The sequence below is a fragment of the Bradyrhizobium sp. WSM3983 genome (assembly GCF_000473045.1).
Taxonomy (GTDB): domain Bacteria; phylum Pseudomonadota; class Alphaproteobacteria; order Rhizobiales; family Xanthobacteraceae; genus Bradyrhizobium.
This window is the reverse complement of the sequence record NZ_AXAY01000008.1, coordinates 1-57671: the sequence shown is the minus strand read 5'-3', so window position 1 is coordinate 57671 and position 57671 is coordinate 1. Positions and strand designations below refer to the sequence as shown.

The following is a 57671-nucleotide window of genomic DNA, read 5'->3' as shown; positions in this document are numbered from 1 at the left end:
CTGAGATCTGGCGCGACTGCGCCATGAAGGGCGCCGAGCTGATCGTGCGCTGCCAGGGCTATATGTATCCGGCCAAGGAGCAACAGATTCTAATTTCAAAGGCGATGGCCTGGGCCAACAATGTCTATGTCGCGGTTGCCAATGCCGCCGGCTTCGACGGCGTCTACTCCTATTTCGGTCACTCCGCGATCATCGGCTTCGACGGCCGTACGCTCGGCGAGTGCGGCGAGGAGGAGTACGGCATCCAGTACGCCCAGCTGTCGAAGCACCTGATCCGCGATGCGCGCCGTAACGGCCAGTCGCAGAACCATCTCTACAAGCTGGTCCACCGCGGCTACACCGGCATGATCAATTCGGGTGAGAGCCCGCGCGGCGTCGCGGCCTGCCCTTATGACTTCTACAAGAACTGGATCGCCGATCCCGAAGGCACCCGGGACATGGTCGAGGCGATGACGCGCTCGACGGCGGGCACGGCCGAATGCCCGATCGACGGCATCCCGAACGAGGCCGCGCCGAGCAATTACTAGGCCATGACGATGTCGCAGGCGCGCAACGGGGCCGGTATTTCACTTGGGGTGCGAATGGCCGGTAGACATGGTCGGTCATTCTGACGCAGCTTCGTGTGCGTGGACCGGGAGCTGATCGTGTCAAAACGTGGCGCGGTTGCAACAACATGTGTCGAATCTGCGTAAGTTGCAGCCTCACAGGCGGATTCCGACCCGCGCGTAGTTCTACTGGCCACCTCCATGTTTTAGGTTCCCCAGGGCGACGCTGAGCGCCGTGAATAAGGGGCTGAATGTGGGGGCTGGGTTGCCATCGAGCGGACAGGGTTGCGCGCGCCGGAGTGTTGCCGCGGTTGGCGCGGCACTCTGGCTTGGCCTTGCCGTGAGCGTGGCCGTTGTGGCGAGCCCCGCAGCTGCGCAGCAAATCTTCAACGGATCGCAGACCTCACCCAACGGTTCGGTTAACGGCGGTGGCGGCGTCTGGGACAACACCACGACCAACTGGACCGATTTCTTCGGCTCGACCAGCACGGCCTATGATCCCACGTCAGCCGGCACGCTGTTCGGTAGCAGTGGTCCCTCGATGCCGGCGACGGGCGGCACGGTCACGGTCACACCGGGCGGCGTGCAACTCACCAGTCTCGTGGGCTTCGACCTCACCGGCGACGGCTCAATTTATACCATCCAGGGCGGTGACCTCAGGCTAGCCCCGGGTGGCACCACTTTCTTCACCAACGATGTGACGGGCACTGGGGAACCCTCGGCTGTGATCGCTTCCCGCATCGTCGGCACCGGCGGCATCTCCGTACAGGGACCCGGTTTCCTGACTTTGCTCGGCGCCAATACTTATACCGGTGACACTTTCATCTGCGCCTGCGGCTCACTGCAGCTTGGTGACGCGACCCATAGCGCCAGCATCATCGGTGCCGTCACCAACGAGGGCTTCCTCAAGATCGTCAACGCCGACATGTCGGGTGTCACGTCGCTCTCGAACGCTTTCTCCGGCGTGACGATGTTCCTCAATGCGACCTCCGCCGGTTCCATGGCGATCACCAACAACGGCCAGCTGTATTTCGGCGATCCGACCGGGAGCGGGACCGACACCGCGACGGCCGGACGGGCGACCATCACCAATGACAGCGGCTTGATCGCCTTCTTGACCCGGACCAATGCGGGTTCGGCCCGCATCACCAACCAGAACAGCGGCACCACCGCGTTCATCGATCAGGCCTCGGCGGGGTCGGCTACCATCGTCAACAAGGATTTTGGCGGCACGACCTTCGGCGCCGTGCCGGGAAGCACTGCAACCGCCGCCAATGCAACGATTATCAACGAGGCCAACGGCATCACCGATTTCGGTGCGTTCTCGACCGCCGGCAACGCCACGATCATCACCAAGGACGGCGGCCAGACCTCGTTCGTCGACAATTCCACCGGCGGCAATGCGCGCTTCATCACCACCGGCACCGGCATCGTCGATTTCGGCGGCGGCCCCGGCCTAGCCGGGCCGGCCGGCGATGGCCGCATCACTGCCGGATCAATCGAGGGCAGCGGTCTCTATTACATCGGCGGCGGCAACACGCTGGTTGTCGGCAGCAACAATCTTTCGACCGAGGTTAGTGGCGTCATCGGCGACACCAACCCTTGCGGTTGCGGTCTCGCCGGACCGGGCTCCCTGGAAAAAGTCGGCAGCGGAACGCTGGTCCTCTCGGGCACGAATACCTACACCGGCACGACGACGGTGAATGGCGGCATCCTGCGCGTCGATGGCGACATCTCCCAGTCGAGCCTGACCATCGTGAATGCCGGCGCGGCGTTGTACGGCGCCGGCATCGCCGGCAACACACTCATCGCCAACGGCGGCATTTACGCGCCCGGCGACGGCGGACTGGGCCCGAGCATGCAGGTTCAGGGCGATCTCACACTTCAGCCCGGCTCGGTCTATGTTGTGCAGATCGGTAGCGGATCCAGCACGAGCCGCGCGCTCGTCACCGGCAATGTCTCGCTGAACGGTACGGTCGGCGTCTCGCTGTATCCCGGCAGCATGGTGATGAAGCACTACGCGATCATGGACTTCTTAGGCACCGCCGCAGGCAATTTTACCGGCGTTGCCGCGCGGGGCGGCCTCGTCGGCGCGACGACCGTCGGGTCGAACGAGGTCTTTCTCGATTTCACGCTGAACTACGGCGCGAAATACGCGCTCAACGTCAACCAGCGGAACGTTGCCACGACGCTTCAGAATTTCTTCAACACCAACGGCATCCTGCCGGCCGAATTTGCGGGTCTCGGTCCGGCCGGCCTGACTCAGGCCTCGGGTGAATCCGCAACGGGATCGCAGCAGACGACATTCAATGCGATGAACCTGTTCATGAGCCTGTTGACCGACGTGTTCGGCGCGGGACGCAGCGACACGCCCGGCGCGAGGCCTTATGCCGAGGAGACCAGCGCGACTGCCTATGTCGCATCCGGCAAGCGGCCCAGCGACGCCTTTGCCTCGATCTATCGCAAGGCGCCATCGCCGACATTCGAGCAGCGCTGGGATGTCTGGGCGGCAGGTTTCGGCGGCTCGCAGGCCACCGACGGTCGTGCGGCACTCGGCTCCAACAACACGACCAGCAGCGTCTACGGCACCGCCGTCGGCCTCGACTATCGCTTCTCCCCGTCGACGGTCGCGGGCTTCGCACTCGCCGGTGGTGGCACCGGCTTCGGCGTCAACGGACTGGGCTGGGGTCACTCCGACATGTTCCAGGCCGGTGCGTTCGTCCGTCACAATGTCGGGCCCGCTTATGTCACGGCCGCGCTGGCCTATGGCTGGCAGGATGTCACCACCAACCGCATCGTCACAGCCGCCGGCAGCGATCAGCTGCGTGCGCAGTTCAATGCCAACGCCGTTTCGGGCCGTATCGAAGGCGGCTATCGCCAGGCGACGCCGTGGATCGGGCTGACGCCCTATGCCGCGCTCCAGGCCACGATGTTCAGCCTGCCGAGCTATTCGGAGTTCGCCGTGGTCGGCAACAATATCTTCGCGCTCAACTATGCCGCCAAGGACGTGACCAGCACCCGCACCGAGCTTGGCCTGCGCGCCGACAGATCGTTTGCCGCGGCCGGCGGCGTGGTGACGCTGCGCGGCCGTGCGGCCTGGGCGCATGATTTCAATCCTGACCGCACGGTCGGCGCGGTGTTCCAGACGCTGCCGGGTTCGGCCTTTGTCGTGAACGGCGCGGCGCTGGCGCGCGATTCCGTGCTGACCACGGCATCGCTGCAGATGAACTGGATGAACGGCTGGTCCGCGTTGGCAACCTTCGAGGGCGAGTTCTCGAACGTCACGCGCTCCTACGCCGGCAAGGGTGTCGTGCGCTACACCTGGTAGGCTTTACCGCTTCTGCTGCGTTGGCTTGCGCGGCGGACGCGGGGCGGCAGCGGGTGCGGGCGTTCCGCTCATCTTGTTGGCGGCTTCACTGACATCGAGCAGCGAGCGGCGGGTGTCCTCGAGGAAGCTTGCCGATGTCTTCTTCATGGTGTCGGCGAGCTCGTGCAGCCCCTTGATCTTTTCGAGCAGCTCGTCGGCCTTGCCGTCGACGAAGCCCGGCACCACGCCCTCGATCTTGGTGACCGCCTTGTCGAACCCCGCAAATGCATTGTCGACCTTGAGCATCACCGCGTCGATCTCGTCACCCTTGCCCCTGAGGTCCGCCGTATGGTTTTCGAACGTGCGCAGGCCGTCCTTGATTGCGGGTGCGTTGCTGACGATGGTGCGATCGACGCTGTGCAAGGTGTCGACGATGGATTCCGCGTCGCTGAGATCGGCGGTCAGCACGGGAATGCCGTCCGAGTCCAGCGGCACCGGTGGTGCGGACGGAGCGCCGCCGATCAGCGAAACCGCCGCGACACCGGTGAGGCCCTGGAACTCGATGCCGGCGACCGTGTCCTTGCGGATCGGCGCGGTGTTGTCGAGCGACACCAGCGCCACGACCTTGCGCGGATTTTCCAGCTTGATCGACAGGATCTGGCCGGCGGGCACGCCGTCGAAATTGACCGGGCCCCCGCGGCGCAGGCCGCTCGCGGAACCGCCTTCGAACACGACGCGCAACTGGCTGCGGCTCTGGCTGGCGCGCCATTTCTGCACGCCAAGCAGGCCGCCGAACGCGACGGCGATTGCCGTCAGCGTCGCCGTTCCGATCATCAGATTGCTCGCGCGTGCCATGTGGGTGCGATTTTACGGCCAAAGCGGGGAAGTTGGAAGGAGCCCGGATGGCCGCGATGTTAGCCGGGGACGGGTTAACGACCTGTCCGCCGTGGCTCGAAGAGCGAAGGCGGAAGCGTACCTCGCCGTATTCGATCGTCCGTCTCGCAAATCGGCGGATTACGTTGCGCTAATCTCCCTACGCGACATCAATGCCCGGCGGCCCGTGCGGCGTTGTTCAACACGATGAGCGCATCGACCGCGACGCCGGTTTTGGCATTGATCAGGAACGGATTGACGTCGATCGAGGCGATCCGGTCGCCGGCATCCGCGATCAGGTTGGAGAGCCCGGCCAGCGCCTTCACGGCCGAGGTCTCGTGCAACGCCGGTTTGCCGCGATAGCCGCGCATCTTGATGCCGGCCTTGGTGCGGCCGATCAGGAGCCGCGCCTCGGCCTCGTCCAGCGGCGCGCCGGCCAGCGCCACGTCCTTCATCAGCTCGATATCGATGCCGCCGGTGCCGAACAGCACGACAGGCCCCATCTCGGCGTCGAGCGAGGCGCCGACCACGAGTTCGAGGTCGGCCTTGACCTGCTGCGCGATCAGGATGCCGTCGAGCTTCGGCTTGCCCTTCAGCTTCTTCACCCGCGAGGTGATGTCGGAAAACGCTTTCTTCACCTCGGCCGCGCTGTTGAGGTTCAGCACCACGCCGCCGATATCGGATTTGTGCAGGATCTCGGCGCTGACGACTTTGGCCACGACCGGAAAGCCGATTTGCCTGGCGATCTTCACGGCCTCCGCTGCGGTCTGCGCGACTCCCTCCTTCGAGACCGGGATGCCATAGGCCTTCAGCAGCTTCTTCGAGGCGACCTCGTCGAGCGCGGCGCCGCTCGCCGACTTCAACGTCTTCTCGAGCACGGCGCGCGCGGATGGCTTCGAGCTAGAGACGATGTCGGGCACCTCTTTGCGCAGCCTGGCATAGGCGAGCAGCGATTTGATCGCGGTCACCGCGCGGTCCATGCCCTGCATCACCGCAAGGTGCGGCAGCGATTTACGCAGGCCCTTGGTGAATTCGGTGAAGCCGATCGACATCGCGCTGATATAGATCACGGGCTTTGAGGCCCGGCTCGCCATCTCGTTGACGATGCGCAGATTGCGCTCGCGCTGCTCGTGCGGCGTTTTTGGAAACTCGGCGTCGACGATGACGATGTCGATATCGGGGTCGTCGATCATCAGCTTGATCGACTTCATGTAGACGGAGGGATCGACCACCGCGGCAAAGCCGGCGTCAAGCGGATTGCCGACGATCGAGCCCGGGCCGAGCATCTTCGCCAGTTCGCCGCTGACATGCGGGCTTAGCGGCGCGAAATTCAGGCCTTCCGCGTAGAAGGCGTCGATCAGCATGCCGCGCTTGCCGCCGGACAGCGTCACCGCCGCGAGCCGGCCGCCCCTGGGCACGGCCGCGTGGACGAAGCATTCGGTGGTCTCGATCAATTCGTCGAGCCCACTCACGCGGATCACGCCTTCGCGGGTTGCGATGGCGTCGAATGTCTCGATCGAGCCCGCCAGCGCGCCGGTGTGCGCCATCGCGGCGGCACGACCGCCCTCCGAAGATCCGAGCTTGAGCGCGATCACCGGCTTGCTCGCGGCACGCGCGGCCTTGCAGGCGTCGCGAAACGCCTTGGTGTTACGCACGCCTTCGAGATAGACCACGATCACCCTGACGCTCGGATCTTCGGCGAAATAGCGCATCAGGTCGGGCGTCTCGAGTCCGGTCTCATTGCCTGTTGTGACCATGTAGCCGACACCGACGCCGCGATCCTCCAGCGCCTGGCGGATTGCCATGACGATGGCGCCGGATTGGCCGGCGATCGCCACCGCGCCCTGTTCCATGGTGACGATGCGGTCGTCGATATTGGTGAAGAGCTTTTCCCCGGCGCTCAAATTGCCGAGGCAGTTCGGTCCGGTGACGGCGAGCCCCGTCTCGCGCACGGCCTGTTGCAGCTCCGTGGCGAGCTTCTGGCTCTCCTCATCCTGCAACTCGCTGAAGCCGGAGGTGACGATGGTAGCTGACCGGGCGCCGGCAGCGGCGGCGTCGCGGATCACCTGCACGGCAAAGCGTGCGGGCACCAGCACCAAAACGTGATCAGGCTTCTCGGGGAGGCTCGCAAAATCCTTGTAGCAGGGTACGCCCCAGATGGTTTCGCGCTTGGCGTTGACCGGATAGAGGCCGCCCTCGAAGCCGTATTTGAGCAGATTGTTCCAGATGCGCTCGGCGTAATTGCCCGGCTTGTCGGTCGCGCCCACCAGCACGATGTTGTGCGGATGCAGCATGGCGTGGATGCCCTTGACGATATCACTGGCATCGGGCGGTGGCGACCATGAGCGGGCAGGAACCGGCGCCGCAGAGATCTGCGCTTTAGCGACCTGGGCTTCCATGGCGTGATCTCACTTGTTGTTCTTCTTGGCAGCGCGTCACTCTGTTCTATGGCGAGTTCTTCGGAGTGGCAACAGTGTGGATGGCATGCCGTGTGATGGAATGAATGACGCATCGGCGCGCCTCGCCGGCCCGATGGGCGATCTATCTGTCGGCGCCTATCAATGTTGCATGCAGGATGTAGCGCTCGGGGCCGGAGATGACGGCGTCGAATGGCCAGCAGGTCGCAAGAACAAGCTCGAAACCTTCTGCCGCGGCGTCGAGGCCCGATGCATCGAAGGGGACCACGGCCGAGGAATCCGCGCGATAGCGAAAGCGTTTGCCGTCACTTCGTGTGACATCGATCACGTCGCCAATGGCAACATCCCGCAGGAAGCGGAAATGTGTATCGCGATGAGCAGCATATATCGCAACGCCGCGCTCGCCCGCATCAACCGTTTGGTGGAGATGACCGGATCCGAAGGCGAGCGCCTGGCCGCTCGTGCCGTCCAGCACGATGGCGCTGGCGCCGAGCCGTTTCACCTCGATCCGGGCCACCGGCCAGGTATCGGCCCAGGACCACGGCTTGACCGGCCGGCCGGTCGCAACGCTCCGGTCGAACGCACGCTCCAGCAGCAGCTGCGCGAGCCACGCCTTGGCGTGGATGTAGGCGCCGTCGCCGAACAGGATCGTTCCGACAAGCGCCAGGACCAGAGGCGAGATGAGGCGGGGCATGAGCTCCATCAAGAAAAAGGCGCGCGCGGCCGTTGGTATCGGGACGGGCAGCCGCGCGCGCCAAGCAAGAGGAGTTCGGGGAGCTCCTCTCTCAAACGGCGTCATTGAGCAAGGGTCTGACGCCGGTTGAACACGAACAGGATCAGGGCGAGAGCGATCATGATCAGGCCTGCGATCATCTTCAGCTCGGCCGAGGTCGCGGTCTTGGGCAGGAGGATCGCATCGGGCGTGACAGGGGCCGGACGCCTTGCGGCAGGCTGGCCTGCATCGGCGCGGCGCTCGCGCAACTGTGTCGGCGTCAGCTGCGGCCGTTCGCCGAACACCTTCGCGAAATCCCAACCCGCCGGCAGGTTGATCGGAAGCTCGCCGAGCTTGAGCGGCTGGCCTTCGGGACGGCTCGGCGTCTTGTCGACCGCGACGAGACTGGTCAGTCGCGTGACGATTTGGTGATCGAGCGCCAGCGCAAGAATTGTCTTGTCCGTATCCTCCGGCGTCATCTCGCGGAGCGTCCGCGCCACCTCGGCATCGCTGATCTTGCGCCTGGCCCAGAGTTTTGACAGGCCTTTGCCCCCGGCGGCATTTTGCAGCGGCAGCGTCACCGACCACGGCCGGTCGCCGACGCGACCCTTGATCTCCAGCGAGCCCGCAAGCTTGTCGAGCTTCGCCGCCAGCACCAGCGGCTCGTTGTGATAGATGTCGGGAATGATTGCCGGCGTAATGTCGGCATTGGCCTCGGAGAATTTTGCGGTGAGGCCGGTCACGGCTGGGTTCTCCAGCTTGGCGAACAGGCCGCGCATGCGCTCCTCGACCTGCTCGACCGAGCCGATATGGGTGAAGGCGCCACGGCCGAGCTCGGAAGCCCGCGTCATCAGATAGGTGTTGGGCGCGGAGCCGATGCCGACCATGAAGATGCGCGAGCGGCCGCGCATCGCGGTGATAGTCTCGAACAATTGCTGCTCGTTGCCGATCGCGCCGTCGGTCAGGAATACGATTTGGCGAACCATGTTGGTGTCACCGAGCTTGTCGGTCAGTGCCGCACGCATCGCCGGAACCATCTCGGTGCCGCCGCGTGCCTGCAATGCGCTGACGAACGACGTCGCTTCACCGACATGCGCGGTATCGGCCGGCAGCGAGGTCGGAAACAGCACGTCCATGGTGTCGTCGAAACGGATCACGTTGAAGCGGTCGTTCGGCTGAAGGCGACCGAGGGCATAGAGAAGGCTCGCCTTGGCCTGTTCGATCGAAGTTCCGCCCATCGAGCCGGAATTGTCGATCACGAACACCACTTCGCGTGGCAGCGGCCTCTGCGTTGCTTGCTCGGCGGCCGGCGGCGTGACGAACGCGAGCAGATAGTCGGCATCACCGACATGTTCGCGGAACAGCCCGACCGAGGGCGCCTTCCCGACGGCCGGCTCCCAGGTCAGCTCGAAGTCGCGGTCGGCGGGCACGGTGCCGTCGGCAAGCGTCACGACGCGCGTCGTGTTGTCCGGGCTCTCGATCTTGACGTTGTGATCGTGGCTCTTCACCTCGCCGAGCGCGAAGCCGGCTTTCAGGTGCACCGTGATGCTGGTCGGATTGATCGGCGCGGTCTTCGAGGGATTCTTGGCGAGATCGAGCACCGGCGGCGAGATGCGGTCGCGGTCGGGCTCCGGGTCTGATGTGGTTGCGCCCCAACCGGAGCCGTCCTTGCGAAAGTCGACGCTCTGCACGATCGGCGCGGGATTGTAGCGCGGCCCGACGACGAGCGGCACGCGCAGCGAATATTCGTTGCCGGACTGATGCACCGGCTCCTGATATTCGATCTGCACCAGCACGGTTTCGCCGGGACCGATATTGGCGACCGAGTTGGTGAAGATGTTCGGCCGCTCCTGCTCGGTGAGCGCGGCCTTCTGTCCGTTGCGGCGCGCCTGCTCGTAGATCACGCGTGCCTGCTGACGCTCCCTGATGTCGCCGACGATGACGCGGTCGCCAACCACCATCTTCAGTGTGTCGACGGCGCCGTCAGTGGCCAACGGATAGACATAGGTCGCCTCCACCCAGTCCTTGGTCGGGTTGCGGAAGATCTGCGTGACGCGCGTGCGCGACGTCGGGCCTGATACCGTGATGTCGACATCGATCCCGAGACGGATGGCTTCGGTGTAAGCGCCGTCCTCCTTCAGGAGGAGGCTGCCGGACCTGGCATCGCCGGGCTGGAGCAGGCTTGCCTGCTCCATCGTCGCTGACCAGGAGGTCTCGAAGCTCACCAGCAGGGCCACGAAACTGACCAGGAGCACGGCAATGCTTTGCGCCAGAAGGAACAGACCGACCTTGATCAGCCTCCCGAGCCAGGGGTGTCCGTCGCTGTCGACCGTGTCGTAATTGTCCATTTGGCCTGCTCCCGAAGTGTGCTTGACGCTGCCGAGCATCCGCCGGGAGGGGCGATTTCGCGAGCAGATTGATCGGCAATGTTCCGCCGCGGCTGGCCCGGGCGGCCGCCGTTTTGGCGGCGATGTCCGGTTTTGTGCTGACTTGTCCGCCCTGCTAGACTGCCGGCCGTGGAGCAGGGTTAACGATGCAGACGCAAGACAAGCTCTCTGACGGGCAGCTTTCGGACGAGCAAAGCCGGGAGGTCGCGGAGACGATCCGCGAGGAGATCGCAAGGCGCCGGATTTCGCGGCAAGCACTGGCCGAGCAGGCCAAGCTCAGCCTGTCGACGCTGGAGAAGGCGCTCGGCGGCCGCCGCCCGTTCACGCTGGCGACCACGGTCCGGCTCGAGCAGGCGCTGGGCGTGTCCCTGCGCAAGGGCACGGTTGCGGCGGTGCCCGCGGCCGGCAACGACGTCGCGCCTGACAGCCTCGGCTCCTATTCGCATCGCGCCGTGACCTGGATCGAGGATGTCTACATCACGCTGCGGCCGTCCTTTGGCGACAAGGATGCGATTTTCGCCTATCGCACCGAGATCGTTTGGGAGCCGAAGGTTTCCTCGCTGGTCTTCCGTGAGGGCGAGCGGACCGATGCGGCCTATGAGCACACGGGCGAAGTTGCGGTGCCGCATCAGTCCGGGTTCATCTATCTTGTCATCAACAAGCATGGCCAGCATCGCGTGATCACGGTATCGCGGCCAACCGTGTCTGGCGCAATGTATGGTATCATCTCGACGCTGCGCGCCGGTGCCGGCTCGCAACTGACCCCGGTCGCGGCACCCATAGCCTATGTGCCGGCACGGGATATCGCCGATCCTATTGTGGGCCGGATCGCGCCCGACCACGCGAATTACAAGCTGTATCGCGATCACCTTCGGCGTACTGTCGACGAGTCTTTTGCGCTCTTTCTGCCTGCCTGAACCTGCGCTCGAGCGCCCAAAAAAGATAGCGGCCCTTCGGCCGCTATCTCGCACCATAGCAATCTCCCGTCGAAGCTAGCCGCTCGGCTCGGCGCTGATGATGGGGCCGAACAGCTCCCACTGGCCGCTCTTGAACCGCCACATCTTGAGCTGCTCGATCGGCGCAAAGTCGGTGGCCGAGGTGTTGATCGTGATCCCCGGGATCAGCGTGTCGGGGGTGAAGTCCTTCAGGCTGGCGGCCTGCTTCATCACGTTCTCGCGGGTGAGATTGTCACCCGCCTGCTTCAGCACCTGCACCATGGTCTGGGCCGCGGCATAGCCGTAAACCAGATTGGCGTCCGAGATGTTGGCGCCCGGCATGTACTTTTCGATGAAGGCCATGAACTTCTTCATGCCGGCATCGTCCTTCCACTGCGGATCCGACGCGTCCTTGAGGTAACCGGCCGAGAGCACGCCTTCGGAGGCCTCGAGGCCGGCGGGCTTCATCACTGCGCCGATCGACACCGACACGTCACTCATCAGATGCATCGGCTTCCAGCCAAGCTCGGCGATCTTCTTGATGGCCTGCGCCGCGAATTTCGGGGTCGCAATATTCACGAAGACATCGGCGCCGGTGTCCTTGAGCTTGACGATATGGGCGTCGATCGAGGGCTCCGATGTCTCGTAGCTTTCTTCAGCTACGATCAGCTTCGATGCCTTGTCGCCGAACACGTCCTTGATGCCGGCAAGGTAGTCTTTGCCGAAGTCGTCGTTGGCATAGAAGATCGCGACCTTCGCGTCCGGCTTTTCCTTCAGAATGTACTTGGCGAAGATCCGCGCTTCGACCCGGTAGCTCGGCTGGAAGCCCATGGTCCAGGGGAAGTTGTGCGGATCGTTCCACTTGCTGGCGCCGGTGGCGAGGAAGAGCTGCGGCACCTTCTTTGAGTTGTGATATTTCTGCACGGCAGTCTGGGTCGGCGTGCCAAGCGCGTTGAACACCAGGAAGACCTCGTCGCTCTCGATCAGCTTGCGGATCTGTTCCACCGTCTTCGGGGGCGAGTAGCCGTCGTCATAGGAGATCCAGTTGATCTTGCGGCCGTTGATGCCGCCCTGATCGTTGATCATCTTGAAATAGGCTTCCTCGGTCTTGCCGATCACGCCGTAGGCGGAAGCCGGGCCGGAATAGGCCTCGACATTGCCGATCTTGATCTCGGTGTCGGTGACGCCGGTGTCGTACGCCTTCTGGGCGGAAGCGCCCTGGGTCGTGAGCAGCGCCAACGCGGTTGCTGCGGCAAGCAGGGAGAGTTTCTTGTTCTTCATGGAAATTCCTTGGGTTTCTTGTGGGACAGAACAGGCACATCAAAACAAAAGCGCCCGCGAGAGGCGCTTTGATCAGGCGTTGGCGACTTTCTTGTCGACTTCTGAAGCCACCGAGAATTCCTTGCGCAGGGTCGGCTTGTGGATCTTGCCGGTGGCGTTGCGTGGCAGCGCGTCGACGAAGCGGACCTGACGCGGACATTTGAAGCGCGCCAGATTGGCCGCGCAATGCGCGAAGACATCGGCCTCGGTCAGCCGCTGCCCCTGTTTGACCGCGACGATGGCGAGGCCCACCTCGCCCCATTGCGGATCGGAAATGCCGATCACCGCGGCTTCCGCGATCGCCGTGAGCTGGTGCAGGACGTTCTCGACCTCGGCCGGATAGACGTTCTCGCCGCCGGAGATGTACATGTCCTTCCAGCGGTCGACGATGTAGTAGAAACCTTCCTCATCCACGCGGGTCGCATCGCCCGTGTGCAGCCAGCCGTCGGTGAAGGCGGATTTGTTCGCCTCTGGCCTGTTCCAATAGCCCGGCGTGATGTTCGGTCCCTTGACCCAGAGCTCACCGAGCTCGCCGACATCGGCATCCCTGCCGTCGGGGCGCACGATGCGCACCTCCGTGTGCAGCACCGGCTTGCCGGCGGAGCCGGCCTTGCGCGCCGCGTCCTCGCGATCCAGCACCAGCACGGCCGGCGAGGTCTCGGTCATGCCGTAACCCTGCTGCAGCGCGGCGCCGCGCGCCTCCCACACCTTCAGCAGCGGCACCGGCATCGGCGCGCCGCCGACACCACAGACGATCAACCGGGAAAAGTCAGTCGTTGCGAAGGCCGGCTGCTGCGCCATGAACTGGTAGATCGCGGGCACGCCGAAGAACACGTTGATGCCCTGCGCGGGATCGTTGATCAGGCTGAGCGCGATGCCGGGATCGAAGGCGCGCATGATCATCACGGTGCCGCCGGCATGCAGCACGGGATTGGTGTAGCAATTCAGCCCGCCGGTGTGGAACAGCGGCAGCACGGTGAGCAGCACCGAGGACGGTCCGATGCAGGCGGGGCCGCCGAGATTGACGCAATTCCAGAAGGTCATGCCATGGGTGATGGTCGCGCCCTTCGGATGGCCCGTGGTGCCCGACGTGTACATGATGGTCGAGACGTCATCGAGCGTGATCTCTTCGGCGCGGTCGAGCGGCTTGGCCGACGCGATGCCGGCCTCATAGGCGCCGCCGGGGCCGAGCAGCAGGCCGGTCGCGATGTTGCAGAGTTTTGCGACGGCGAGGGCCGTCTCGACGAGATCGTTGTCGTGGATCATCACCTTCGGCGCGCAGTCGCCGGTGATGAACTGAAGCTCGGGAACGGTCAGGCGGGTGTTCAGTGGCACGAAGACCGCCCCTAACCGTCCACAGGCGAACTGCACCTCCAACGTATCGGTCGTATTCAGCGCCAGCACCGCGACGCGGTCGCCGCGCAAGACCTTCAGCGTGTGGCGGAAGAACGAAGCGAGGCGCGAGACGCGGGCGTCAAGCTGCGCATAGGTGAAGCGGCGCTCGCTCGCGAGGTCGATGGCCGCCAGCTTGCCAGGCGAGCGGCGCGCATGATGAGCGATCCAGTCGTAGTAACGAACGGCCAACAATCCCTCCCTCAGCGGTCTTGTGCCGCCTGCCTCTTTATTGCTGTGCACCATGCCCGGCATGGCCCTGGGAGGCCAGCCGGAGTTTTGTGCAGCAGTCTTTTTTGTTTTGGAGTTGGCCTGCGAGGGGGGAAAACCGTCTTGCGTTGAGTTGCTAGATCACGGCTGCTCCAAGCGGCTCCTCCAAGCCAGCCACTCCGCGCAAGTGAGACGCCGATGTTCCGGCCATGGTGGAATGACAGGAGTTGTCGAAGGCGCGAATGCAATGAAGAGCCCGTTCTATACCGCCGAGCACGACGCTTTCCGCGACGTGATGCGCCGCTTCGTCGACAAGGAGATCGCGCCGTTCGCCCATGAATGGGACGAAGCTGGCGAATTTCCCCGTGAACTCTATCGCAAGGCGGCCGAGATCGGCCTGTTGGGGCTCGGATTCCCCGAGGAATATGGCGGGATCGCCGCCGACCAGTTCATGAAGATCGTGGCGAGCCAGGAGCTGGCGCGGGCCGGCGCCGGCGGCGTCAGCGCCAGCCTGATGAGCCACACCATCGGCTCGCCGCCGATCGCACGCGCAGCACGGCCGGAGGTCAAGGCGCGCGTACTGCCGGAGGTGCTCTCCGGCGATAAGATCTCCGCGCTCGCGATCACCGAGCCGGGCGGCGGCTCTGATGTCGCAAACCTGCGCACCAGGGCCCGGCGCGACGGCAATCACTTCGTCGTGAGCGGCGAAAAGACCTTCATCACCTCGGGCGTCCGCGCCGATTATTTGACCGTTGCGGTGCGTACTGGCGGCGAGGGCGCCGGTGGCGTCAGCCTGCTCCTGATCGAGCGCGATACGCCCGGCTTGTCGCGCACCAAGTTGAAGAAGATGGGCTGGTGGGCCTCCGACACCGCGACCTTGCATTTCGATGATTGCCGCGTGCCGGCCGAAAATCTGATCGGCGAGGAAGGCCAAGGCTTCAAGATCATCATGCAGAATTTCAACAGCGAACGCATGGGCATGGCGGCCGGCTGCACCGCTTTCGCGCGAGTCTGTCTCGACGAGGCGGTCGCCTACGCCAAGGAACGAAACACCTTCGGCAAGCCGCTCGCCCAGCACCAGGTGATCCGCCACAAGATCGTCGACATGGCCCAGAAGGTCGCAGCCTCGCAAGCGATGCTGGAGATGCTGGCCTGGCGTTTGGAGCAGGGCGAGAGCCCGGTCGCCGGAATCTGCATGATGAAGAACCAGGCGACGCAGACCATGGCGTTCTGCGCCTCGGAAGCCGTGCAGATTTTCGGCGGCGCCGGCTTCATGCGCGGCATCAAGGCCGAGCGCATCTACCGCGAGGTCAAGGTCAACGCCATCGGCGGCGGCACCGAGGAGATCATGAAGGATCTGGCGTCAAGGCAGATGGGGTTGTGATACGCCGTCATTCCGGGGCGCGCCAAGCGCGAACCCGGAATCCATCGGGCCTCACATATCGCCGAGAAATAGATTCCGGGCTCATCGCTTCGCGATGCTCCGGAATGACAAGATGATTGGCGATCGAAAGAGACGATGCTGTTCACCGCCGGCCACGACGAAATCCGTCGGAGCTTGCAGAATCTTTTCGAAAAATCGCTGCACACTTTTCCGATCATGCTCTAAAGGGAAGCCCTGATGATCACGCTCTATCACTGCGACGCCGCGCGCTCGTTCCGTCCGCTCTGGATGCTGGAGGAGATGGGGCTCCCCTATGAATTGAAGATGCTGCCGTTCCCGCCGCGGGTCTTCGCCAAGGAATATCTCGCACTCAATCCGTTGGGCACGATTCCCTTCATGGTCGACGGCGAGAGCAAGATGACGGAGTCCTCCGGCATCTGCCACTATCTCGGTGTCAGACACGGTCCGACGCCGCTGATGGTCGGCCCCGAGGATCCCGCCTATGGCGCCTTCCTGAACTGGATGTATTTCAGCGACGCCACGTTAACCTTCCCGCAAACGCTGGTGCTTCGCTATACCCAGCTCGAGCCGGAGGAGCGCCGCAATCCGCAGGTCGCCACCGACTATGCAAAGTGGTTCCTGGGGCGGCTGCGCGCCGTCGAGACCGCGACCGCAAATGCTGAAACCTTGTGCGCCGGCCGATTCACCGCCGCTGACATTGTCATTGGTTACGCGCTGCGGTTGGCGTGCAATATCGGTCTCGCCAAGGATTTCGGGCCGAATGTCGCAGCCTATTGGGCGCGCCTGCAGCAGCGCGACGGTTTCAAGCGCGCGGTTGCTGCGGAGCAGAAGGCCGGCGCCGAGCAAAATGTTGCGCCGCGCGTTCGGGCCTGATTGTCGTCCTGGCGAATGCCAGGACCCATTACCCCAGGGAGTAGTTTGGCGAAGATTGGCGGTTATGAGCTTCCTGCCGCAACTGCTTCCTGGGGTAATGGGTCCTGGATCTGCGCTTCGCTTGTCCAGGACGACGTAGTTGCCATAGTTCCGTGCGCGGTTCCTGACCGTCCCGGAATGATAATCTTTTGCGCTCCATGACAGCGCTATCCCGTCGTGACAGCGCCCAAATTTCCGCTAAGGTGACCTCCGTCCGCAGCGGCCAAAGAGCCGCGCGAGGAGGATACCCAATGGAAGACAAGGGTCGCGAATCCGACCATCTGATGCTGATCACGCCGGAGCGGGTATTTTATGCGGGCTTGCTCGGGCGCCCTCGCAAACGGACCCCCGGCTGCTGCCACGTCTATGTTGCGGTCAAAGGCAATATGCATCTGACCATTGACGACGCTCAAACCACCGGAGAGCTGTTCGTCACTCTGCCGAACCAGCGGCATTCCATTGCCAGTGACTACCGCACTGCAATCAGCGTGACACTCGAGCCGGAAAGCATGCCGGATGGCGCGATCGAAGCTTTAGCCCAGCGGCTGATGGGTCCTGATCGGGCCGTCTATGCCCGCAAAATCCTCGCGGCTTATACGATGCTGCGCCAGCGCCGATACGGCGACATCAACACCGCCGAATTCGACGAGATGTGTTTTGGCGAGGCTCTGCCGCGCCGCGTGCTCGATCGGCGCGTCACGCGCGCGGTCGCCCGCATCGAGCGCTTCTCCGGCGAGCCGGTGACCGCCGATACCTGCGCAGCGGAAGCAGGTCTTTCGGCCTCGCGCTTCCTGCATCTGTTCAAGGAGGAGACCGGCATCTCGTTCCGCTCCTTCCGGGCCTGGAAGCGCGCACGGCATCTGCTGCACTTCGCCAACCAGGACCTCAACCTCGCCCATCTCGCGCAGGATATCGGCTATCCCGATAGCACCCATTTCAGCCATTCGATCCGCCGCTTCTACGGCTTGAAGCCGCGCGCGATCTTCGTCGGCTCGCGGGATCTGGCGATCTATCGCAGCACCGAGACGGTGAGGCTGGCGGAAGCGAGCTAGCGCCGCTCTCGTAGGGTGGATTGGCCGAAGGCGCAATCCACCACTTCTGCATCCGCGGCAAAAGACGTTGGTGCGTTACGCCTTCGGCTAACCCACACTACGGCATCTCGTTTTCCAGCTTCTCCGCGCAAGAAGCCGCATGTCGCGCATCACATGATCGCAGGCGTTGAATTCTCAACGTGCGAGACACAAGTGGTATGAGCGACAAGGCCGTCATCACCTGCGCCCTGAACGGCGTGCTCACCGACCCGAAGCAGCACAACGTGCCGGTCACGCCCGAGCAAATGGCGCGCGAGGCCAAGGCTGCGTTCGATGCCGGCGCCTCCGTCATGCATATCCATCTGCGCCAGCAGGCGCCGAACAAGGGGCATCTGCCGTCCTGGGACGTCAGTGTCAGCAAGGAGATCCAGCAGGCGATCCGCGAAACCTGCCCGGGCGTCATCATCAACCACACCTCGGGCGTCTCAGGGCCGAACTACAGCGGCGCGCTGGATTGCATCCGCGAGACCAAACCGGAGATCGCCGCCTGCAACGCCGGCTCGCTGAATTATCTGAAGGTGAAGGCCGACAATACCTGGGCCTGGCCGCCGATGATGTTCGACAACGCGGTCGAGAAGGTGAAGGACTATCTTGACGCCATGAATTCGGTCGGCACCATCCCTGAGTTCGAATGTTTCGATGTCGGCATCGTCCGCTGCGTCGGCATGTACCATCAGGTCGGCATGTACAAGGGCCCGCTCGAGTACAATTTCGTCATGGGCGTCGCCTCCGGCATGCCTTCGGATCCCGAGCTTCTGCCGATCCTGATCAAGCTGAAGCGCCCCGAAGCGCATTTTCAGGTCACCGCCATCGGCCGCGAAGATATCTGGCCGCTGCATCAGCGCTGCGCCGAGCTCGGCGGTCATCTGCGCACCGGGCTGGAGGACGCCTTTTATCTCGCCGATGGCAAGAAGGTCACGTCGAATGGCCAGCTGATCGAGGCCATCGCCGCCTGCGCCCGCCGTGCCGGCCGCGAGATCGCCAGCCCCGCCGAAGCGCGGAAGATCTTTGGGACGAATCGCTGAACGTCGTTCCGGGTCACGCGAAGCGTGAACTATGGTGCGCGCTTGCGCACCTGGGAACCTCGAGATTCCGGGTTCGATGCTACGCATCGCCCCGGAATGACGGAGTAAACTGTGTCCATTCTCGAAAACACCATCTCCCCCGGCAGCGCGGCCTACCACGCCAACCGCGACGGCATGCTCGCGCTGATTGACCGCATGCGCGCCCTGGAAGAACGCACGCGTGCGGCATCCGCCGCGGCAAAGGATCGCTTCCACAAGCGCGGCCAACTGCTGCCGCGCGAGCGCGTCGCGCTGGTGCTCGATCCCGGCGCGCCCTTCATCGAGCTGTCGACGCTCGCCGGCCACATGTTCGACGTGCCCGATGCGAACAAGAGCGTGCCCGGTGGCGGCGTCATCGCGGGCATCGGCTTCGTCTCCGGCATTCGTTGCATGGTCAGCGCCAGTGATTCCGGCATTGATGCCGGTGCGCTGCAGCCCTACGGCCTCGACAAGACGCTGCGGGTGCAGGAGCTTGCGCTGGAGAACAAGCTGCCCTACGTGCAGCTCGTCGAGAGCGCCGGCGCCAATCTGCTGCGTTATCGCGTCGAGGACTTTGTCCGCGGCGGCAACATTTTTCGCAATCTTGCGCGACTCTCCGCGGCGGGGCTGCCGGTCGTCACGGTGACGCACGGCTCGTCTACTGCGGGCGGTGCCTACCAGACCGGCCTGTCTGATTACATCGTCATGGTCCGCGGCCGTACCCGCGCCTTCCTTGCCGGGCCGCCGCTGCTGAAGGCCGCAACCGGCGAGATCGCGACCGAGGAAGAGCTCGGCGGCGCCGAGATGCATACGCAAATCTCCGGCCTCGGCGACTATCTCGCCGAGGACGATCGCGATGCCCTGCGCATCGCGCGCGAGATCATGGCCGCGCTGGAATGGGAGCGTCCGGGCAGGGCGGCTCCGCAATTCAAGCCACCGCGCTACGACCAGGACGAGCTGCTCGGCATCATGCCGATGGACCACAAACGCCCGGTCGACATGAAGCAGGTGATTGCGCGCATTCTCGACGACTCCGATTTCACCGAGATGGCGCCGAACTACGGTCCGGCCACCGTGTGCGGCCATGCCCGCATCGAGGGACAGGCGATCGGCATCATCACCAATAACGGTCCGCTCGATCCCGCCGGCGCCAACAAGGCGACGCATTTCATCCAGGCCTGCTGCCAGACCCGCACGCCGATCCTCTACCTCAACAACACCACCGGCTACATGGTCGGCCGAGCCTACGAAGAAGCCGGCATGATCAAGCACGGCTCGAAGATGATTCAGGCGGTGACGTCGGCGACGGTGCCGCAGATCACCATCTATTGCGGCGCCTCGTTCGGCGCCGGCAATTACGGCATGTGCGGCCGCGGCTTCCATCCGCGGTTCTGCTTCTCCTGGCCGAATGCCAAGACCGCCGTGATGGGCGGCGAGCAGGCCGCCGAGACCATGGCGATCGTGACGGAAGCCGCCGCCGCGCGCCGCGGCAAGCCGATCGAGAAGGACAAGCTGAATGCGATGAAGGCTGAGATCATCGGCGTGTTCGACGGCCAGATGGACGTGTTCTCGACCAGCGCGCGCGTGCTCGACGACGGCGTGATCGATCCGCGCGATACCCGCGGGGTGCTCTCCGAGGTGCTCGCGATCTGCCGCGAGGGCGATGCGCGCACGCCCCAGCGCATGCAATTCTCGGTGGGCCGCCCATGAGGAACGGATCAGTGCAGCACCGGCCGTTCTTCAAGGTTTTGGTCGCCAATCGCGGCGAGATCGCGCTGCGCGTGATGCGGAGTGCACGAAAGCTCGGCCTTGGCGTCGTCGCGGTCTATTCGGATGCGGATCGCGACGCGCTCCATGTGCAACAGGCCGATCAGGCGGTGCGGATCGGTGAAGCCTTGCCGGCAAAATCCTATCTCAACATTCCCGCGATCATCGCGGCGGCCAAGGCGAGCGGCGCGGACGCCGTACATCCCGGCTACGGCTTCCTCGCCGAGAACGAAGAGTTCGCGCAGGCGTGCAAGGATGCCGGTCTCGTCTTTATCGGCCCGTCGCCGCAGGCGATCGAGGCGATGGGCAACAAAGCCGGCGCCAAGGAGATCATGAAGAAGGCTGGCGTGCCCTGCGTGCCTGGCTATCAGGGCACTGACCAGGGCGATGAGGTCATGCTTGCGGAAGCCAAAAAGATCGGCTTCCCCGTGATGATCAAGGCGGTTGCCGGTGGTGGCGGCCGCGGCATGCGGCTCGTGACCGACGCCGCATCCTTCACCGATGCCCTGCGCAGCGCGCGGTCGGAGGCGAAAGCTGCGTTCGGCGATCCCACCGTCATTCTCGAGCGCGCCATTCAGAATCCCCGGCACATCGAAATCCAGGTGTTCGGTGACAGCCATGGCAACGCCATCCATCTCGGTGAGCGCGACTGCTCGGTGCAGCGGCGGCACCAGAAGCTGATCGAGGAGGCGCCATCGCCCGCGGTGACGCCGGAGCTGCGAGCGAAAATGGGCGAGGTCGCGGTCGCGGCCGTGAAGGCGTTGCGATACGAGGGCGCCGGCACGCTGGAATTTCTGCTCGACGCCGGCGGCGAGTTCTACTTCATGGAGATGAACACGCGTCTCCAGGTCGAGCATCCTGTCACCGAAGCAATCACCGGGCTCGATCTGGTCGAGCTGCAACTGCGCGTCGCGCGCGGCGAGGCATTGCCGGTGAAGCAACAGGACATCACGTTCTCCGGTCATGCCATCGAGGTGCGGCTCTGCTCGGAAGATGCTGCGCGTGACTTCATGCCGCAATCCGGCCGCATGGCGCGTTGGCAGGTGCCGGAGGGTATCCGCGTCGAGCACGCGCTGCAATCCGGCTCGGAGATTCCGCCGTTCTACGATTCCATGATCGCCAAGGTGATCAGCCACGGCGCGACGCGGGAGGAGGCGAGGGGGCGGCTGATCATTGGCCTGGAGCAGCTCACCGCGCTTGGCGTGACCACCAATCAGGCGTTCCTGATGTCGTGTTTGCGCCATCCCGGCTTTGCCAGGGGCGAGGCGACGACGGCGTTCATCGGCGCGCATCGCGACGATCTGCTGGCGCCGCGCGGGGACGCTGCATTTGATACGGCGCTGGTTGGCCTGTTGCTCTACGTCACAAATCCGCGCGCGCCGGCATGGCGGAGTGGCCGGAGCCTGTCCGCAACGTTCCCGCTACCAGCGAAAATTGAGATCGCAGGCCACACGCTCGAGCTCGAAGTCACCCGCGAGCGCGATGGCAGCTACACCGTCGCCACCGAAGGTCGTCATGACAAGTTCGAGATCGACCAGCTCGATCCCGACGTCATCCGCTTCCGCCACGACGGCGTGATGGACCGCGCAAAATTCCTGCGCGACGGCGACAGGCTCTATCTCCAGCACCGCGGCAGCCCGCTCGCGGTCACCGATCTCACGCTCGCCGCATCGAGGGCCGCAGCAAGTAATGGCGGCGACGGCAAGGTCCGCGCTGCCATGAACGGCCGCGTCGTCGCCGTCCTGGTCAAGCCGGGCGACCGCGTCACCGCCGGCCAGCCGGTGATGACACTGGAAGCGATGAAGATGGAGCACGTCCACAAGGCCGGCATCGACGGCGTGGTTTCGGCGATCGACGTCGCCGAGGGCGAGCAGGTCACGACAGGCACGATCGTGGCGGAGATCGGGGCAGGGTAGCGCGGCGCGCGCACTCTCGTACAGGGTGGGTTAGCGAAGCGTAACCCACCACTTCTCTCTCCCGTGAAGCAGGCCTTGGTGGGTTACGCTTCGCTAACCGACCTACAATTCTACTGGCCCCGCCCCGTTCCGTCATTGAGCAAGCACGCCACCTGATGTCTGTCGCCTGCATCCATCAGCACCGGCCGCTCTGTCTTGCACCGCTCCATCGCAAACCGGCAGCGGGTGTGAAACGCGCAGCCGGGCGGCGGATTGACCGGGCTTGGCACGTCGCCGTCGACCAGCGGTGCGAGCTTCTTCGCCAGCGGATTGGCGATCGGCACCGAGGCGAGCAGGGCCTGCGTGTAGGGATGGCGCGGATTCCTGAATAGCTCGTCCTTGTCCGCAATCTCGACGATGCGGCCGAGATACATCACGGCGACGCGGTGGCTGATATGCGCGACCACGGCGAGGTCGTGCGCGATGAAAAGATAGGAGAAGCCGTGCTGCCGTTGCAGGTCGATCAGCAGGTTGATCGCCTGCGCCTGGATCGAGACGTCGAGCGCGGACACCGGCTCATCGCAGACGATCAGGCGCGGCTCCAGCGCAAGCGCCCGCGCGATGCAGATGCGCTGACGCTGGCCGCCGGAGAATTGGTGCGGAAAGTTGCGCATCTGGTCGGGGCGCAATCCCACCTGCTCGAACAGCTTTGCGACGCGCGCCTCCAGCGCGTTGCCGGTCGCGAGTCCATGGACCGCGATCGGCTCGCCAACGATATCGCCCGCCGTCATGCGCGGATTGAGCGAGGCAAAGGGATCCTGGAACACGATCTGCATCGAACGGCGGTGCCGGCGCAGCGCCGACTTGGACAGATGCGTGATGTCCTCGCCGTCGAGGCGGATCCGGCCCGAGGTCGGCTCGACCAGCCGCAAGACGCTGCGCGCCACCGTCGACTTGCCACAGCCGGATTCGCCGACAAGGCCTAGCGTCTCGCCCGCACCAAGCGAGAACGAGACGCCGTCGACCGAATGCACGGTGCCGACCTGCCGGCGCAGCACGCCGGCGCGCACCGGATAGTGCTTCTTGAGGTCAGTGACTTCGAGCAACGCCTCGGTCATGCCACCTCCGCCACTTCAGCCGCGCGCCAGCACGCCGCGAGATGGCCGCCGCCCCAGTCCGCCAGCGGCGGATATTCCTCGCAGCGCTTGATCGCGAGCTTGCAGCGCGGCGCGAAGGCGCAGCCTTTCGGCAGCCGCACCAGCGACGGCACCATGCCGGGAATTTCGTTCAGCCGCGCCTGTGCGGCGACGCCGGATGCGGGCACGGCCGGAATCGAGGCCATCAGTCCGCGCGTGTAAGGGTGTTTTGGCGCCGCGAACAGCGCCTCGACGCTGGCTTCTTCGACCTTCCGTCCCGCATACATCACGATCACCCGCTGCGCGGTCTGCGCGACGACGCCGAGATCATGCGTAATCAGGACAAGGCCGGTGCCCAGCTCCTTCTGAAGATCGAGGATCAGCGCCAGGATCTGCGCCTGGATGGTGACGTCGAGCGCGGTGGTCGGCTCGTCCGCGATCAGCAGCGCCGGCCGGCAAGCCAGCGCCATCGCGATCATCGCGCGCTGGCGCATGCCACCGGAGAGCTGGTGCGGATATTCGCGCGCGCGCCGCGCCGGCTCGGGGATGCGTACCAGCCGCAGCATCTCGATCGCGATGTTCTGGGCCTCCTTGGTCGACAGATTGCGGTGCAGCCGCACCGCCTCGACGATCTGGTCGCCGATCCGCATCACCGGATTAAGCGAGGTCATCGGCTCCTGGAAGATCATGGAGATGCGGTTGCCCCGGATCTTGCGCATCTCAGCTTCGTTCAGCGCCAGCAGATCGGTGCCTTCGAGCGAGATGGAGCCGTCAACGATGCGCCCGGGCGGATCAGGCACCAGCCTCATCAACGACAGCGCGGTGACGCTCTTGCCGCAGCCGGATTCACCGACGATGGCAAGCGTCTCGCCGCGGCTCACGGTGAAGGAGACGTCGTCGACCGCTTTGAACAGGCCCGAATTGGTGAAGAACACCGTTTTCAGGTTCTTCACTTCGAGCACGAGATCGGATTTGTCTGCCATCAGGCGCGCTGCCGGGGATCGAGGATGTCGCGCAGGGCGTCGCCGAACAGGTTTGCGCCGAACACGGCGAGGCTGATTGCGATGCCCGGGAAGATCACCAGCCACGGCGCGGTGCGAACATATTCGGCGGCGGACTCGGAGAGCATGCGGCCCCATGACGGATAGGGCTCGGGGATGCCGAGGCCGAGGAAGGAGAGGGAAGCCTCGGTGAGGATGGTCGAGCCGAGCTGGGCGGTGGCGAGCACGATCAGCGGCGCGAGCGTGTTCGGCAGCACGTGGCGCAGCGCGATGCGGACTTCGCTCATGCCGATCGACTTCGCCGCTTCCACGAACGGCTGCTCGCGCAGCGCCAGCGTGTTGGCGCGGGTCACGCGAGAGACGGTCGGGATCAGCGGAATGGCAATCGCAAGGATGACATTCGGCAGCGACGGACCGAGTGCGGCCGTCATGATCAAGGCTAGCACCAGCAGCGGCAGCGCCTGCAGGATGTCCGAGACGCGCTGGAACACGAGATCGACCCAGCCGGAGAGATAGCCCGAGGTGAGACCGACGATCACGCCGATCGAGCCGCCGAGCGCGGTCGAGCCGATGCCGACCGCGAGCGAAATCCGCGCGCCGTGGATGATGCGGCTGAAGACATCACGGCCGAAGGAGTCCGTGCCCATCCAGTGCACCAAGCTCGGCCGCATCAGCGCGTGGGCGGAATCGACGGTCAGCGGGTCATACCGCGCGATGAAGTCGGCAAAAATCGCCGTCAGCACGAACAGCGTCATGATGGCGAGACCGGCCGCACCCAGCACGTGCCGCTGCGCCAAAAACAGCACGCGCCGCCAGCCGCCGGTTGCATGCGCGCCAGCCCGCCTCAGTTCAACGTCAAAGTCGATTGCGGCCAAGCGCCTCTCCTAGTCCGTGTACCGGATGCGTGGATCGAACACGGCGTAGAGCATGTCGACGATGAAATTTGCGCTCACCACCACGACGGCAATCAGCATCACGAGGTTCTGCACGATCGGATAATCCCGCCAGCGGATCGCCTCGACCAGGAAGCGCGCGACGCCGGGGATGTTGAACACGGTCTCGGTGACAATGAGCCCACCGATCAGGAACGCCGCCTCGATGCCGATCACGGTGATGACGGGCAGGATCGCGTTCTTCAGTGCGTGATGATAGTTCACGGCGGCATCGGAGGCGCCCTTGGCACGCGCGGTGCGGATATAGTCCTGCCGCAGCACCTCCAGCATCGAGGAGCGCGTGATGCGCATGGTCAGCGCCGCGCTGCGGAAGCCGACGGCGGCGGCCGGCACGGCGTAGGTCGCAAACGCCTCGAGCCACGTGGCCGGGTTGGGATTGAAGATCGGTATCTGGCCGAACATCGCCACCGACGCGGTGAGGATCAGCAGGCCGAGCCAGAACGAGGGCAGTGACAATCCGCTCAGGCTCACCACGCGCAGCGCGTAGTCGAGCCGCGTACCCTGCTTGACCGCGCTGATGACGCCGAGCGGAATGCCGATCGACGCCGAGAACAGCAGCGCGAGACCGGCGAGCCGCGCGGTGATTGGAATCCGCGGCAGGATCTCCTGAAGCGCGGGCTTCTCCGACACATAGGAGTAACCGAGATCGCCGTGCAGCAGGCCGCTGATCCAGTGCAGATATTGCATCACCAGCGGCTGATCAATGCCGAGCTGCTTCTCGAGATCGACCTTGTCGGCGGGATCGACATAACCGGCCGCGGCGAACAGGATGTCGACGATGTTGCCGGGCACGATGCGCAGCAGGAAGAAGATGACGACCGAGATCCCGAACAGGGTCACGAGCATCAGGAACAGGCGCCGCACCAGATAGGCAAACATCTTTCGCCCTCCGCGAGCCGCTAGAGCATGATCCGGACCCGGAGGGCCGCGTTAGCGCAAAGTGCGTGGCGGTTTTCCGACAAGATCATGCTCAAAAAATCTCCTCAGCCTGGCATGCTACTTGTCGAGCCACACGTCCTCGTAGCGAAAGCCGTTATAGGAGCTGTTCGACATGATCGTGATCCCCTTGACATAGGGCTGCCAGCAGGTGCCGGCCCGCGCATGGAAAATGATCGGACGGGCGACATCCTCCTGCAGCTTCTTGTCGATGTCCCAGACCAGTTGCTTGCGCTTGTTGATGTCGATCTCCTGCGACTGTACGTCGAACAGCTTCTCGATCTCCTTGTTGCAGTAGTTGGTGTAGTTCCGTTCCGAGCCGCAGGAATAGTTCTCGTAGAAAGACTGGTCGGGATCGTCGACGGAATTACCCGTCAAATTCAGGCCGAGCATGTAGTCCTTGCGCGCGACTTTCGGGAACCAATTCGCGGTTTCCACGACGTCGAGCTCGCCGTCGACATAGATGCTCTTGAGCTGGTCGATCAGGATCACCGCGGGATCGCGATATTCCGCGAGATTGCGCGTCGAAACCTTCACCGCGAGATGCTTGCCGGGGCCGTAGCCCGCCTTCTGCATCAGCTTCCTCGCGTCCTCCCGGTTTGCGTTCACGTCCGGGCCGTAGCCCGGAATGGTTTCAAGCTTGTCCTTGGGCATGCCCCAGATGCCCTGCGGCGGCGGCAGCATGGTGCCGCCGATGTCGGCCTGGCCTTCGAACAGGATGTCGACGAAGGCCTTGCGGTCGAGCGCCATTGCCATCGCCCGGCGGATATCGATGTTGTCGAACGGCGGCGAGGCCGAATTGATGATGATATTGGTCGAGACGTTGGTCGGCTCGACGACGCAGACCGCGTTCGGCGCCTGCGATTTGATGTCCTTCAGGAGTGGGATGGTGATGTGCGTCGGGAAGGTCATGTCGAACTTTCCGGCGACAAAGGCGAGAATCGCGGTCGAGCGGTTCGTGATGATCGTGTACTCGATGCCGTCGAGATAGGGCCGGCCCTTCCGCCAATAGTCAGGATTGCGAGTCAGCTTGATCGACTCGTTGGCCTTGAACTCGACGAATTTGAACGGGCCGGTCCCGATCGGATGGGTGCGCATGTCCGCTGGAGAGACGTGACAAGGATAGATCGGCGTATAGCCGGAAGCGAGCATCGCCAGCAGTGAGGGTTGCGGCCGCTTCAGGTCGAAGGAGACCTCGAAATCGCCGTTGGGCGTGACGTCGTTGACTTCGCTGTACCAGGCCTTGCGCGGATTTTGCCGCAGCTTCTGCTGCGATTTGCCCATCAGGAGATCGAACGTGCACTTCACGTCGGCCGACGTGAACGGCTTGCCGTCATGCCATTTGACGCCCTGGCGGAGTTTGAACGTCAGTTTCTTGTTGTCGTCGCTCCACGACCAGCTTTCGGCCAGCTCAGGCCTGAGGGTATCGGGACTGTTCTGCGCGATGTGCTGATCATAGATGACGAGATTGTTGAACACCCCCATGAAGGGCACGTTGACCGAGTAGGTCGCTCCCTCGAGGATCGACGCGTTCGCCGGGCTGTCGCGGTGATACATCCGCAGGATACCGCCCTGTTTGGGCTCGCCGGCGAATGTTGTGCTCGAAAACGCCAGCAAAGATAGCACCGCCGTCGCGGCGAGCGCCCACACGCTCCGCATCCTCGGTCCTCCCTGGACATTGGTCTTTTGGGCCATTTGTGGCCTGTTTGACCGGACGATAGCCGACGCGCGCAGAGGGAGGCAACTGGCAAGGGCGCGTGCCGTCTCGACAATTCGGATGACGGAAGGCCGCAGGGTTACTCTCTCACAATGTGAGAGTACCCAAGGTACACGGTCGTCCCGGCGAAGGCCGGGACCCATACCGCGTGATCTATCTATCACAACAGGTAGGAGTACCGAACGTCGAATCTTCGCCAAATTTCTCCCTGTGGTTATGGGTCCCGGCCTCCGCCGGGGCGACACCGAGTGTGCGGCGCGAGATTGCTCTCACACGATCCGTGACGTCTTGTTGCCCCAGTACCGGTCCCGTAGCAGCCGCTTGTAGAGTTTTCCCGTCGGCAGCCGCGGCAATTCCTTCTCGAAATCGACCGAGCGCGGCACCTTCTGCCGCGACAGCGACGCCGCGCAGAAGGCGATCAGCTCTTCCGCCAGCGCATCGCCCGGCATCACACCCGGCATCGGCTGCACCACCGCCTTCACCTCCTCGCCGAGATCGGCATTGGGCACGCCGAACACGGCGGCATCCGCGACTTTCGGATGGGTAATCAGCAGGTTTTCGCATTCCTGCGGATAGATGTTCACACCACCTGAGATGATCATGAAGGTGGCGCGATCGGTGAGATAGAGGAAGCGGTCGTCGTCGACATAGCCGACGTCACCGACAGTGCTCATGCTGCCGTCGGGCGAGCGCGCTTCCTTGGTCTTCTCCGGGTCGTTGAAATATTCGAACGGCGATCCCGTCTTGAACCAGACCTGGCCGGGCGTGCCGGTCGGGCACGGCTGCATGTTCTCGTCGAGAATGTGGAGGTCGCCGAGCAGCACCTTGCCGACGGTGCCGCGGTGGCTAAGCCATTCCTCGCTGTTGCAGGCGGTGAAGCCGAGGCCTTCGGTGGCGCCGTAATATTCGTGGATGACCGGCCCCCACCATTTGATGATGTCGTCCTTGACCAGCGCCGGGCAGGGCGCGGCGGCATGGATCGCGATCTCGAGCGATGACAGGTCGTAGCGGCTACGCACCTCCTCCGGCAGCTTCAGCATGCGCGAGAACATCGTCGGCACCAGCTGGCTATGGGTGATGCCCCATTGCTCGACGAGCTGGAGGTAACGCTCGGGATCGAATGTTTCCATGATGATGACGGTGCCGCCCATCCGGATGGTGAGATTGACCGCAGCCTGCGGCGCCGAGTGATAGAGCGGCGCCGGCGACAGATAGACCATGCCCTCGCGGTAGTGCCAAAGCCTTGCCAAAAAATCGAACAACGGCAGATTGTGCTTCGGCGGCTCCTGCGGCAGCGGCCGAAGAATGCCCTTGGGGCGCCCTGTCGTACCCGACGAATAGAGCATGGAGGTGCCGAGCCACTCATCCGCAATGGGGGTTTTCGGCAGATTTGCCGTCACCTCCGCAAGCCCGACAATGCGGTCGCTCTCGCCGAGGCCGTCGGCGACGATGCAGAGCTTGACGTCGGGACAGGTCTGGATTGCCTCGCGTGCGATGTCGAGTTTTGCAACGGACGTGATCAGGATCTTGGACTGGCTATTGGTGAGGAGATAAGCGAGCTCGCCCGCGGTAAGGAAGGAGTTGATGCAGGTGTAATACAGCCCGGATCGCTCGCCGGCACCGCAGGCTTCGAGATAGCGGGAATTGTTCTCCATGAAGATCGAGTAGTGATCGAGCCGCCTCAATCCGTGCTTGCGAAACAGGTGTGCCAGCCGGTTGCTGCGCGCATCGAGCTCGCGATAGGTGACGGCCTCGCCCGTCGCTGCCATGATGAAGGCGGGTTGCAGCGGGCGTAGACGAGCATGCTGACCTGGATACATCAGTCCTCCGGCTTGAAAATCACGCGGCGAGAAGCAGGATTTCGCGCACTTGTGCTGGGCTCTCGATCTTGCGCGGATTGCGCGGGATCCAGTTCGTGCGCATCGCCTGTTCGGCGATGGCGTCGAAATGCTCAGGCGAGACGCGCACCTCAGTGAGGCTGCGCGGCATGCCGAGCGAGCGGATGAAGGCATCGAGCACGTCGGCGGCGTTGTGACCGGGAAAACCCATGGCCGCGGCGACGATCATCTGCCGCTCGGCATTGGCGCTCGCGTTCCAACGCATCACCGCCGGCAGCATGATGCACGAGGTGTAGCCATGCGGCACGTCGAAGGCCGCGCCCAGCACATAGCCGATGCCGTGGCTCGCGCCCATCGGCACGCCGGCCGCAAGCGCGCCCATCGACAGCCAGGTGCCGATCTGGGCATCCATCCGCGCGTCGAGATCGGTGGGATCGGCCTTCACCCGCGGCAGCGCATCGGCGAGCATGGCGAGGCCCTTCACCGATTGCGCGTCGGCATAAGGGTGCGTTTCGCGCGAGCAGATCGCCTCGACGCAATGGTCGATGGCGCGGACGCCGGTGGAGAGAAACAGCCATTCCGGCGTGTGCACGGTGATGGCGGGATCGAGGATGGTCGCGCGCGGCACGGTGAGCGGATGCCGCAGCATCTGCTTCACATGCGTGTTGCGGTCGGTGACGCCTGCGATGGATGAGAACTCGCCGCCGGCAATCGTGGTCGGCACGCTGATCTGGCGCACCGTCGGCGCGGTCATCTCCGGCGCGACGCCCTTGTGCACACGGATGCGGTCGATGCCGCCGATTTCGTCGATGCCATTGGCGAGGCAAAGCTGCACCGCCTTGGCTCCGTCGGTGATCGAGCCGCCGCCCACGGTAACGATCAAATCGGCGCCGGCCTCACGCGCCGCATTGGTTGCCGCGATCACCGCCTCGCGCGGCGTGTGTGCCGGCATCGCATCGAACAGTCCGGCGCAGCGCGGGCCCAGCGCCTGGACGATTTTTGCGATTTCGTCGGTCTGCCGGTTGAGCGTGCCTGAGACCATCAGGAAGGCGCGCTGGGTTCCCAGCCGATCCATCTGCGCGACGATGGCTTCAGTCGCCGGATGGCCGAATACGACCTCCTCGATCGCGCCGTAAACGACACGTCCCTGATGCACGCCTGTCCTCCCGGACGATTCGTCTTGTTTTGTAAGGGGTAATCTAGCCGAGCCGGCCGCGTCCGTCATGTGCGAAGACGCCGGGTTTTCTCACCCTCCCCTGGAGGGGGAGGGTCGATCGCGCGCAGCGCGAGCGGGGTGGGGTGATCTCTCCAAACGGGCGGTGTTCGATGCCAAGAGACCGTCACCCCACCCCGTCTCACATTTCGCTTGCGCTCAATGCGAGCCGACCCTCCCCCTCCAGGGGAGGGTGGCGAGCGCCGCTCCTTCATCGCCAAGCTTGGGCCGACGTGCACCAGGCTCCGCGAGCGTCCGGCCCTCCCGCCCTGTCAACCCGCCATCCGGCCAGGGCACTCTCTTGAGCATTGCGCGTGATGTAGTCTTGAAGAGTTCATTATCGCCACCCATCTTGTGGCGCCCGCGGGTACGGGCGTACCCTGCATTTTCCGCGGCTTTTATGCGAGGACCTGGGATGACTGGACCGGACGGAAGCGAGCAATTTGTCAAAACGCACGATTTCGTCCAGCCCCGGCCTTACGCCATAGCCGGCCTTCTCGCAGCCGCGTTCGCGCTCACCGGTTGCGGACAACCGGCCTCGCAAGCGGCCGCGCCGCCTCCTCCCCCGGTGACCGTTGCGCAGCCGGTCAAGCGCACCGTCACCGATTGGGACGAGTACACCGGCCGGTTCGAGGCGGTCGAGGAGGTGCAGGTCCGCCCCCGCGTCGGCGGCTTCGTCAACTCTGTCGAGTTCCAGGACGGCGCGATCGTGCATCAGGGCGACCTGCTCTATGTGATCGACCCGCGCCCGTTCGAGGCGGTGGCCGAGCAGGCGGACGGCCAGCTCTCCGACGCCCGTGCCAAGGTGGAGCTCGCCAAGCGCGAGCTCGATCGCGGCCTGAACCTGGTCCAGACCAGCGCGGTGTCCGAGCAGGTCGTCGACCAGCGCCGCCAGGCCCTGCAGGCCGCGCACGCCGCCGAGACCCAGGCCGAGGGCGCACTGAAGGCCGCCCGGCTCAATATCGAGTTCACCCATGTGACCGCTCCGCTCACCGGCCGCGTCAGCCGCCATCTCGTCAGCCCCGGTAACCTGGTGCAAGGCAGCGACACCGGCACCTCGACCCTGTTGACCTCGATCGTCTCGCTCGATCCGATCTACGTCTATTTCGACATGGATGAGACGACCTTCATCAAATACAGCAAGCTCTGGTTCGAAGGTAAGCGCCCGAGCTCGCGCGACACCGCGAACCCCGTGCAGGTGACGCTGGCCGGCGAAACCAAGCCGTCGCATGACGGCGCCATCAACTTCCTCGACAACCGCCTCGATGTCTCCACCGGCACGTTGCGCAGCCGCGCCGTGGTCAAGAACACCGATCTGTCGATCCTGCCCGGCCAGTTCGGCCGCGTCCGTCTGATCGGCAGTGCGCCGTACGAGGCGCTGCTGATCCCTGACGTTGCCGTCGCGACCGACCAGTCGCGCAAGATCGTCTTCGTGGTGAAGCCGGATGACACCGTCGAGGCGCGTCCCGTGGTGCTGGGGCCACTCGATGACGGCCTGCGCGTGATCCGCGAAGGGCTGAAGGCCGAGGACCGCGTCATCGTCAACGGCATCCAGCGCGCCCGCGTCGGCGCCAAGGTTAACCCGTCTCCCGCGCAAGCGCCGGCCGGTGCCAAGGCTGGTGCCAAGGCTGGTGACAAGTCATGAATCTTGGCCGTCTCTCCATCAACCAGCCCATCCTGGCGATGGTGCTGTCGATCGTGCTCCTGATCGTCGGTGCGCTCGCCTACTCGACGCTGCCGATCTCCGAATACCCGCAGGTGGTGCCGCCGACCGTCGTCGTCACCACGCAATATCCCGGCGCCTCGGCGCAAACCGTGTCCGACACCGTGGCCGCTCCGATCGAGCAGCAGATCAACGGCGTCGAGGACATGCTGTATCTCTACAGCCAGGCGACCTCGAACGGCCAGCTCACCATCACCGTCACCTTCAAGCTGGGCACCGATCTCGACAAGGCCCAGGTGCTGGTCCAGAACCGCGTCGCGATCGCGCAGCCGCAGCTGCCGGACGAGGTGCAACGCAATGGCGTCGTCACCCGCAAGAACTCGCCCGACATTTTGATGGTCGTGTTCATGCTGTCGCCCGACGACACGTTCGACCAGCTCTACATCTCCAACTACGCGCTGCTCCAGGTCCGCGACCAGCTATTGCGCATCGACGGCGTCGGCGACATCCAGATCTTTGGTGCACGCGACTATTCGATGCGGCTCTGGCTCGATCCCGACCGCATCGCCAATCTTGGCCTGACCTCGACCGAGGTGTTGGCCGCGATCCGCGCCCAGAACGTGCAGATCGCGGGCGGCCAGATCGCGGAGCCGCCGATCGCCGACCGCGCCTTCCAGCCGAACCTGGTTTTCACAGGGCGGTTGAAAGACCAGAGGCAGTTCGAGGACATCCTGATCAAGGCCGGCTCCGACGGCCGCACGGTGCGCCTGCGCGACGTTGCCCGGATCGAGCTCGGTGCGCTCGCCTACTCCACCAACAGCTTCCTGCTGCGCAAATCGGCGGTCGCCATGTTGGTGACGCAGCGGCCGGGATCGAATGCGCTCGCGACGGCGAAAAACATCTCCGACACCATGACGAAGCTCAAGGAGAGCTTTCCGAAGGGGCTCGACTACAATATCGGCTACAACCCGACCGAGTTCATCGCGCAGTCCGTTCACGAGCTGATCAAGACCATCTACGAGGCCATGCTGCTCGTGGTCGTCGTCGTGCTGGTGTTCCTGCAGGGCTGGCGGCCCGCGATCATCCCGATCATCGCAATTCCAGTGTCGCTGGTTGGCACCTTCGCGGTGATGGCGGCGCTCGGCTTCTCCATCAACAATCTCACGCTGTTCGGGCTCGTGCTTGCCGTCGGCATCGTCGTCGACGACGCCATCGTCGTGGTCGAGAATGTCGAGCGGCATCTTGAGCACGGCCTCAGTCGGCGCGACGCTGCGCTGAAGACGATGGAGGAGGTCGGCGGCGCGCTGGTCTCGATTGCGCTCGTGCTCTGTGCGGTGTTCGTGCCGACGGCGTTCCTGGGTGGCATATCCGGGCAATTTTTCCAGCAATTCGCTGTCACGATCGCGGTCGCGACCGCGATCTCTTGCTTCTGCTCGCTCACGCTGTCGCCGGCACTGGCCTCGCAGATCCTCACCCCCCATGAGGAGAAGCGGCCGCCCGCCGCCTGGAATCTGATCGCACGCGGTTGGAGCGCCTTCACCGGCGCCTTCAACCGTGTGTTTGAGCGGTTGGCGCATGGCTATGCCGGCGTCGCCAATTTCGTGATCCGGCATTCGGTGGTGATGATCCTGATCTATGTCGTGCTGATCGGCAGCGCCGGCTGGCTGATCGGGACCACGTCGCAGGGCTTCATTCCGGCGCAGGATCGCGGCTACGTCATCATCTCCGTGCAATTGCCGGGCGCCGCATCGCTGGCGCGGACCACCGAGGTCGTGCGCGAGATCGAGCGGATCTCGCTGGATACTCCGGGTATCGTCCGCGTCGCGGCGTTCGCCGGCTTCTCAGGTGCCACACGCACCCAGGCCGGCAATGCGGCGGCGCTGTTCCCGGTATTCGATGAGCCTGAAGTCCGGCTGAAGAAGGGGCTGACCGCGAATGCCATCACCGCGGAGCTGCGCAAGCGGTTGTTGGCAATCCAGGGTGCTTTCATCATCGTCATCCCGCCACCGGCCGTGCCCGGCATTGGCACCGGCGGCGGCTTCACCATCCGCATCCAGGATCGCCAAGGCCGCGGGCCGGATCTGCTGGCATCGGCGACCGACGAGCTCGTCGCGGCTGCGCGAAAATCGCCGAGCCTCACTTCGGTGTTCTCGCCGTTCTCGGCCAACACGCCGCAGCTGTTCGTCGACATCGACCGCACCAAGGCGCAGAAGCTCGGCGTGCCCATCGCCAACATCAACGACACGATCCAGACCTATTTCGGATCGACCTATGTCAACGACTTCAACCTGTTCGGCCGCACCTATCACGTCACTGCGCAGGCAGATTTCCCGTTCCGCAAAGAGCCCAGCGATCTCGCGCGGCTGCGCACGCGCAACGCCTCCGGCGACATGGTGATGCTCGGCAGCGTGGTCGACTTCAGGGATGTCTCGGGCCCCGACCGCGTCGCGCGCTATAATCTCTACGCGGCGTCCGAACTCCAGGGTGAGCCGGCGCCAGGCACGAGCTCGACCACCGCGCTCAACACCATCAAGAAGCTCGCCGACGACACCTTGCCGAGCGGGTTCACCTTCGAATGGACGGATCTGTCCTATCAGCAAGTTACCGGCGGCAATGCCGGCCTCTACATCTTCCCGATCTGCGTGCTGTTCGTCTATCTCGTGCTCGCCGCGCAATATGGCAGCTGGACCTTGCCGTTCGCGGTGATCCTGATCGTGCCGATGTGCCTACTCGCCGCCACCATCGGCGTGCGCATCATGGGGCAGGATGTCAACATTCTTACCCAGATCGGCTTCGTCGTGCTGGTGGGGTTAGCGGCGAAAAACGCGATCCTCATCGTCGAGTTCGCACGCGACATCGAGAAGGAAGGCAAGCCGCGGCTGGAGGCCGTGATCGAGGCGTGCCGATTGCGACTGCGACCGATCCTGATGACGTCCTTCGCCTTCATCCTCGGCGTGCTGCCGCTGGTGATCTCGTCCGGCTCCGGCTCGGAGATGCGTCAAGCCGTCGGCGTTGCCGTGTTCTTCGGCATGATCGGCGTCACCTTGTTCGGCCTGCTGTTCACGCCGATCTTCTATGTGGTGGTGCGGAATCTCGCGGAAGGGCGGAACGAGAAGAAGCCGGAGGGGGTGGCTTAACGCTGCCTCTGTGACCAAAAGTGTATGAACGCCCCCCAGTGTCGTCCCGGCGAAGGCCGGGACCCATAACCACAGGGAGCGGTTTGGTGCGAAGCCGGCGACCACGAGTCTTCGCAAAACCTCTCCCTGTGGTTATGGGTCCCGGATCTGCGCTTCGCTTGTCCGGGACGACACCGTTTGTTTGATGCGCCCATACTAACGGCCTACGCAAAATGAATGGGCAGGCGCGCCGTTCTTCACTACACTCCGCGCGATTTCAAAACAGAACACTGCTGGGAGTTAAAAGATGAAATCAGCACTTTTGGCCGCTGTCGCAACGTCGGCTCTGTTGCTGGCCGCGCCGGCCTCCGCGCAAGGCGTCAAAATCGGTATCCTGAACGATCAGTCCGGCGTCTATGCCGATTACGGCGGCAAGTACTCCGTCGAAGCGGCCAAGATGGCGATCGAGGATTTCGGCGGCGAGGTGCTCGGCCAGAAGATCGAGATGATCACCGCCGATCACCAGAACAAGCCCGATCTGGCCACCTCCATCGCGCGGCGCTGGTATGACGCCGACAATGTCGACATGATCACGGAGCTGACGACGTCGTCGGTGGCGCTCGCCGTTCAGGACCTGTCGAAGGAAAAGAAGAAGATCGACATCGTGGTGGGCGCGGCCACGTCGAGCATCACCGGTTCTGCGTGCTCGCCCTATGGCTTTCACTGGGCGTTCGACACCCACGCGCTCGCGGTCGGCACCGGCGGTGCGCTGACCAAGGCCGGCGGCGACAGCTGGTTCTTCCTCACCGCGGACTACGCCTTCGGCTATGCGCTGGAAAAGGACACCAGCGAGATCGTCACCGCCAGTGGCGGCAAGGTGCTGGGATCGGTCCGCGTGCCGCTCAATTCGTCCGACTTCTCCTCCTTCCTGCTGCAGGCGCAGAGCTCGAAGGCGAAGATCGTCGGCCTCGCCAATGCCGGCCAGGACACCACCAACTCGATCAAGCAGGCGGCCGAATTCGGCATCGTGCAGGGCGGTCAGAAGCTCGCTGGTCTTCTGATGACGATCGCCGAGGTCAACGGTCTGGGCTTGCAGGCGGCGCAGGGCCTGGTGCTGACGGAAGGCTTCTATTGGGATCAGAACGACACGACGCGCGCCTTCTCCGAGCGCTTCTTCAAGCGCACCGGCCGGATGCCGAGCATGATCCACGCCGGCACCTATTCGGCGACGCTGAGCTACCTGAAGGCGGTGAAAGCTGCCGGCACCAAGGACTCTGAGGCCGTCGCCAAGAAGCTGAAGGAGTTGCCGGTCGACGACGCCTTCGCCAAGGGCAAGGTGCTCGAGAACGGCCGCATGGTCCACGATATGTATCTGTTCGAGGTCAAGAAGCCCTCGGAATCGAAGAAGCCGTGGGACTATTACAAGCAGCTCGCAGTGGTCCCCGGCGACAAGGCGTTCTTCACGGCCAAAGAAAGCGGCTGCCCGCTGACGAAGTGAGGCGACGGAGCTTCAACAAACACAATGTCGTCCTGGCGAAAGCCAGGACCCATTACCCCGATAGCTAATTGTTGCGGCAGGTCGGAGCCACCATCCTGATCCATAACCGCGCCCTGTGGTTATGGGTCCTGGCTTTCGCCAGGACGACACGGAGTGTTTAGCCGCAGTTCGGCCCCTCACACCAACCGCAACACCACCGCCCCCAACGCCCCCGCCCACAGCGCGATGGCTGCCACGCCCTGGATCGCAAACCCCGGGCCGCGCTTGGCGGCCGCCTGCGAATAGCCGATGAAATAGACGATGCGGCCGATGATCCAGACCGCGCCGATGCCGGCCGCGATCGCATCGCTGATATAGATCGCGAACAGCCAGAGCGACGGCAGGAAGATCGGCATCCATTCCAGCGTGTTCATCTGGATCCGGAAGGCGCGCTCGAAATCCGGATGGCCCGACATCGCCGGCACCTTGACGCCGGTCTTGGTCCGTGACCGCGAGACGTTGATGCAGGTGAAGAAGAAAAACAGGATAGCGAGCAGCGTGACGAGCGCGGTCAGATGGTACATCGAAGCCTCCGGCAGTCGGATGCAGCTCAATAGCCGGTCAGCTCGAGATAGCCAACACCGTCATGCGTGCCGGCAAAGCTGATCGGTCCCTCCCAATAGGAGAAGCCGGTGCCCATCCACGCCTTCGGATTGAGCGGCTTGCAGGAAATCGAGAACGAACGCGACGGGATCGCGATCTGCCACTCCAACGGCAGCTTGCGTCCAGCAACCTCCGTCGTTGCCTTCGGACTCATCTGGATATCGCCACCTGCGATCATCTGCGTGTCGCCGTTGCCGCTGATCCAGTTGCCGAACGGATAATCCTTGCCGTCCTTCTGGCGCAGCCGGTACAGCATCAGCTTGTCGCCGGAGGAAAGATGCAGCGACAGCCAATCCCAGCCGGTCTGGTCGGCGTCGAGCGGCTGGCTGCTCCATTCCCGATCCATCCAGGCCTGGCCGGACACATCGACCGGCTTGTCGTCGATGGTGAGCGTGCCGCGCGCGCGATAGAATGGCTGGCTGTAATAGTAGGACGCTTGTCCGCGTTCGGATTTGCGGCTGTAGCCGCCATCCCCCTGCAAGACGATAGGGCGATCCGCCTCAAGCGTCAGTGCGTAGCTGAAATCGGTGCCGGACGCTTTCAGCGTGACCGGCGACAGGGTGCGATCGTCGGTGCGCTCAGAACCCTTCATCTCCCAATCGTCGATCCAGGCCGCGAACGGCTTGGCCTCGACACCGGCCTGACCGATACCGCCGCGCGAAAACAGCTCGTTGAAACGGTGCGTATCGGCGCGCGTCACCGCGGCATGTGCCATCCAGATCTGTTGATTGGCCCAGCCTTCGCCTTGCGGTCCCGGCTTGGCGGCCTGACGAAACAGCGTCCATTGCAGCCCGCAAGCCGCGCCACTGCTGTCGACGAGGTTCGCCGTCAGATACCACCATTCGATGCGAAACGCCGGATGCGGCCCGTGGTCGACGGGGAAGGTGAATGCCTTTCCCGGCGTGACCTTCGCAAAGCCGTCGGCGGTCTCGCCAAGCCCGGCATAGCCTTGCGCATGTGCGCGGCGTGCGAGCGCGAGCGCGGCGATGCCGCCCGCAAAGGCGCGCCGCGAGAGTTTGTCAGCGCTCATTGGCAAACACCTTGACGAGGCTCGCCGGCTGCATCCGCGCCAGCCGCAAGACGGGCAGCAACGCGGCGAAAAGCGAGGCGATCAGCGCGACCGCGACCAGCTCGACCAGTTGCAGCGGAAACACATGGAACGGCAGCCGCCAGCCGAACGCCTTCACGTTGACGATCGCGATCAGGCACCACGCCACCAACAGCCCGAGCGGCACGGCCAGCAGCGACGTGAATAGCGCAACCGCCAGCGTCTTGGTCAGCTCGATCGCGGCAAGGCGCGGCCGCGGGATGCCGATCGCCCAGAGCGGCGCGAGCTGCGGCAGCCGCGAGTTCGCCAGCGTCAGCAGGCTGGTCAAAAGCGCGATGCCGGCGACGCCGAGCGTGAACGCATTCAGCGCCGACGTCACCGCAAAGGTGCGGTTGAAGATGCGGATCGATTCGGCCCTCACCGTCGCCTGGTCGGCCACGGCGCGGTCGTCGAGCGCGAATTGCTTCTGCAAGGCCGCAATCAAGCCGGGGATCTTGTCGCGCAGGACGATCAGCCCGATCCGCGTCTGCGGCGTTTGCGGAAATTGCCGGATCAGCGCCGCGACGTTGACTGCCAGCTGCCCCTTGGGGTTGCCGTAATCGGCATAGATACCGACGATGTCGAGCTCCCAGGTCCCGCCCGGCGCCGGCACCTCGATGACGTCGCCGACGCCGACGTTGAGGCGGCGGCTCAGCTGCTCGCTGATGAAGGCGGCATTGCCGGGCACCAACTGGGTCCAGGCGCGCGGCGCGGTCTCCAGCAGCGGCCAGCGTTCGCGATAGAGCGCGTGATCGGGCAGGCCGAGCAATTCCACCGGCTGGCCCTGCACTTGAGTCTCCGCGCGTCCGCCCGAGAGGATCGCCTGAACTTCGCTGCGGTCCTTCAGCCAGTTGCGGATCGCGATCGCCTCCGCGTTGTCTGAGGCACTGATGTAGACGTCGGCGGCGAGCCGTCCATTGAGCCAGCCGACAAAGGTGCTGCTGAACGTTTCCACCATGGTCGACACCCCGACATTGACGGCAAGCGCGAGCAAGAGCGCCATCAGGGCCAGCGACAAGCCGGAGAGCTGCTGCCGGCTGTCGGCCCAGAACCACAGCGCCAGCGGCCCGCGTGCAAAACGCTGGCCCGCGAGCAGGAGGATATCGAGGAAGGCTGGCAGGATCAGAGCCGCGCCGAGCATCAGCGCCGCCAGCACGCCAAAACCCGCGATCAGTGATTGTCCGTATTGGAGCAGCAGCAGCGCGACCGCGAACACGATGCAGGCTGTAGCGCTTTGCAAAATGAGCCAGCGGCGCTGTCGTTGCTGCCAGGCCCCCGGCTGCGCGGTCGCCAGCACCGGCATCCGGACAGCCTTGATCAGGCTGGTCGCAGCCGCCACGATCGCACCCGTAACGCTGATGCCGATCCCGGCAAGCCACCACTCAGGCCTTAGCGTGAGCTGCCCTGGAATTTGCGCGCCATAGAGCCCGCGCAGCGACGCCGCGACATCGGGCAGCAGCGCGCCCGCGATGACATAGCCACAGACGAGCCCGATCAGGCCCGCGACCAGTGCCAGCGCCACCAGCTCGACCACCAGCACGCTGTTGACCAGCCGCGCCGAGGCGCCACAGGCGCGCAAGGTGCGGAGCATCGGCAGCCGCTGCTCGAAGGCGAGGCCGACGGCCGAGTTGACGATGAAGAGGCCGACGAAGAACGACAGCAGGCCGAAGGCGGTGAGGTTGAGATGGAAACTGTCGGTCAGTCGCTCCAGCTCCGTCTCCGCACTCGGCTCGATCCGCTGCAACTGGTCGCCGACGACGCTTGCGAGTTGCGCGGGCTTGCCCTTGGCTTTTCCGATCAGCAGACGCGACAACTGATCCGGCTTGTTCAGGAGCCGCTGCGCCACGCCGATATCGACCACCAGCACGTCGGCCACGAGCTGGGGCTGCACACGTAGCGGCGGCAGCTTGGCGCCGCTGCTGATCGACGGCGTCGCGCCCTCGGGCTCGTGCAAATCGCTCAGCGTCTCCCGCGCGACCAGCGTCTCGCCGGGCGCGGTGACGAAGCTGCTCAGATCCGCAGCCCCGAGGCGCGGGGCATTGCCGACGTCAGCCGGCAGCGTCACTGGCTCGATGCCGAGCAGCCGCATCGAGCGCCCGTTGATCTGAACCCGGCCTTCCAGCACCGGCGAGACCGGCCAGCCCGTACGGCGGAGTTTTATGAACAGGTCTTGAGGGAAGGTCGCCGCATTGGGTGCCACCAATGTCGCCGTGCGGACGCCGCCGAAGGTTGCCGCCGCGCGGTCATAGGCGCTGCGGGCCTGCTGGTTGATCGCCTGCACGCCGCTCCACAGCGCGGTCGCCGCGATCAGCCCAATCAGAAGCGTCGCGAACTGCATCCTGTGCCGACGCCAATGGCTGAGCAGCACCGCGAGCACCCACAGCGCGCGCCTCATGCGATCCGCCCCGCATGGAGGATGATGTGACGGTCGAGCGTGCTGGCCAGATGCAGGCTGTGCGTCACCATCAGGAAACCGCAGCCGGTGCGCGCGACCAGGTCGCGGGTCAGCGCCAGCACGTCGTCGGCGGTGGCCTCGTCGAGATTGCCGGTCGGCTCGTCCGCGAGGAGTAGCGATGGTTTTGTCGCCAGCGCCCGGCCGATCGCGACCCGCTGCTGCTGGCCGCCTGATAATTGCTCTGGATAACGCTTGAGCAGAGTGCCGAGCCCGAGCCGCTCGACCAGCTCCCTGGTCCAGGCCGCATCATGCCGGCCGGCGATCCGCGCCTGGAAGGCGAGATTGTCCGCGACCGACAGGCTCGGGATCAGGTTGAATTGCTGAAAGACCAGGCCAATCCGGTCGCGCCGCAACTGGGCGCGGCCTGCGTCCGGCAGCTTCGTGACCTCTATGTCTTCGAGCCGGATCGTGCCGCCATCCGCGGCATCGAGGCCGGCGATCAGGTGCAACAGCGTGCTCTTGCCGCTGCCGGATTCGCCGGTCAGCGCGACGCGCTCACCCGCCCTGAGGTCGAGGTCGACGCCGCGCAGCACATGGACCGGCTCGGCGGCCGAGGAGAAAGTTTTGGAGAGGTTTCGGATGCTCAGCAAGATCAATGCGCCGGACGGAATTAACTCAATGCTGCGTAGCACACTTGCCGTGGAAATGCCGGGGTTGCGTTGCCGATCAAGCCGTTGTTAGCTTCCGAGACGGCCAAATCAAAAGTGCCGAAAAAAGAACATACGGGGAGAATGATGAGCGCTCAGGGAACGCCCAGTGCGGCGGGCAGGACGGCAGGGGTGTCCCAAGGGACAGCAAACGCAACGCCAAAGGGCGCCTGGACCGTTACTTTTCTCCTCTTTCTCTTCATGGTCGTGAACTTCGCGGACAAGATCGTCGTCGGCCTCGCCGGCGTGCCGATCATGACCGACCTGAAGCTCCAGCCGGAGCAGTTCGGCCTGCTCGGGTCCTCGTTCTTCTTCCTGTTCTCGATCTCGGCGATCGTGGTCGGCTTCATCGTCAACAAGGTGGCGACGCGCTATGTGCTGCTGACCCTGGCGGTGATCTGGGCGCTGGCGCAGTTTCCGATGGTCGGCACTGTTTCCTTCACGACGCTCTTGATCTGCCGCATCGTGCTTGGCGCGGGCGAAGGCCCGGCCTTCTCGGTTGCCGCGCATGCGATCTACAAATGGTTCCCGGATGAGAAGCGCACGCTGCCGACCGCGATCCTGTCGCAGGGCTCGGCCTTCGGCGTCATCCTCGCCGTGCCCGCGCTGAACTGGGTCATCGTCAATCACTCCTGGCACTACGCCTTCGGTGCGCTCGGTGTCGTCGGCCTGATCTGGGTCTGTGCCTGGCTGGCGCTCGGCAAGGAAGGCCCGCTCGAGGACACGCGGGCACTCGCTGCCAACGAGCCGAAAATTCCCTATATCCAGCTTCTGACCTCGCGCACCTTCCTCGGCTGCGTGATCGCGACCTTCGGCGCCTATTGGGCGCTGTCGCTCGGGCTGACATGGTTCACCGCGTTCATCATCACGGGTCTCGGCTTCTCGCAGCAGCAGGCCGGCTACATCTCGATCCTGCCCTGGGTGTTCGGCGCTACCATCGTCATCCTGACGGGCTGGATCTCGCAGGTCATGATGGCGCGCGGCTACACCACGCGCATCTCGCGCGGTGTGCTCGGCTCGGTTCCGCTGATCATCGGTGGCCTGATCCTGGCGACGATGCCGCACGTTCAGGGCGCAGGCCTTCAAATCGCGCTGCTCGTGGTCGGCTCGGGTCTCTGCGGTGCGATCTATGTGGTCTGTCCGCCGATGCTCGGCGAATTCACGCCGGCTTCGCAGCGCGGCGCCATCATCGCGATCTACGGTGCGCTCTACACGCTCTCAGGCATCATCGCGCCGATGGTGATGGGCACCGTGATCCAGCGCGCCGGCAGCATGCTCAACGGCTACATGACCGGCTTCACCATCAACGCAGTGGTGATGGTCGGCTCCGGCGTCATCGGCCTGCTGCTGCTCTGGCCGAACACGGAAAAGGCCCGCCTGACGCGTGGTGCAGCTCCTCGGCAAGCCGAGCTGAAGGGCGCGGTGTCGCCGACGTAAGGAGTGGCGCGCTGCTGCCAGCTCCATGAACAGTGTCGTCCCGGCGAAGGCCGGGACCCATAACCACAGGGAGTGGTTTGGCGAAGACCCGGAGTTAACAGTTCCGCGAACAACTGCTTTTTGTGGTTATGGGTCCCGGCCTTCGCCGGGACGACGGTTGAATTGATACCGAAACCGATCGCTCAATTCGAGGCAGCTTGCGGCTTCCGCTCGGTGAACGGCGACAGTACCACGGTTGCGACCATGAAGATCACGGAGGCGCCGAACACCCAATGCGGTGCGCTCTGATCCATGATCCAGCCGAACAGCAGCGGGCTGACGATGCCGCCGAGATTGAAGCCGGTGGAGACGATGCCGAAGGCGCGACCGGCGGCGCCGGGAGGCGCGGCGTTGCGCACCAGCATGTCCCGCGACGGCGCGATCACGCCGGAGAGGAAGCCCGCGGTTGCCATCGTCGCGGTCAGCGCCCAGCCCGGGAGGGTGACCAGCGCGATCAGCAGCACGATGGCTGCATTCGCGGCAAAGCAGGCGGCGGCGACATAGCCGTGGCGCTCGGTGTGGTCGGCGAGAAAGCCGCCCGCGAGCACGCCGGCGGCGCTGGAGCCGAGGAACGCGGTCAGCGCGACGTTGGCGGTGGAGTAGGTTGCGCCATAGCCGCTCATCAGCGCCACTACGCCGAAATTGTTGATGCCGGCCACCGACAGGCTGAGCAGCATGAACAGTGCGGTCAGCGTCATCAGCGCCGGCGTGATGACGGCCTGCTTCGGCAGGTTTGCGTTGCCCGGCCTGGCCTTGTGCGCGCCGGCATCGGGAATGTTCATAACGATCAGCAGCAGCGCCACCAGCACGCCGATCGCGCCGGAGGCGATCAAAGCGCCGGCGCCGCCGGACACGGTGATCAGCGCAGCCACGATCGCCGGCGCAACGGCACCGCCAAAATAGCCGGCGAAGGTGTGGACCGAGAAGGCGCGACCCATCCGCGCCTCGTCCATGTGTTCGGCGAGGATCGCGTAATCGGCGGGATGATAGACGCTGTTGGCAAGCCCAAGCAGCACGGCGCAGGCGATCAGCGAGGCGTAGCTCAGATGCAGGCCGAGCAGGATCAGCGCCAGCCCGCCGAGCGTCAGTCCGCCCAACAGGATCTTGCGCGCGCCAAAATGGTCGACGAGATAGCCGGTCGGCGCCTGCGTCAGCCCGGAGACGACGGCCGACACGGTCAGCGCGAAGCCGAGCTCGACATAGCCGACGCCGAGCTGGCTCTTCAGGAACGGGAACAGCATCGGCAGGACCAGCAGGTGGAAATGGCTGACCCAATGCGCGATCGAGATCCCGGTTAGCGTGCGCAGCGCGCTGTCCGCCTTGCCTTGTTGCGGTGCGGCGAGAACGTCGACCATTGCAGTTCCGTTCCAGTCCCTGGAGGCGCGCAACCTATCGGGGACAGCGGTTATTTGTCCATGAACGCAGGCGCATGGCAGGTAGTGCGGGTGGGGGCTCGATGCATCCCCAACGTCGTCCTGGCGAAAGCCAGGACCCATTACCCCAGGGAATAGTTTGGCGGGGGATCGCTGTTCGGTACTACGGCCGATCACAATCGAGAGATCACGCGGTATGGGTCCCGGCCTTCGCCAGGACGACGGCGGAGAGCGTGGTTAGATCTCGCACCCAGCACCCTCACAACGGCTCGTCATCAGTCCCATAACGATCGCGCTTCGGCGTGGCGATGTCACCGTCTTCATAATCGTCGTCGGCGTCGCGTCGAGGTTTAGGCTTCTTCGCCTTGTCGTCCGCGGTCTTCGTCTTCGGCGGTTCGCTCGGCTTGCCTGTCTTGGCCATGGCTGATCCCGGATGGCGATGCGTCATCCGCTTCTACCCGCAAAATCTAAGCGGTTCCTGACCTATCTCAAGGCTCTGCGACAATGGCGTCAGGCCTGCACCACAGGCCCACCCGCCTTTTTCCAGGCATCGATGCCGCCGGCGATGTGGGCGGTGTTGGAGAGGCCGGCCTCCTTGGCGGCGGCGACAGCCATCGCCGAGCGCTCGCCGAAGGCGCAGAAGAACACGACGCGGCGCCCCGTCGCGGCCGCGACCTCCCGCAGCATGCCGCCGGGCTTGAGGCTCTCCTCGACGCTCGGATAGGGCGTGTGCAGCGCGCCTTCGAGCATGCCGTGCTTCATCCGCTCATTGGTCTCGCGCAGATCGACCAGCAGAATATCGGGCCGGTGGAGCGAGCGGATCGCCTCGACGGCGCTGAGCGCGCGGCCCTCTTTCTCCAGCTCCTCCTGATGCAGGCCGACCCGCATATTGGCCGGTACCGCCACGTCCATCATCTTCGGATTGGGCAGCTTCAGGTTCGCCATCAGCTCGATATATTCGTCGACCGAGCGTACCTGCAGCCGCGGATTGTAGCGCTTCTCTTCCCCGATGGTGGAGACAGTGTCGCCCTTGTAGTCATGCGCCGGGAAGACCATCGTCTCATCCGGCAGCTTGAGCAGCCGATTGAAAATTGACTCGTACTGTGCGCGCGACGAGCCGTTCTGGAAATCGGTGCGGCCGGTGCCGCGGATCAAGAGCGTATCGCCGGTGAAGACGCGATCGCCCATCAGATAGGAATAGGAATCGTCGGTGTGGCCCGGCGTGTACATCACGTCGAGCGACAGGCCCTCGATCGTCACCTTGTCGCCGTCGGCAACCCGCATCGCCACCACGTCGGCCTTGGTCTGGTCGCCCATCACCGTCATGCAATGGGTGCGGTCGCGCAGCTCGCCGAGGCCGGTGACGTGGTCGGCATGCAGATGGGTGTCGACCGCCTTGACCAGCTTGAGGTCGAGCTCGCGCAGCAGCTGGCAGTAGCGGTCGACCTTCTCCAGCACGGGATCGAGGATCAGCGCCTCGCCGCCGGGGCGGCTGGCGAGGACATAGCTGTAGGTGCCCGAAACGCTGTCGAAGAGCTGGCGGAAGATCATGGCAAGACCCGGCGTGAACTCGATTTCGGGGATTCTACTACGCCGGAGGATAGAAGGAGAAGTAATTCACTGCGGGGACGAGAAAATTTAGAAGGTTTTTGTTGCGGGGGTAAGGGGCTTGGGCGGTTTGGGAGCGACGGCCGATCCACAAAATCGGCGTCGTCCCGGCGGAGGCCGGGACCCATAACCACAGGGAGTAATTTGGTGAAGAATCAGCCGTTCGGTACTTCTATCGCGCCCATCGATAGACCTCGCGGTATGGGTCCCGGCCTTCGCCGGGACGACAAGGGAGAGAGCGGCCCTATGGCCTCACCACCGTGTACCCGTTCTCCGCCAGAAACAGGATCTGCCCCACGCCCACCTGGACCGGTGTCGCAGCCGGGATGAATTCCGGCCGCTTGCCTGTCTCCCGCTCGATCGTATCGACCGTGTTGAGGCAGATGTCGAAGCGCACGCCCTGCGCGATCAGGCTTTCGACCTGCTTACGGCGCTCGCTGCCTGACAGCAGCAAATCGATGCCGGGGCCGAAGGCCACCACCTCGACTGCGATCTTGTCGGGGTCGTAGGCCTTCAGAAGATTGTTGGCGACGCTCAGCACCAGCGCCTGCTTCTTGGCATCAGCATCGGAAAGCTGCAGCACGATCTTGTGCTCGGCGAACGGCTTGTCCTGGAGCGGCACTTGCTGCGCCGAAGCCAACGCCGGTGCGACCAAGACGAGCAGCGTCAGCATCATCGCGCGAAAGAATTGCGACCGCATCATCCCTATCCTGCAATGCCCGGATTGCCGTCGACGCCCTTCAGCGTGACGCCGGCGCCGAGGCGCTCCTGAAACATCCGGCCCGAGCGCAGATATCTGCCGACGACGTCCCACACCGGTGCGCCCTGCTGGCCGTTGACCGAGGCCCAGCCTGCGACCTTGTAGTGCCTGACGGCGCTGAGCGCCTTGCCGTTGGCGAGCTTGAGCTCGGAGATGCGGCTGCCGATCGCGTTGGTGGGGCTGCAGGCGTAGCTGAGCCCGCCGGCGCGCACCATGTCGCCGCCCTGCTGATAGTAGGGATCGGCGTTGAAGAGATTGTCGCAGATGTCTTCCAGCACGTCCTTGATCTGGGCGCCGGTCATCTCCTGCACATAGGTCTCGGGATAGGTGATCGCGGTTTCCGCGAGCACATCCTCCATGGTCAGTGGCTGGCCGGGCAACGCGGTGACGCCCCAGCGGAAGCCCGGCGACAGCGCGATCTCGGCATCGAGCTCGGTCCGCAGTGCGGTGCAGATCAGCTCGTCGACGGGCCCGGCGAAATTGTCGCGGCGATAGAGCAGCCGATCGGGCGTTGCGATCTTCTCCGACCAGTCGGTCACATGCGGCGCGCGCAGCTTTCCGATCAGCTCGGCCATTCCGAGATCGGGCTTGAGCAGCTCGGAATAGACCGGCAGCAGATGGTACCTGATATCGCTGACCCTGCCCTTGTCGAGCGCGAGATCGAGCACGGCGAGAAATTTTCCGTTCGATCCGGCATTGGTGACAAGCGTCGTACCGCCAGCGTTCTTCACGGCGATCGGTTGCGGCACGGCATCGTGGGTGTGGCCGCCGAGGATGACGTCGATGCCGGTGACGCGGCTTGCGAGTTTGAGGTCGACGTCCATGCCGTTGTGCGACAGCAGGATGACCGCATCGACCTTGTCGGCGCCGCGCAACGCATCGACATGCTTCTGGAGCTCTTCCTCGCGGATGCCAAAAGTCCAGTCCGGCGTGAACCGTTTGGGATGCGCGATCGGCACGTAAGGAAACGCCTGGCCGATGATCGCGACGCGATGACCGCCGAGCTCCTTGATGGTCGACGGCTTGAACACGCGCCCGCTTGCCTTGTCGAAGGCGAGGGCGTCGTTGAACGCGGCTTCCTCGGTCAGGAACACGTTCTGCGCCAGAAACTCGCCCTTGAAGTGCTCGAGATTGTCACGCAGCGCCTGCTCGCCATAGGTGAACTCCCAATGCCCGGTCATCGCCTCGATACCGAGCAGGTTGGCGACCTCCACCATGTCGCGGCCCTGCATGATGTTGGCGAGGCCCGTGCCCTGCCAGAGATCGCCACCGTCGACCAGCATGGCGTGCTTCTCGCCGACATCGCCGCGCAGGCGGTCGATCAGCGTCTTCAGATGAGCGAAGCCGCCGAGCTTGCCGAAACGGCCGGCCGACTTCTCGAACTCGACAGAGGTGAAAGCATAGGCGTCCGCGCTGTCGGGCCGGATGCCAAAATGCTCCAGGAAAGCGCGGCCGACCAGATGCGGCGGTCGTCCCGCCATCTCGCCAATGCCGATATTGACGCTGGGCTCGCGAAAATAGACCGGGTTGAGCTGCGCATGTGTGTCGGTGAGGTGGAGGATCCGCGCATTGCCGAACCGCTCGATGTCGTAGATGCCAGCGGTCTCGGCGCCGCGCGCAAACCGAGGCAGCACAAGCGATGCGGCAGCAACGGCTGAGCTCTTCAGGAAATCGCGGCGGCGGATCGCCATTTTCAAATTCTCCGCGCCTCTTAACGCCAGTTCGACGGGTCCCACCAAGCTTACTTTAGCGGATTTCCATCGCCTTCCAGGCCTCTTTTTCGGAGGTCGCCTGGACAATCGATGCTTTCGCCAGTGCTTCAGCTTCCCTGGCTGCGGCCACGGCGCGGTCGAAATCGCCGCCGTCGCCCGCCTTCTTGGCGGCCGCCAGCGTCGAGACGGTCGTGGTCCATTGATTGCGCATGCCGGCTGCCTCCTCGGAAGCGGCCTCCGCGGCAGCATAGGCCGCCTGGTAGTCCGCTTCATTTGCCGCGCGCGCCGCCGGCGCGAGGCTCAGGGCCAGCAACATGGCGATAGGAAGTGACCGCTTCATGGCCGCGCTCCCGGTCCTGATATCGGCAGGCCGTTGGCGACGTAGGACAGGAAATATTCGACGTCGCGATATTCATCCGCCTGCGGCTCCAGCGGAACCGCGCGGGTCTGGCTGTTGCAGGTGATGAAGCGGCGGCTGGTGGTGCCCATGCCGCTCCATTCTGAGCGGTAGATCGGCATTGCGTTCAAAATCCCGAGCGCCGGCGCCAGAATCTCGGCGCGGATGCGCTCGCCCGGGCTCTGCACGTGGCAGCTTGCGCAGGAGAAATTCAGCTGGCCGCGCCTTGTGTAGAAATAACGCTTGCCGTTTTCGAACGCTTCGAGCGCGCGGGGGTCGTCGGGAATCCTGATGTCCATCGGCTTGCCGCGCGAGGTGAAGGCCATGTAGGCCGTGAGCGAGGCCATCTCGTCCTTGACGTAGGAGTAGGGCGCCTCGCCATTGGCCTCGCGGCAGCGGTTGAGCGCGAGCTCCAGCGTGACGACCTTGCCTTCCTTCGTATCGAAGTAAGGATAGTTCTGGCGGATGCCGATGCCGCCGTTCGCAAAGCAATCAGCGTAGGTCTTGCCGTTCTTGAACGGCGTCGAAAACATCTCCTTGCCGGCATCGAGTGCGAACTCGTAAGGCGGAAACTCTTCCTTCTCCTGCCACTGCCGCTTCATGTCCTCGTTCATGGAATAAGGACCGTTGACGAAATCCTCGTGCTTCACGTCAGGAAATTTCTGGAAGAAGAAATTCTGGAACGCCTTGGCGTCAGCGACGGGATCGACCTTGTCGGCTGCGATCACGCGCGGAGAGGTGAGTGCAAGCGCGACAAGGGCGGCGCTCAACGACCCAAGCAGAAGGGAGGTGCGGGCCTTCATCACGCGATCTTCGCGGTGGTCTCGTCGGACCCACCCTTGTTGTCGCTCCAGGAGATCTTGAGATCGTCGCCCTTCTTGGCGCCCTTGAAGCTGAACTTGACGTAGGGATCCTTGGAGATCGCGGTGCCCCAATTGGCGACGAAGACGTCCCTGCCGTTACATGCGAACTTCAGTTCCCGGATGTAGTGCGCGGGGATCAACGCGCCCTTGGCGTCCTTGACGAGGCCGGTATCCATGGGGTGCTGGATCAACGTCTGCACCTCGGTGATGTCGCCGTTGGATGTCGCGCGCACGCGAATGCTGGATGCCATCTTGATTCCCCTAGCCGCCGCAGCCGCCGACGGTGACCTTCACTTCCTTGGTCGCGCTGTAGAGCTTGCCGTCGGCTTCCACGATTGCGGTCACGTTGCTGGTCTTCGCCATCTTCAGGCGGTTGGCGACAGCGGGGATCGTACCGTCGGGAAACTTGTAGGACGCCGCCAGCGCGTTCGGGTTCTCGGCCACGAAGAACGAGATCGTGGTGACCTTGTCGAGCGTCGTCGCTACCGAGATCGGCACCACGCCGCCATTCTCCGCGATCTCGGGCGCATCGAGCTTGATCTTGTCGGACGGCTCGGCGGTCCTGCCATAGAGCGCCTTGATTGCATCCGCTTCGTTCTTCAGCTTGAACGCCTCTTCCGGATATTTGTCATTGGCCGCGGCGCGCACGGGCGCAAACGGCAGATTGCCGAGGCCGATCAGCGCGACCGAGACCGCGCCCTGAAGGATCAGGCGCCGCGTCGGGTGAGGGCCGGTGTGTGTGGTCATCTCAGGTCTCCTGGGCCGGCCGTTACAGCGTCTGCAGGAAATCAACGATCGCGCTGATCTCCTGGTCGGTCAAAAGCCGGTTGCGGCCGAACGGCGGCATCATGGTCTGCGGGTTGCGCTTGGTCTCGTCGAACAGGATCGCGACCAGCTCGCTGCGGTCGGGGTATTTTGCCTTGAGGTTCTTCAGCTCCGGCCCGATCGTACCTGGCAAATCGCCGCCCTTGATGACGTGGCAGGTCAGGCAATTGCCCTTGCCGCGGTCGAAGGCGAGTTTCTGGCCCTCGGCGATTGCGGACTGCGCCCACGCCGGGCGCGCGGCGAGGCCCGTGAGGACGACCAGCGCGAGGAGCAGGGCGGGCTTGCGAGGAAAGGCGGTCAAGGCGTCGTTCCGAGGCTTATGATGTCTGCAAAAGATAGTGTTCAAAAGCACAAAGGACATGCCCTGACAATCAAGACTATGCAGGCCGTAAAATGGCGTTAATATCTTCCGCATTGCAACTGAAGAGATAGATCGTTCATCAAGCCGGCTTTAACCGGCAATTGCTTGGGTGTTTTGCCCTTGTTGCGTTTTCGTCTGCTTTCTCATTTTCCGGGGACGTGAATTGGCTGAATATGTCGTTGAATTTGGCAGGGACGGCGGGAGGGTCGAATCTGACGGCCGTCTCGATGCGCCGGCCTTCCATCGCAATCACGAGCCGCTTTGGGCGGCCCTCGAAAAGCATCTCGCCGGGCGGTCGGGCGACGTGGTCGAGGTCGGCAGTGGAACCGGCCAGCATGTGGTCGATTTCGCCCATCATACGCCGGATCTGGTCTGGTGGCCGAGCGACCTCAACCAGCGCCACGTGAAGAGCATCGAGGCCTGGCGCCTGCATTCGGGGCTGGACAACGTCCGCTCGCCGCTGCGGATCGATCTCTCCGATCCCGACTGGTGCCCGGAGATGAAGAGCGGGCAGGGGCCGAACAATCTTGCGGCCGTGTTCTGCGCCAATGTCATCCACATTGCGCCCTGGACCGTGGCCGAGGGCCTGTTTGCCGGCGCCGGCAAATATCTACGCGCTGACGGCCAGCTGTTCCTCTACGGCCCGTTCAAGCGCGACGGCAAGCACACCGCACTCAGCAACGCCGTGTTCGACACCTCCTTGCGCGAAGGCAATCCCGAATGGGGTGTGCGCGACGTCGGCGATGTCGAGACACTGGCGCGCGGTGCGGGCCTCCGCCTCATCGATACCATCGACATGCCGGCTAACAATCTGACGCTGGTATTTGCGCGTTAAGCTGCGATGACGGTGCGCTCCCTCCCCCGCAGGCGGGGGAGGGTTGGGGAGAGGGTGTCGCCGCAACGGGATAATCCCCTAGAGGACAAAACCCTCACCCGGCGCTCCGCGCCGACCTCTCCCGCAAGCGGGAGAGGTGCACTACCTGCTGGGCTTACACTGATCCAATAAAGACGCCGTCAGGCCTCGCCGTCCCGCCAGCCGATCTTCTCCTTCAAGAACTCAAAGCCAAGCACCTCGAAGCCGGCGCGCTCCTTGTTGTCCTTGCCGTAGCCGTGACCGCCGGCGGCCGGCTCGAAGAACCAGGCCTCGTAGCCCATCGCCTGCAGCTTTGCCGCCATCTTGCGCGCGTGGCCGGGATGGACGCGGTCGTCGCGCCGCGTCGTGGCGATCAGGATCGGTGGATAGACTTGGCCGGCTTTCACGTTGTGATAGGCGGAGTAGGTCTTCAGCCATTCCCATTCCTCCGGCTTGTCGGGATCGCCATACTCCGCAATCCAGCTCGCGCCCGCGAGCAGTTTGGTGTAGCGGCGCATGTCGATCAGCGGGATGGTGCAGAACAGCGCGCCGAAACGCTCGGGGTAGCGCACCAGCATGTTGGTGATGAGGATGCCGCCATTCGATCCGCCCTGGGCTGCGATGTGCTTTGCGCTCGTGACGCCGCGACGGACGAGATCGGCGGCCACGGCGGCGAAATCGTCGTGCGACAATTTCTTGCCGGCAAAACGGCCGGCATCGTGCCAGCGCGTGCCGAACTCGCCGCCGCCGCGCAAATTCGCCTGCACCGTCGTGCCGCCGCGCTCCAGCCAGAGCTTGCCGAGCGACGAATTGTACTGCGGCCTCACGGCGAGTCCGAAGCCGCCATAGGCGCTCATGTAGACCGGCGCATCGCCGGTCTCACCTGCCGGGCCGGTCTGCACATAGGGAATGCGCTCGCCGTCCACCGAGATTGCCTCGTGCTGCGTCACGATGAGGCCGTCGGCGTTGAACGTCTTCGGTGCCTGCTTCAGCACAATCGGGCTTCCGACGCCGCGTTCGATCAGCATCAGCGACGGCGGCGTGAGCGGGTCCTGCGCATTGGCGAGCAGGTCGCCATTGCTCTCGGATTCGTGGTGATCGAAACTCCAGACATCGACCACGCCGATGCCAGGAAGCCCTTGCAGCCTCTCGCGGCTCCAGCCCGATGCCGACGGCGTGCAAATCTCGAACACCGGCCGCAACTCGTCGAGAATGGAGAGCACGAGCTTGCCGCCACTCCAGGAAAAGCCCTGCAACGCGCGTCGCGGCCCCGGCTCGAACAACACGGAGAAGTCGCGGCTGCCCGCGAGGAACGCGGACAGCGAAATGCCGAGCATCGCGTCGGCTGCATATGTGTGACCCGCGACCGACCAGGTCTCGCGTGGCTTGACCGAGAGCCAGTCCCCATGGGTCTGCATCCAGATGTTGCTGGGCAGGTCGAGTTTTGTGGTTGGGCCGGCTGTGGTACCGACCGAGGTGCGGAAATTGAAGAAGTCGGACTGGTCGATGAACCAGATGCGTTGTGCCGGCACGGTATCGTCGACATGGCTGTACACTCGCATATGGTCGGGCGTCGTTTCGAACACCACCGGCGCCTGGTCGATACTGGTCCCGCGTTGCCACAGCCGAACGGTCCTTGCGTAGCCTGATGTCGTCGCCATGCCGTCGCCAAGCGCGCTCGACAGCAGCAGCGTGTCGGCATCGATCCAATCGACGCTGCTCTTGGCTTCGGTGAGAAAGAAGCCGTCGGCCACGAAGCTCTTCGTGCCGGTGTCGAACTCACGCAACGTCACCGCATCGCTGCCGCCGCGCGACAAGCTCAAAATGACGCGCGCGCTGCCGGGCCGCGAGGCCACGCCGCTAAAGAGCCAGTCCTTGTCTTCCGCCGCGGCAAGCTGGTCGATGTCGAGCAGGATCTCCCATGACGGCGTGGCTTTCCGAAATTCTTCAAGCGTGGTGCGCCGCCACAGGCCGCGTGGATGGTCAGCGTCCTTCCAGAGATTGTAGAGCCAGCCACCACGACGCCGCACATAGGGAATGTTGTCCGGACGATCGTAGATCGCCGCGAGCGCATCATGATCGCGTTCGAACGCCGCGCCGCCGAATTTTTCCAGCGTCAGGCGGTTCTGCCGCTCGACGAAATCGAGCGCGCGGACGCCTTCGACCTCTTCCAGCCAGAGCCAGGGATCGTCATCGGGAGCGCTGAGCGTAGGCCTGTCGTCGACGGACATGAGTGAAACTCCCTGAAGATCGCGGCGATAGGATTTGATCGAACGCAAGCCGTCAAGAGCATGGGCCGGGTATCATCGGCCCGATTGCGTCAGAGGCATGGCCTGCGCCCGTTTGCGCCGGTTGCCCGCCCTCCCGCGCCCCTCCATAGTGCCGGGAATCACCAAGCCTTCCGGGCGGAAATGCCGATGATAGACGTGACTTCAGCCAGTGAGATTGCCGACGACGTCCGCGTGCGTGCCAATGTGGTGCGCCTTGCCGCGGCGCAGGCGCTGACCGGTGCCAATTCGGCGGTGATCTTCGCCACCGGCGCGATCGTCGGTGCCACGCTCGCACCCGACATGTCGTTCGCGACTGTGCCGATCTCGATGTATGTGGTGGGGCTCGCCGCAGGTACGCTGCCAACCGGTGCGATCTCGCGCCGCTTCGGCCGCCGCGCGGCTTTCATCGTCGGCACCGGCCTCGGCACGCTCACCGGTCTGATCGGTTCGTTCGCGATCCTGCACGCCTCGTTCGCGCTGTTCTGTCTTGCGACCTTTCTCGGTGGCCTCTACGGCTCGGTGGCGCAATCCTATCGTTTCGCCGCCGCCGACGGCGCCAGCGCGGCCTATCGGCCCAAGGCGGTGTCGTGGGTGATGGCGGGCGGCGTGTTCGCCGGCGTGCTCGGTCCGCAGCTGGTGCAATGGACCATGGACATCTGGTCGCCTTATCTGTTCGCCTTCAGCTTCCTGGTCCAGGCGGCCGTCGCGCTGATCGCAATGGGCATCGTGGCCGGCGTCGACATGCCGAAGCCGGCACCTGCCGATCTGCATGGCGGAAGGCCGCTGCTTACCATCGTGACCCAGCCGCGATTCATCGCAGCCGCACTGTGCGGCGTCATCTCCTATCCCATGATGAATCTGGTGATGACTTCGGCGCCGCTCGCCATGAAGATGTGCGGGCTCAGCCTGTCCGATTCCAATTTCGGCATTCAATGGCACATCGTCGCGATGTACGGGCCGAGCTTCTTCACCGGCGCGCTGCTCGCCCGCTTCGGCGCACCCAAGATCGTTGCTGCTGGACTGCTGCTCGAAGCCGGCGCCGCCACCATCGGCCTCTCCGGCATCACCGCGATGCATTTCTGGGCCACGCTGATCGTGCTCGGGATCGGCTGGAATTTCTCCTTCATCGGCGCATCTGCTTTGGTGCTGGAGACGCACCGCCCGCAGGAGCGCAACAAGGTGCAGGCGTTCAACGATTTCCTGGTGTTCGGGATGATGGCGATCGGCTCATTCTCATCGGGGCAGCTGCTTGCGAATTACGGCTGGTCCGCGGTGAACATGGTGGTGTTCCCGCCGGTAGCAATCGGCCTTGTCGCGCTCTCGCTGGCGTCCTGGGCCCGCCGCCGCAGGACGCGGGTCGCGGCGGCAATGGGCGAGTTCCCGGACGCGATTTGAGTTGGCAGGAGGCTGTCAGCAACATCAATACTACGATCCAGGCCGAAGTGATTTTCGGACGCCCGGTTGTTACATGATGCTCGTCATGGATAGGCGAGCGTGAAGCGAAGCGCTCGCGGGGGATAGCCAAGGAGAAGCGCAAATGCTCGACAATCCCCACCACGTCGCTCCAATCGATGAATCCTCGCTCCGCTATGAAGGCTGGCGCATCGTCGCGGTCTGCTTCCTGCTCGCGACCTTCGGCTGGGGGCTCGGCTTTTACGGCCAGAGCGTCTATGTCGCCGAGCTGCAGCGCGCGCGGGGCTGGCCGGCCTCGCTGATCTCGTCCGGCACCACGTTCTTCTATCTGTTCGGCGCGCTGCTCGTCGTCTTTGTCGGCGAGGCCGTCCGGAAATATGGTCCGCGGCTCTGTCTGATCGCCGGCACGGTGGCGATGGCGGCCGCCGCGGTCGCGATCGGCGCGGTGCGCGAGCCGTGGCAGCTTTATCTGGCCGATGCCGTCCTCGCCTTCGGCTGGGCTGGCACCAGCCTCGCCATGATCACCAACACGATCAGCCTTTGGTTCGACCACAAGCGCGGCATGGCGATCAGCCTGGCGCTGAATGGTGCTAGCTTTGGCGGCATCGTCGGCGTGCCGCTGCTGGTCATGATGATCAGCCATATCGGCTTTGCCAGTGCTATGTATGGCGCGGCCGGCGCCATGCTTGTGCTGCTCGTGCCGGTGATTTTGTTTGTCGTTGGCCGGCCTCCCGATCTCCATGGCTGGCGTGGGACGGCGAAAGCAAAGCCGCTATCGTCGACGGAGATCCGCAACCGCGCACTGCGCGATGTCGGCTTCCTCACGGTAACCATTGCCTTCGCGCTGGTGCTGTTCGCCCAGGTCGGCTTCATCGTGCACCTGATCTCGTTCCTCGATCCCGTGATCGGGCGCGAACGTGCGGCCGTGGCGGTCGCGGTGCTCACCGCGATGGCGGTGGTCGGCCGGGTGCTGTTCTCGATGGTGATCGACCGCCTCAACCAGCGGCTGGCCTCCGCGCTATCGTTCCTCAGCCAGGCCGCCGCGCTGTGCGTCGTCATCAATCTGCACAATGACTACGCGCTGATGGCAGCCTGCGCGGTGTTCGGCTTCTCCGTCGGCAATCTCATCACCCTGCCGTCGCTGATCGTGCAGCAGGAGTTCGACAGCGCCTCGTTCGGCGTGCTGATCAGCCTGAATACCGCGATCAACCAGGTGACGTACGCGTTCGGCCCCGGCGTCGTCGGCGTCCTGCGCGATTGGTCCGGCGGCTACGCGCTGCCGTTCTATCTCTGCATCGCGCTGGAGGTGATGGCTGCGGCGCTGATCATGGTGCGGGGGAAGCCGCAGGCGAAGACCGCGTAGGGTGGGTTAGTCTTACTGCGTCATGGGCGTCGTCGTCCATTGGATGCTGCGCCGATGCCACAGCATGGACATCGCGGCAAGGTTTTAATGAGCATGCGGATCAATCGGGCGCGCATGGTTGCGATCGAGTTCGGGACGTGGCGTTCAGGCCGCGTGGGCGGAGCCTCTCGGTCGATAATCGTCGGGTAAGCGAGGTACCGGGACTGACGGGGCGGAACGTGGTCCTGAGGGGGGAATCGTCGCCTGCTCGGCGATCAGAAAGCCATAGGCTGCGATGCACAGGG

Annotated in this window: 44 protein-coding genes and 1 pseudogene (1 of these 45 running past the window's edge); 16 read left to right on the top strand and 29 right to left on the bottom strand. The window is 64.2% G+C overall.

Annotated elements, in window-relative coordinates:
• Positions 1 to 527: the 3' portion of an aliphatic amidase gene (locus YUA_RS0114730; protein WP_027531393.1), read on the top strand. It extends 514 nt beyond the left edge of the window; the window shows 527 of its 1041 coding nt (coding positions 515-1041); its start codon lies off the left edge, out of view; it ends in the stop codon at positions 525 to 527.
• Between the two features lie 358 nt (positions 528 to 885).
• Positions 886 to 3873 (top strand): autotransporter domain-containing protein, encoded by a 2988-nt coding sequence (locus tag YUA_RS0114725; protein WP_035971039.1) that lies wholly within the window; start codon positions 886 to 888, stop codon positions 3871 to 3873.
• Positions 3874 to 3876: 3 nt separating this feature from the next.
• On the opposite strand, the gene YUA_RS0114720 is transcribed toward YUA_RS0114725, so the two are convergent.
• The 4 genes from YUA_RS0114720 to YUA_RS0114705 form a co-directional block, all read right to left on the bottom strand.
• On the bottom strand, positions 3877 to 4707 hold the full coding sequence (locus YUA_RS0114720; RefSeq protein ID WP_027531391.1) for an MlaD family protein: 831 nt from the start codon (positions 4705 to 4707) through the stop codon (positions 3877 to 3879).
• A gap of 188 nt (positions 4708 to 4895) precedes the next feature.
• Positions 4896 to 7124, bottom strand: a complete 2229-nt coding sequence (locus YUA_RS0114715) for an acetate--CoA ligase family protein (RefSeq protein WP_027531390.1) — start codon at positions 7122 to 7124, stop codon at positions 4896 to 4898.
• A 142-nt stretch (positions 7125 to 7266) separates the two neighbouring features.
• Positions 7267 to 7836, bottom strand: coding sequence for a class GN sortase (locus tag YUA_RS0114710; RefSeq protein WP_027531389.1), 570 nt, complete (start codon positions 7834 to 7836; stop codon positions 7267 to 7269).
• Between the two features lie 101 nt (positions 7837 to 7937).
• Positions 7938 to 10202 carry a marine proteobacterial sortase target protein gene (locus YUA_RS0114705; protein WP_027531388.1) on the bottom strand — a complete coding sequence of 755 codons (2265 nt, stop codon included), beginning with the start codon at positions 10200 to 10202 and terminating at the stop codon, positions 7938 to 7940.
• 185 nt (positions 10203 to 10387) lie between these two features.
• Here YUA_RS0114705 and YUA_RS0114700 point away from each other — a divergent pair, with 185 nt between their 5' ends.
• Positions 10388 to 11158, top strand: coding sequence for a helix-turn-helix transcriptional regulator (locus YUA_RS0114700; RefSeq protein WP_027531387.1), 771 nt, complete (start codon positions 10388 to 10390; stop codon positions 11156 to 11158).
• Positions 11159 to 11233: 75 nt separating this feature from the next.
• Here YUA_RS0114700 and YUA_RS0114695 read toward each other — a convergent pair whose 3' ends face one another.
• Together YUA_RS0114695 and YUA_RS0114690 are read right to left on the bottom strand one after the other, a co-directional pair.
• Positions 11234 to 12457 carry an ABC transporter substrate-binding protein gene (locus YUA_RS0114695; protein WP_027531386.1) on the bottom strand — a complete coding sequence of 408 codons (1224 nt, stop codon included), beginning with the start codon at positions 12455 to 12457 and terminating at the stop codon, positions 11234 to 11236.
• Positions 12458 to 12529: 72 nt separating this feature from the next.
• The gene (locus YUA_RS0114690) at positions 12530 to 14080 is read right to left on the bottom strand and encodes a long-chain fatty acid--CoA ligase (protein ID WP_027531385.1); all 1551 of its coding nucleotides are present in this window, start codon (positions 14078 to 14080) and stop codon (positions 12530 to 12532) included.
• Positions 14081 to 14345: 265 nt separating this feature from the next.
• Between YUA_RS0114690 and YUA_RS0114685 the strand changes: the two genes are divergently transcribed.
• The 6 genes from YUA_RS0114685 to YUA_RS0114655 all read left to right on the top strand — a co-directional run bounded on the left by YUA_RS0114685 (position 14346) and on the right by YUA_RS0114655 (position 22232).
• Positions 14346 to 15482 (top strand): acyl-CoA dehydrogenase family protein, encoded by a 1137-nt coding sequence (locus YUA_RS0114685; protein ID WP_027531384.1) that lies wholly within the window; start codon positions 14346 to 14348, stop codon positions 15480 to 15482.
• Positions 15483 to 15719: 237 nt separating this feature from the next.
• Positions 15720 to 16376 carry a glutathione S-transferase family protein gene (locus YUA_RS0114675; RefSeq protein ID WP_027531383.1) on the top strand — a complete coding sequence of 219 codons (657 nt, stop codon included), beginning with the start codon at positions 15720 to 15722 and terminating at the stop codon, positions 16374 to 16376.
• A gap of 290 nt (positions 16377 to 16666) precedes the next feature.
• Entirely contained in the window at positions 16667 to 17467 is an 801-nt protein-coding gene (locus YUA_RS0114670) for an AraC family transcriptional regulator (RefSeq protein ID WP_027531382.1), read from the top strand.
• 197 nt (positions 17468 to 17664) lie between these two features.
• Entirely contained in the window at positions 17665 to 18531 is an 867-nt protein-coding gene (locus YUA_RS0114665; protein ID WP_027531381.1) for a 3-keto-5-aminohexanoate cleavage protein, read from the top strand.
• A 111-nt stretch (positions 18532 to 18642) separates the two neighbouring features.
• Complete coding sequence (locus YUA_RS0114660; protein ID WP_027531380.1) at positions 18643 to 20259, top strand: acyl-CoA carboxylase subunit beta; 1617 nt, start codon at positions 18643 to 18645, stop codon at positions 20257 to 20259.
• Positions 20256 to 22232 carry an acetyl-CoA carboxylase biotin carboxylase subunit gene (locus tag YUA_RS0114655; protein WP_027531379.1) on the top strand — a complete coding sequence of 659 codons (1977 nt, stop codon included), beginning with the start codon at positions 20256 to 20258 and terminating at the stop codon, positions 22230 to 22232. Before YUA_RS0114660 ends, YUA_RS0114655 begins: the two co-directional genes overlap by 4 nt.
• Positions 22233 to 22342: 110 nt before the next feature.
• Here YUA_RS0114655 and YUA_RS0114650 read toward each other — a convergent pair whose 3' ends face one another.
• From YUA_RS0114650 to YUA_RS0114620, 7 genes are all read right to left on the bottom strand, one after another.
• On the bottom strand, positions 22343 to 23329 hold the full coding sequence (locus tag YUA_RS0114650; protein WP_027531378.1) for an ABC transporter ATP-binding protein: 987 nt from the start codon (positions 23327 to 23329) through the stop codon (positions 22343 to 22345).
• Positions 23326 to 24330, bottom strand: coding sequence for an ABC transporter ATP-binding protein (locus YUA_RS0114645; RefSeq protein ID WP_027531377.1), 1005 nt, complete (start codon positions 24328 to 24330; stop codon positions 23326 to 23328). Before YUA_RS0114645 ends, YUA_RS0114650 begins: the two co-directional genes overlap by 4 nt.
• Positions 24330 to 25223 carry an ABC transporter permease gene (locus YUA_RS0114640; protein WP_027531376.1) on the bottom strand — a complete coding sequence of 298 codons (894 nt, stop codon included), beginning with the start codon at positions 25221 to 25223 and terminating at the stop codon, positions 24330 to 24332. The genes YUA_RS0114645 and YUA_RS0114640 overlap by 1 nt, the downstream gene beginning before the upstream one ends.
• Before the next feature lie 9 nt (positions 25224 to 25232).
• Positions 25233 to 26180 (bottom strand): ABC transporter permease, encoded by a 948-nt coding sequence (locus tag YUA_RS0114635; protein ID WP_027531375.1) that lies wholly within the window; start codon positions 26178 to 26180, stop codon positions 25233 to 25235.
• Between the two features lie 117 nt (positions 26181 to 26297).
• Positions 26298 to 27896, bottom strand: coding sequence for an ABC transporter substrate-binding protein (locus YUA_RS0114630; protein ID WP_027531374.1), 1599 nt, complete (start codon positions 27894 to 27896; stop codon positions 26298 to 26300).
• 327 nt (positions 27897 to 28223) lie between these two features.
• On the bottom strand, positions 28224 to 29774 hold the full coding sequence (locus YUA_RS0114625) for an AMP-binding protein (RefSeq protein ID WP_027531373.1): 1551 nt from the start codon (positions 29772 to 29774) through the stop codon (positions 28224 to 28226).
• Positions 29775 to 29793: 19 nt separating this feature from the next.
• Positions 29794 to 30948 (bottom strand): iron-containing alcohol dehydrogenase, encoded by a 1155-nt coding sequence (locus YUA_RS0114620; RefSeq protein ID WP_027531372.1) that lies wholly within the window; start codon positions 30946 to 30948, stop codon positions 29794 to 29796.
• Between the two features lie 472 nt (positions 30949 to 31420).
• Between YUA_RS0114620 and YUA_RS0114615 the strand changes: the two genes are divergently transcribed.
• From YUA_RS0114615 to YUA_RS0114605, 3 genes are all read left to right on the top strand, one after another.
• A complete protein-coding gene (locus YUA_RS0114615; RefSeq protein WP_027531371.1) occupies positions 31421 to 32650 on the top strand; it encodes an efflux RND transporter periplasmic adaptor subunit in 1230 nt (409 codons plus the stop codon).
• On the top strand, positions 32647 to 35805 hold the full coding sequence (locus tag YUA_RS0114610) for an efflux RND transporter permease subunit (protein WP_027531370.1): 3159 nt from the start codon (positions 32647 to 32649) through the stop codon (positions 35803 to 35805). The genes YUA_RS0114615 and YUA_RS0114610 overlap by 4 nt, the downstream gene beginning before the upstream one ends.
• A gap of 286 nt (positions 35806 to 36091) precedes the next feature.
• Positions 36092 to 37282, top strand: a complete 1191-nt coding sequence (locus tag YUA_RS0114605) for an ABC transporter substrate-binding protein (RefSeq protein WP_027531369.1) — start codon at positions 36092 to 36094, stop codon at positions 37280 to 37282.
• 176 nt (positions 37283 to 37458) lie between these two features.
• Here the strand turns inward: YUA_RS0114605 and YUA_RS0114600 are convergent, their stop codons facing one another.
• Genes YUA_RS0114600 through YUA_RS0114585 form a run of 4 tightly spaced genes read right to left on the bottom strand, consistent with a single transcriptional unit; the run spans position 37459 to position 42056 of the window.
• Positions 37459 to 37845, bottom strand: a complete 387-nt coding sequence (locus YUA_RS0114600; protein WP_027531368.1) for an MAPEG family protein — start codon at positions 37843 to 37845, stop codon at positions 37459 to 37461.
• A gap of 26 nt (positions 37846 to 37871) precedes the next feature.
• A complete protein-coding gene (locus YUA_RS0114595; protein ID WP_027531367.1) occupies positions 37872 to 38954 on the bottom strand; it encodes a lipocalin-like domain-containing protein in 1083 nt (360 codons plus the stop codon).
• Positions 38944 to 41406: an ABC transporter permease gene (locus YUA_RS0114590; RefSeq protein WP_027531366.1), complete on the bottom strand. Its 2463-nt coding sequence runs from the start codon at positions 41404 to 41406 to the stop codon at positions 38944 to 38946. The genes YUA_RS0114595 and YUA_RS0114590 overlap by 11 nt, the downstream gene beginning before the upstream one ends.
• Complete coding sequence (locus YUA_RS0114585) at positions 41403 to 42056, bottom strand: ABC transporter ATP-binding protein (protein ID WP_027531365.1); 654 nt, start codon at positions 42054 to 42056, stop codon at positions 41403 to 41405. The genes YUA_RS0114590 and YUA_RS0114585 overlap by 4 nt, the downstream gene beginning before the upstream one ends.
• Before the next feature lie 144 nt (positions 42057 to 42200).
• Between YUA_RS0114585 and YUA_RS0114580 the strand changes: the two genes are divergently transcribed.
• Positions 42201 to 43550 carry an MFS transporter gene (locus tag YUA_RS0114580; protein ID WP_027531364.1) on the top strand — a complete coding sequence of 450 codons (1350 nt, stop codon included), beginning with the start codon at positions 42201 to 42203 and terminating at the stop codon, positions 43548 to 43550.
• Positions 43551 to 43732: 182 nt separating this feature from the next.
• Here the strand turns inward: YUA_RS0114580 and YUA_RS0114575 are convergent, their stop codons facing one another.
• From YUA_RS0114575 to soxX, 10 genes are all read right to left on the bottom strand, one after another.
• The gene (locus YUA_RS0114575; protein WP_027531363.1) at positions 43733 to 44944 is read right to left on the bottom strand and encodes an MFS transporter; all 1212 of its coding nucleotides are present in this window, start codon (positions 44942 to 44944) and stop codon (positions 43733 to 43735) included.
• Positions 44945 to 45221: 277 nt separating this feature from the next.
• A complete protein-coding gene (locus YUA_RS44005) occupies positions 45222 to 45383 on the bottom strand; it encodes a hypothetical protein (protein ID WP_198029424.1) in 162 nt (53 codons plus the stop codon).
• Positions 45384 to 45472: 89 nt separating this feature from the next.
• Positions 45473 to 46513, bottom strand: coding sequence for an MBL fold metallo-hydrolase (locus YUA_RS0114565; RefSeq protein WP_027531362.1), 1041 nt, complete (start codon positions 46511 to 46513; stop codon positions 45473 to 45475).
• 301 nt (positions 46514 to 46814) lie between these two features.
• A complete protein-coding gene (locus tag YUA_RS0114560) occupies positions 46815 to 47273 on the bottom strand; it encodes a hypothetical protein (protein WP_027531361.1) in 459 nt (152 codons plus the stop codon).
• Between the two features lie 2 nt (positions 47274 to 47275).
• Positions 47276 to 49021 carry a thiosulfohydrolase SoxB gene (gene soxB / locus YUA_RS0114555; protein ID WP_027531360.1) on the bottom strand — a complete coding sequence of 582 codons (1746 nt, stop codon included), beginning with the start codon at positions 49019 to 49021 and terminating at the stop codon, positions 47276 to 47278.
• Between the two features lie 55 nt (positions 49022 to 49076).
• Positions 49077 to 49382: a hypothetical protein gene (locus YUA_RS0114550; RefSeq protein ID WP_027531359.1), complete on the bottom strand. Its 306-nt coding sequence runs from the start codon at positions 49380 to 49382 to the stop codon at positions 49077 to 49079.
• Positions 49379 to 50242, bottom strand: coding sequence for a sulfur oxidation c-type cytochrome SoxA (soxA, locus tag YUA_RS0114545; protein ID WP_027531358.1), 864 nt, complete (start codon positions 50240 to 50242; stop codon positions 49379 to 49381). The genes YUA_RS0114550 and soxA overlap by 4 nt, the downstream gene beginning before the upstream one ends.
• Entirely contained in the window at positions 50242 to 50553 is a 312-nt protein-coding gene (gene soxZ / locus YUA_RS0114540; RefSeq protein ID WP_027531357.1) for a thiosulfate oxidation carrier complex protein SoxZ, read from the bottom strand. The genes soxA and soxZ overlap by 1 nt, the downstream gene beginning before the upstream one ends.
• Before the next feature lie 10 nt (positions 50554 to 50563).
• The gene (gene soxY, locus YUA_RS0114535; RefSeq protein ID WP_027531356.1) at positions 50564 to 51049 is read right to left on the bottom strand and encodes a thiosulfate oxidation carrier protein SoxY; all 486 of its coding nucleotides are present in this window, start codon (positions 51047 to 51049) and stop codon (positions 50564 to 50566) included.
• 22 nt (positions 51050 to 51071) lie between these two features.
• Complete coding sequence (gene soxX / locus YUA_RS0114530; protein ID WP_027531355.1) at positions 51072 to 51428, bottom strand: sulfur oxidation c-type cytochrome SoxX; 357 nt, start codon at positions 51426 to 51428, stop codon at positions 51072 to 51074.
• A gap of 223 nt (positions 51429 to 51651) precedes the next feature.
• Between soxX and YUA_RS0114525 the strand changes: the two genes are divergently transcribed.
• Positions 51652 to 52323 carry a DUF938 domain-containing protein gene (locus YUA_RS0114525; protein ID WP_027531354.1) on the top strand — a complete coding sequence of 224 codons (672 nt, stop codon included), beginning with the start codon at positions 51652 to 51654 and terminating at the stop codon, positions 52321 to 52323.
• Positions 52324 to 52502: 179 nt separating this feature from the next.
• On the opposite strand, the gene YUA_RS0114520 is transcribed toward YUA_RS0114525, so the two are convergent.
• Positions 52503 to 54572 carry a prolyl oligopeptidase family protein gene (locus YUA_RS0114520; RefSeq protein WP_027531353.1) on the bottom strand — a complete coding sequence of 690 codons (2070 nt, stop codon included), beginning with the start codon at positions 54570 to 54572 and terminating at the stop codon, positions 52503 to 52505.
• Between the two features lie 186 nt (positions 54573 to 54758).
• Here YUA_RS0114520 and YUA_RS0114515 point away from each other — a divergent pair, with 186 nt between their 5' ends.
• Together YUA_RS0114515 and YUA_RS0114510 are read left to right on the top strand one after the other, a co-directional pair.
• A complete protein-coding gene (locus YUA_RS0114515) occupies positions 54759 to 56006 on the top strand; it encodes an MFS transporter (protein ID WP_027531352.1) in 1248 nt (415 codons plus the stop codon).
• Between the two features lie 142 nt (positions 56007 to 56148).
• Complete coding sequence (locus YUA_RS0114510) at positions 56149 to 57387, top strand: MFS transporter (protein WP_027531351.1); 1239 nt, start codon at positions 56149 to 56151, stop codon at positions 57385 to 57387.
• Positions 57388 to 57531: 144 nt separating this feature from the next.
• Here the strand turns inward: YUA_RS0114510 and YUA_RS51635 are convergent.
• A pseudogene (locus YUA_RS51635) lies at positions 57532 to 57671 on the bottom strand (IS701 family transposase); the annotation flags it as partial.

Excerpts from the sequence above, each read along its gene's own strand:
- YUA_RS0114630 (WP_027531374.1), bottom strand. The coding sequence starts at position 27,896 with ATGCGGAGCGTGTGGGCGCTCGCCGCGACGGCGGTGCTATCTTTGCTG.
- YUA_RS0114645 (WP_027531377.1), bottom strand. The coding sequence starts at position 24,330 with ATGGCAGACAAATCCGATCTCGTGCTCGAAGTGAAGAACCTGAAAACG.
- YUA_RS0114700 (WP_027531387.1), top strand. The coding sequence starts at position 10,388 with ATGCAGACGCAAGACAAGCTCTCTGACGGGCAGCTTTCGGACGAGCAA.
- YUA_RS0114615 (WP_027531371.1), top strand. The coding sequence starts at position 31,421 with ATGACTGGACCGGACGGAAGCGAGCAATTTGTCAAAACGCACGATTTC.
- YUA_RS0114670 (WP_027531382.1), top strand. The coding sequence starts at position 16,667 with ATGGAAGACAAGGGTCGCGAATCCGACCATCTGATGCTGATCACGCCG.
- YUA_RS0114595 (WP_027531367.1), bottom strand. The coding sequence starts at position 38,954 with ATGAGCGCTGACAAACTCTCGCGGCGCGCCTTTGCGGGCGGCATCGCC.
- soxZ (WP_027531357.1), bottom strand. The coding sequence starts at position 50,553 with ATGGCATCCAGCATTCGCGTGCGCGCGACATCCAACGGCGACATCACC.
- YUA_RS0114600 (WP_027531368.1), bottom strand. The coding sequence starts at position 37,845 with ATGTACCATCTGACCGCGCTCGTCACGCTGCTCGCTATCCTGTTTTTC.
- YUA_RS0114720 (WP_027531391.1), bottom strand. The coding sequence starts at position 4,707 with ATGGCACGCGCGAGCAATCTGATGATCGGAACGGCGACGCTGACGGCA.
- YUA_RS0114520 (WP_027531353.1), bottom strand. The coding sequence starts at position 54,572 with ATGTCCGTCGACGACAGGCCTACGCTCAGCGCTCCCGATGACGATCCC.
- YUA_RS0114710 (WP_027531389.1), bottom strand. The coding sequence starts at position 7,836 with ATGCCCCGCCTCATCTCGCCTCTGGTCCTGGCGCTTGTCGGAACGATC.
- YUA_RS0114565 (WP_027531362.1), bottom strand. The coding sequence starts at position 46,513 with ATGATCTTCCGCCAGCTCTTCGACAGCGTTTCGGGCACCTACAGCTAT.
- YUA_RS0114675 (WP_027531383.1), top strand. The coding sequence starts at position 15,720 with ATGATCACGCTCTATCACTGCGACGCCGCGCGCTCGTTCCGTCCGCTC.
- YUA_RS0114655 (WP_027531379.1), top strand. The coding sequence starts at position 20,256 with ATGAGGAACGGATCAGTGCAGCACCGGCCGTTCTTCAAGGTTTTGGTC.
- YUA_RS0114510 (WP_027531351.1), top strand. The coding sequence starts at position 56,149 with ATGCTCGACAATCCCCACCACGTCGCTCCAATCGATGAATCCTCGCTC.
- YUA_RS0114610 (WP_027531370.1), top strand. The coding sequence starts at position 32,647 with ATGAATCTTGGCCGTCTCTCCATCAACCAGCCCATCCTGGCGATGGTG.
- YUA_RS0114695 (WP_027531386.1), bottom strand. The coding sequence starts at position 12,457 with ATGAAGAACAAGAAACTCTCCCTGCTTGCCGCAGCAACCGCGTTGGCG.
- YUA_RS44005 (WP_198029424.1), bottom strand. The coding sequence starts at position 45,383 with ATGGCCAAGACAGGCAAGCCGAGCGAACCGCCGAAGACGAAGACCGCG.
- soxB (WP_027531360.1), bottom strand. The coding sequence starts at position 49,021 with ATGGCGATCCGCCGCCGCGATTTCCTGAAGAGCTCAGCCGTTGCTGCC.
- soxA (WP_027531358.1), bottom strand. The coding sequence starts at position 50,242 with ATGAAGGCCCGCACCTCCCTTCTGCTTGGGTCGTTGAGCGCCGCCCTT.
- YUA_RS0114665 (WP_027531381.1), top strand. The coding sequence starts at position 17,665 with ATGAGCGACAAGGCCGTCATCACCTGCGCCCTGAACGGCGTGCTCACC.
- YUA_RS0114705 (WP_027531388.1), bottom strand. The coding sequence starts at position 10,202 with ATGGACAATTACGACACGGTCGACAGCGACGGACACCCCTGGCTCGGG.
- YUA_RS0114635 (WP_027531375.1), bottom strand. The coding sequence starts at position 26,180 with ATGTTTGCCTATCTGGTGCGGCGCCTGTTCCTGATGCTCGTGACCCTG.
- YUA_RS0114580 (WP_027531364.1), top strand. The coding sequence starts at position 42,201 with ATGAGCGCTCAGGGAACGCCCAGTGCGGCGGGCAGGACGGCAGGGGTG.
- YUA_RS0114685 (WP_027531384.1), top strand. The coding sequence starts at position 14,346 with ATGAAGAGCCCGTTCTATACCGCCGAGCACGACGCTTTCCGCGACGTG.
- YUA_RS0114625 (WP_027531373.1), bottom strand. The coding sequence starts at position 29,774 with ATGTATCCAGGTCAGCATGCTCGTCTACGCCCGCTGCAACCCGCCTTC.
- YUA_RS0114605 (WP_027531369.1), top strand. The coding sequence starts at position 36,092 with ATGAAATCAGCACTTTTGGCCGCTGTCGCAACGTCGGCTCTGTTGCTG.
- YUA_RS0114575 (WP_027531363.1), bottom strand. The coding sequence starts at position 44,944 with ATGGTCGACGTTCTCGCCGCACCGCAACAAGGCAAGGCGGACAGCGCG.
- YUA_RS0114590 (WP_027531366.1), bottom strand. The coding sequence starts at position 41,406 with ATGAGGCGCGCGCTGTGGGTGCTCGCGGTGCTGCTCAGCCATTGGCGT.
- YUA_RS0114715 (WP_027531390.1), bottom strand. The coding sequence starts at position 7,124 with ATGGAAGCCCAGGTCGCTAAAGCGCAGATCTCTGCGGCGCCGGTTCCT.
- YUA_RS0114515 (WP_027531352.1), top strand. The coding sequence starts at position 54,759 with ATGATAGACGTGACTTCAGCCAGTGAGATTGCCGACGACGTCCGCGTG.
- YUA_RS0114550 (WP_027531359.1), bottom strand. The coding sequence starts at position 49,382 with ATGAAGCGGTCACTTCCTATCGCCATGTTGCTGGCCCTGAGCCTCGCG.
- YUA_RS0114560 (WP_027531361.1), bottom strand. The coding sequence starts at position 47,273 with ATGATGCGGTCGCAATTCTTTCGCGCGATGATGCTGACGCTGCTCGTC.
- soxY (WP_027531356.1), bottom strand. The coding sequence starts at position 51,049 with ATGACCACACACACCGGCCCTCACCCGACGCGGCGCCTGATCCTTCAG.
- YUA_RS0114650 (WP_027531378.1), bottom strand. The coding sequence starts at position 23,329 with ATGACCGAGGCGTTGCTCGAAGTCACTGACCTCAAGAAGCACTATCCG.